Source organism: Streptomyces sp. NPDC041814, from assembly GCF_055590565.1.
Map to the genome: position 1 here is coordinate 139,386 of NZ_JBVJAM010000012.1, position 57,671 is coordinate 197,056.

The 57,671-nt window shown below is 73.2% G+C and carries 43 protein-coding genes (1 of these 43 only partly in view); 24 read left to right on the forward strand and 19 right to left on the reverse strand.

From position 1 onward, the window contains the following. Positions 1-129: 129 nt before the first annotated feature. The 3 genes from ACZ6C6_RS27725 to ACZ6C6_RS27735 form a co-directional block, all read right to left on the reverse strand. On the reverse strand, positions 130-1,041 hold the full coding sequence (locus ACZ6C6_RS27725) for an oxidoreductase (protein ID WP_469206552.1): 912 nt from the start codon (positions 1,039-1,041) through the stop codon (positions 130-132). Positions 1,042-1,082: 41 nt separating this feature from the next. Continuing rightward, positions 1,083-1,634, reverse strand: a complete 552-nt coding sequence (locus ACZ6C6_RS27730) for a carboxymuconolactone decarboxylase family protein (protein WP_469206390.1) — start codon at positions 1,632-1,634, stop codon at positions 1,083-1,085. A gap of 67 nt (positions 1,635-1,701) precedes the next feature. Then, positions 1,702-2,448 (reverse strand): thioesterase II family protein, encoded by a 747-nt coding sequence (locus tag ACZ6C6_RS27735; protein ID WP_469206392.1) that lies wholly within the window; start codon positions 2,446-2,448, stop codon positions 1,702-1,704. Positions 2,449-2,759: 311 nt separating this feature from the next. Here ACZ6C6_RS27735 and ACZ6C6_RS27740 point away from each other — a divergent pair, with 311 nt between their 5' ends. The 4 genes from ACZ6C6_RS27740 to ACZ6C6_RS27755 all read left to right on the forward strand — a co-directional run bounded on the left by ACZ6C6_RS27740 (position 2,760) and on the right by ACZ6C6_RS27755 (position 7,583). Beyond that, positions 2,760-3,941, forward strand: a complete 1,182-nt coding sequence (locus ACZ6C6_RS27740) for an acyl-CoA dehydrogenase family protein (RefSeq protein ID WP_469206393.1) — start codon at positions 2,760-2,762, stop codon at positions 3,939-3,941. A gap of 95 nt (positions 3,942-4,036) precedes the next feature. Then, the gene (locus ACZ6C6_RS27745; protein ID WP_469206395.1) at positions 4,037-5,227 is read left to right on the forward strand and encodes an epoxide hydrolase family protein; all 1,191 of its coding nucleotides are present in this window, start codon (positions 4,037-4,039) and stop codon (positions 5,225-5,227) included. After that, positions 5,224-6,609: an FAD-dependent oxidoreductase gene (locus ACZ6C6_RS27750; RefSeq protein WP_469206397.1), complete on the forward strand. Its 1,386-nt coding sequence runs from the start codon at positions 5,224-5,226 to the stop codon at positions 6,607-6,609. Before ACZ6C6_RS27745 ends, ACZ6C6_RS27750 begins: the two co-directional genes overlap by 4 nt. Next, positions 6,606-7,583 carry an NADP-dependent oxidoreductase gene (locus tag ACZ6C6_RS27755; RefSeq protein ID WP_469206399.1) on the forward strand — a complete coding sequence of 326 codons (978 nt, stop codon included), beginning with the start codon at positions 6,606-6,608 and terminating at the stop codon, positions 7,581-7,583. Before ACZ6C6_RS27750 ends, ACZ6C6_RS27755 begins: the two co-directional genes overlap by 4 nt. Here ACZ6C6_RS27755 and ACZ6C6_RS27760 read toward each other — a convergent pair. Further along, a complete protein-coding gene (locus tag ACZ6C6_RS27760) occupies positions 7,573-8,760 on the reverse strand; it encodes an acyl-CoA dehydrogenase family protein (RefSeq protein ID WP_469206401.1) in 1,188 nt (395 codons plus the stop codon). The two genes, ACZ6C6_RS27755 and ACZ6C6_RS27760, sit on opposite strands and share 11 nt — an antisense overlap. Positions 8,761-8,994: 234 nt before the next feature. On the opposite strand from ACZ6C6_RS27760, the gene ACZ6C6_RS27765 reads away from it, so the two are divergent. The 7 genes from ACZ6C6_RS27765 (at position 8,995) to ACZ6C6_RS27795 (ending at position 15,683) form a co-directional block, all read left to right on the forward strand. Next, positions 8,995-10,053, forward strand: coding sequence for a carboxymuconolactone decarboxylase family protein (locus ACZ6C6_RS27765; protein ID WP_469206402.1), 1,059 nt, complete (start codon positions 8,995-8,997; stop codon positions 10,051-10,053). A gap of 102 nt (positions 10,054-10,155) precedes the next feature. Next, complete coding sequence (locus tag ACZ6C6_RS27770) at positions 10,156-11,016, forward strand: phytanoyl-CoA dioxygenase family protein (RefSeq protein ID WP_469206404.1); 861 nt, start codon at positions 10,156-10,158, stop codon at positions 11,014-11,016. Further along, positions 11,013-12,365: a hypothetical protein gene (locus ACZ6C6_RS27775; protein ID WP_469206406.1), complete on the forward strand. Its 1,353-nt coding sequence runs from the start codon at positions 11,013-11,015 to the stop codon at positions 12,363-12,365. Before ACZ6C6_RS27770 ends, ACZ6C6_RS27775 begins: the two co-directional genes overlap by 4 nt. An 89-nt stretch (positions 12,366-12,454) precedes the next feature. Continuing rightward, entirely contained in the window at positions 12,455-13,417 is a 963-nt protein-coding gene (locus ACZ6C6_RS27780; protein WP_469206408.1) for an iron-containing redox enzyme family protein, read from the forward strand. Positions 13,418-13,452: 35 nt separating this feature from the next. Further along, positions 13,453-14,055, forward strand: coding sequence for a pyridoxamine 5'-phosphate oxidase family protein (locus ACZ6C6_RS27785; RefSeq protein WP_469206410.1), 603 nt, complete (start codon positions 13,453-13,455; stop codon positions 14,053-14,055). Between the two features lie 35 nt (positions 14,056-14,090). After that, positions 14,091-14,768 carry a cyclase family protein gene (locus tag ACZ6C6_RS27790; protein ID WP_469206412.1) on the forward strand — a complete coding sequence of 226 codons (678 nt, stop codon included), beginning with the start codon at positions 14,091-14,093 and terminating at the stop codon, positions 14,766-14,768. 45 nt (positions 14,769-14,813) lie between these two features. Next, entirely contained in the window at positions 14,814-15,683 is an 870-nt protein-coding gene (locus tag ACZ6C6_RS27795; RefSeq protein WP_469206414.1) for a TauD/TfdA dioxygenase family protein, read from the forward strand. A gap of 64 nt (positions 15,684-15,747) precedes the next feature. Here the strand turns inward: ACZ6C6_RS27795 and ACZ6C6_RS27800 are convergent, their stop codons facing one another. The 5 genes from ACZ6C6_RS27800 to ACZ6C6_RS27820 form a co-directional block, all read right to left on the reverse strand. After that, positions 15,748-16,146 (reverse strand): VOC family protein, encoded by a 399-nt coding sequence (locus tag ACZ6C6_RS27800; protein WP_469206415.1) that lies wholly within the window; start codon positions 16,144-16,146, stop codon positions 15,748-15,750. 130 nt (positions 16,147-16,276) lie between these two features. After that, complete coding sequence (locus tag ACZ6C6_RS27805) at positions 16,277-18,067, reverse strand: ABC transporter ATP-binding protein (protein ID WP_469206417.1); 1,791 nt, start codon at positions 18,065-18,067, stop codon at positions 16,277-16,279. Further along, a complete protein-coding gene (locus ACZ6C6_RS27810) occupies positions 18,064-19,983 on the reverse strand; it encodes an ABC transporter ATP-binding protein (protein ID WP_469206420.1) in 1,920 nt (639 codons plus the stop codon). The genes ACZ6C6_RS27805 and ACZ6C6_RS27810 overlap by 4 nt, the downstream gene beginning before the upstream one ends. Next, a complete protein-coding gene (locus ACZ6C6_RS27815; RefSeq protein ID WP_469206422.1) occupies positions 19,980-20,897 on the reverse strand; it encodes a glycosyltransferase in 918 nt (305 codons plus the stop codon). Before ACZ6C6_RS27815 ends, ACZ6C6_RS27810 begins: the two co-directional genes overlap by 4 nt. Then, positions 20,894-22,096: an epoxide hydrolase family protein gene (locus ACZ6C6_RS27820; protein ID WP_469206424.1), complete on the reverse strand. Its 1,203-nt coding sequence runs from the start codon at positions 22,094-22,096 to the stop codon at positions 20,894-20,896. The genes ACZ6C6_RS27815 and ACZ6C6_RS27820 overlap by 4 nt, the downstream gene beginning before the upstream one ends. A gap of 295 nt (positions 22,097-22,391) precedes the next feature. On the opposite strand from ACZ6C6_RS27820, the gene ACZ6C6_RS27825 reads away from it, so the two are divergent. Further along, complete coding sequence (locus ACZ6C6_RS27825; RefSeq protein ID WP_469206426.1) at positions 22,392-23,639, forward strand: cytochrome P450 family protein; 1,248 nt, start codon at positions 22,392-22,394, stop codon at positions 23,637-23,639. Positions 23,640-23,772: 133 nt separating this feature from the next. On the opposite strand, the gene ACZ6C6_RS27830 is transcribed toward ACZ6C6_RS27825, so the two are convergent. Both ACZ6C6_RS27830 and ACZ6C6_RS27835 read right to left on the reverse strand, forming a co-directional pair. Next, positions 23,773-25,002, reverse strand: a complete 1,230-nt coding sequence (locus ACZ6C6_RS27830) for a glycosyltransferase (RefSeq protein ID WP_469206428.1) — start codon at positions 25,000-25,002, stop codon at positions 23,773-23,775. 130 nt (positions 25,003-25,132) lie between these two features. Beyond that, on the reverse strand, positions 25,133-25,450 hold the full coding sequence (locus ACZ6C6_RS27835) for a YciI family protein (protein WP_469206554.1): 318 nt from the start codon (positions 25,448-25,450) through the stop codon (positions 25,133-25,135). Positions 25,451-25,641: 191 nt separating this feature from the next. On the opposite strand from ACZ6C6_RS27835, the gene ACZ6C6_RS27840 reads away from it, so the two are divergent. Together ACZ6C6_RS27840 and ACZ6C6_RS27845 are read left to right on the forward strand one after the other, a co-directional pair. Beyond that, on the forward strand, positions 25,642-27,087 hold the full coding sequence (locus ACZ6C6_RS27840) for a GMC family oxidoreductase (RefSeq protein ID WP_469206430.1): 1,446 nt from the start codon (positions 25,642-25,644) through the stop codon (positions 27,085-27,087). Between the two features lie 191 nt (positions 27,088-27,278). Further along, positions 27,279-27,707, forward strand: coding sequence for an SgcJ/EcaC family oxidoreductase (locus ACZ6C6_RS27845; RefSeq protein WP_469206432.1), 429 nt, complete (start codon positions 27,279-27,281; stop codon positions 27,705-27,707). Positions 27,708-27,754: 47 nt separating this feature from the next. Here ACZ6C6_RS27845 and ACZ6C6_RS27850 read toward each other — a convergent pair whose 3' ends face one another. From ACZ6C6_RS27850 to ACZ6C6_RS27865, 4 genes are read right to left on the reverse strand one after another with little or no spacing between them, the layout of a single operon-like run. Continuing rightward, on the reverse strand, positions 27,755-29,071 hold the full coding sequence (locus ACZ6C6_RS27850) for an ATP-grasp domain-containing protein (protein WP_469206435.1): 1,317 nt from the start codon (positions 29,069-29,071) through the stop codon (positions 27,755-27,757). Beyond that, positions 29,052-30,476 carry an AMP-binding protein gene (locus tag ACZ6C6_RS27855; RefSeq protein WP_469206437.1) on the reverse strand — a complete coding sequence of 475 codons (1,425 nt, stop codon included), beginning with the start codon at positions 30,474-30,476 and terminating at the stop codon, positions 29,052-29,054. The genes ACZ6C6_RS27850 and ACZ6C6_RS27855 overlap by 20 nt, the downstream gene beginning before the upstream one ends. 48 nt (positions 30,477-30,524) lie before the next feature. Next, positions 30,525-30,788, reverse strand: a complete 264-nt coding sequence (locus tag ACZ6C6_RS27860; protein ID WP_469206438.1) for an acyl carrier protein — start codon at positions 30,786-30,788, stop codon at positions 30,525-30,527. Beyond that, positions 30,785-32,134 (reverse strand): condensation domain-containing protein, encoded by a 1,350-nt coding sequence (locus ACZ6C6_RS27865; RefSeq protein WP_469206440.1) that lies wholly within the window; start codon positions 32,132-32,134, stop codon positions 30,785-30,787. Before ACZ6C6_RS27865 ends, ACZ6C6_RS27860 begins: the two co-directional genes overlap by 4 nt. Before the next feature lie 203 nt (positions 32,135-32,337). Between ACZ6C6_RS27865 and ACZ6C6_RS27870 the strand changes: the two genes are divergently transcribed. The 3 genes from ACZ6C6_RS27870 (at position 32,338) to ACZ6C6_RS27880 (ending at position 35,696) form a co-directional block, all read left to right on the forward strand. After that, positions 32,338-33,630, forward strand: a complete 1,293-nt coding sequence (locus ACZ6C6_RS27870) for an MFS transporter (protein WP_469206442.1) — start codon at positions 32,338-32,340, stop codon at positions 33,628-33,630. A gap of 13 nt (positions 33,631-33,643) precedes the next feature. Beyond that, complete coding sequence (locus ACZ6C6_RS27875; RefSeq protein ID WP_469206443.1) at positions 33,644-34,990, forward strand: aminotransferase-like domain-containing protein; 1,347 nt, start codon at positions 33,644-33,646, stop codon at positions 34,988-34,990. A gap of 172 nt (positions 34,991-35,162) precedes the next feature. Then, positions 35,163-35,696, forward strand: a complete 534-nt coding sequence (locus ACZ6C6_RS27880) for a hypothetical protein (RefSeq protein WP_469206445.1) — start codon at positions 35,163-35,165, stop codon at positions 35,694-35,696. Here ACZ6C6_RS27880 and ACZ6C6_RS27885 read toward each other — a convergent pair. Together ACZ6C6_RS27885 and ACZ6C6_RS27890 are read right to left on the reverse strand one after the other, a co-directional pair. Next, the gene (locus tag ACZ6C6_RS27885) at positions 35,665-36,435 is read right to left on the reverse strand and encodes a thioesterase II family protein (protein ID WP_469206447.1); all 771 of its coding nucleotides are present in this window, start codon (positions 36,433-36,435) and stop codon (positions 35,665-35,667) included. The two genes, ACZ6C6_RS27880 and ACZ6C6_RS27885, sit on opposite strands and share 32 nt — an antisense overlap. 5 nt (positions 36,436-36,440) lie before the next feature. After that, complete coding sequence (locus ACZ6C6_RS27890) at positions 36,441-37,763, reverse strand: MFS transporter (RefSeq protein ID WP_469206449.1); 1,323 nt, start codon at positions 37,761-37,763, stop codon at positions 36,441-36,443. Positions 37,764-37,987: 224 nt separating this feature from the next. Between ACZ6C6_RS27890 and ACZ6C6_RS27895 the strand changes: the two genes are divergently transcribed. Together ACZ6C6_RS27895 and ACZ6C6_RS27900 are read left to right on the forward strand one after the other, a co-directional pair. After that, positions 37,988-38,212 (forward strand): hypothetical protein, encoded by a 225-nt coding sequence (locus tag ACZ6C6_RS27895; RefSeq protein WP_469206451.1) that lies wholly within the window; start codon positions 37,988-37,990, stop codon positions 38,210-38,212. Positions 38,213-38,238: 26 nt separating this feature from the next. Further along, positions 38,239-38,667: a hypothetical protein gene (locus tag ACZ6C6_RS27900; protein ID WP_469206453.1), complete on the forward strand. Its 429-nt coding sequence runs from the start codon at positions 38,239-38,241 to the stop codon at positions 38,665-38,667. A gap of 118 nt (positions 38,668-38,785) precedes the next feature. Here the strand turns inward: ACZ6C6_RS27900 and ACZ6C6_RS27905 are convergent, their stop codons facing one another. Both ACZ6C6_RS27905 and ACZ6C6_RS27910 read right to left on the reverse strand, forming a co-directional pair. After that, positions 38,786-39,457, reverse strand: coding sequence for a response regulator transcription factor (locus tag ACZ6C6_RS27905; protein ID WP_469206455.1), 672 nt, complete (start codon positions 39,455-39,457; stop codon positions 38,786-38,788). Continuing rightward, positions 39,445-40,656 (reverse strand): sensor histidine kinase, encoded by a 1,212-nt coding sequence (locus ACZ6C6_RS27910; protein WP_469206457.1) that lies wholly within the window; start codon positions 40,654-40,656, stop codon positions 39,445-39,447. The genes ACZ6C6_RS27905 and ACZ6C6_RS27910 overlap by 13 nt, the downstream gene beginning before the upstream one ends. A 224-nt stretch (positions 40,657-40,880) precedes the next feature. Between ACZ6C6_RS27910 and ACZ6C6_RS27915 the strand changes: the two genes are divergently transcribed. From ACZ6C6_RS27915 to ACZ6C6_RS27935, 5 genes are all read left to right on the forward strand, one after another. Beyond that, a complete protein-coding gene (locus ACZ6C6_RS27915) occupies positions 40,881-41,693 on the forward strand; it encodes an ABC transporter ATP-binding protein (RefSeq protein WP_469206459.1) in 813 nt (270 codons plus the stop codon). Then, positions 41,690-44,443 carry an ABC transporter permease gene (locus ACZ6C6_RS27920; protein WP_469206461.1) on the forward strand — a complete coding sequence of 918 codons (2,754 nt, stop codon included), beginning with the start codon at positions 41,690-41,692 and terminating at the stop codon, positions 44,441-44,443. Before ACZ6C6_RS27915 ends, ACZ6C6_RS27920 begins: the two co-directional genes overlap by 4 nt. A 91-nt stretch (positions 44,444-44,534) precedes the next feature. Next, positions 44,535-44,942 carry a hypothetical protein gene (locus tag ACZ6C6_RS27925; protein WP_469206463.1) on the forward strand — a complete coding sequence of 136 codons (408 nt, stop codon included), beginning with the start codon at positions 44,535-44,537 and terminating at the stop codon, positions 44,940-44,942. 226 nt (positions 44,943-45,168) lie between these two features. Next, a complete protein-coding gene (locus tag ACZ6C6_RS27930; protein ID WP_469206465.1) occupies positions 45,169-46,491 on the forward strand; it encodes a serine hydrolase domain-containing protein in 1,323 nt (440 codons plus the stop codon). A gap of 103 nt (positions 46,492-46,594) precedes the next feature. Further along, positions 46,595-57,671 carry the 5' portion of an amino acid adenylation domain-containing protein gene (locus tag ACZ6C6_RS27935; protein WP_469206467.1) on the forward strand. It continues 3,056 nt past the right edge of the window, so 11,077 of the gene's 14,133 nt are visible here — the first part of the coding sequence; its start codon is at positions 46,595-46,597; the stop codon falls past the right edge of the window.

Below are 57,671 nucleotides of genomic sequence, written 5' to 3' on the forward strand. Positions count from 1 at the left end.
CGCGCCCCGGGCGGGGCCCCGCCCGCCCCCCCCGGCCCCGGGGCGGCCACCCCCCGGGCCCCCCCCCCCGCGGGGGGGGGGGCCGGGCCGGGGCCCCGGCCCCCCCCCCCCCCGCCCCGGTCGTTCCGCTCAGCCGCCGTACGTGACGCCGGTGAGTTCCTCCGACTGCTCCCACAGCCGCCGCCACGCCCGTTCGTCCCGGGCGCCCCGGCCGGGGCGGACGAGCCGGGGCGCGCCCCGGGTGCCCGTGATCCCGCCCGGCCCGTAGTACGAACCGCCGCGCGCGGACGGGTCGGTGGCCGCCCGCAGGGTGGACAGCATCCCCCCGTCGGCGTCCTGGAGGAGCAGCCGCGCGAACGGCGCGCCAACCACCCGCAGCCCGGCCGGGAAACCCCGGCCGAGACCGGTGGCCGCCAGACCGGGGTGGGAGGCCGTGGCGATCGCCGGGTGGCCGCTCGCGGTGAGCCGCCGCTGCAGTTCGGCGGTGAACTGCAGGTTGGCCAGCTTCGAGCGGTTGTACGCCCGGTAGCGGCCGGTGGGCACCTGGGCGCCGGGCGGGCCGGGCCGGCTCAGGTGGTGCAGATGGCTGCTGACCGTCACGACCCGGGAGCCGGGGCGCTCGGCCAGCCGGGGCAGCAGCAGGTTGGTGAGCGCGAAGTGCCCGAGGTGGTTCACGCCGAACTGCAGCTCATGGCCCTCGGCGGTCGTCGTGCCCTTGGTCCACATCACCCCGGCGTTGTTGACCAGCAGGTCGATCCCGGGCAGCCCGTCGAGTTCCTTCGCCGCCCGCCGTACGGAGTCCAGCGCCGCGAGGTCCAGCTCCTGGACCGTCAGTACGGCGCCCGGCACGGCTTCCCGGATACGGTGCACCGCCCGCGCGCCCCGGTCGGGGTCCCGTACCGCCAGCACCACATGCGCCCCGAGGCGCGCGAGTGCGGCGGCGGTCGCGAGGCCGATGCCCGAGCTGGCACCGGTGACGACGGCGGTGCGTCCGTGCTGCCCGGGCGCCCGGGCAGCCGTCCACCGCTCTTCCGTTCTCAGGCCGGACACTCAGGTCCTCCCTTCGCCGTCGCGTAGCCGGCTCAGGCCGGGACGCTCACGGCCCGGCCGTAGCCCACGGTCGTGATCCGGTGCGCCGATTCGAGGTAGTAGTCGTCGGACACCGGCAGCGCGGTGTCCAGGCAGCTGACGTACCGGTTGAACATGCAGAAGGACGCCGCGATCAGCACGGTGTCGTGCAGGTCCGCGTCGCTCGCGCCCGCCTGCCGGGCCTCCGCCACCGCATCGGCGGAGACGGCCCGGGCCGCCGCCTGCACCTCGGCCGCCACGGCCAGCAGCGCGCGCAGCTTGGCTCCGATGGGGGCGGTCGCCGGGTCGGTGAGGACCGCGTCGACCAGCGCCTGGCCCTCCACCAGCTGCGCGGCCGCGAAGGCGGCGTGCGAACCGGCGCAGAAAGGGGTCCGGTTGAGGTGCGAGACGTACGCGGCGATCAGCTCCCGCTCGCCCTGGGGGAGCGAGGCGGGCGCCCGCAGCAGGGTCTCGGCGAGGTGGTTCAGCGGGGCGGCGGTGTCCGGCCGGTTGGCCATCAGCCCGGTGATGCCGGGGAGGTCGTTGTCGAGCGCGATGTGCGTCATGCGAGGTCCTTTCACGGAGAGGCGGATGCACGGAGCTGCGGATTCACGGAGGGGTCGGAGTGCTACGTCACAGAGGGGCCGGTGCGGTGCGCGGGGACGAGGCCAGCTCCGCGTCGATCAGCGCGAGCGGCGGGTCGTCCGCGAGGTAGAAGTGGCCGCCCGGCACGACGATCTGACGGAAGTCACCGGTGGTGCGGTGCGACCAGCCGGCCGCCTGTCCGGGGCCGGTCACCGGGTCCGCGTCACCCAGCACGCCGGTGACGGGACAGCCGACGCGGTCCGCCGGACGCGCCGCGTACCGGCTCGCCATGAGCAGGTCGGCCCGGATGTGCGGGAAGTACCGGTCGAGGAGCCCCGGGTCGTCCAGCAGCGCGGGGTCGGTGCCCCCGAGCCGGACCAGGGTCGCCGCGAGCTCGTCCGGGGACGCCGTCTCCAGCCCGGCGGGGGCCGGGCGCGGCGGTGGAGCCGAGGCGCCGGAGACGAAGAGACGGCTCGGCGGAACACCGTCCCGCTCCAGCAGCAGCGCCGTCTCGAACGCTGCCCAGGCGCCCATGGAGTGCCCGAACAGCGCCACCGGCCGGTCCGCCAGGGCCGCGACGGCGGGCGCGGCGCCCGCCGCGAGATCCCGGACGTCCGTGGCGCAGGGCTCGGCCGCCCGCTCGGCGCGGCACGGGCAGCGCACCGAGTACACCTCGAACAGCCCGCCGGGCGACGCCCAGTCCCGGAAGGCCGCGGCCGTGCCCCCGGCGTGCGGGAAGCAGACCAGGCGGAACGGGGCACCGGGCGCGACCCGTGTGCGCTGAAGCCAGGACATGACCGCGCTCCTCTCCCGGGCCGCCGGCGGAACCCGGAGGGCAGCCTTCACCGCCGACGACGGGCCCGACGCGCTTGAACAGGCGTTTCGGCACAGCGGAAGTGCGACCACGGCAAGGCGGAAGACGCACGCGGCGCTCCCCGGGGCCGTTGCGCACGAAGGAAGATGCGTCGCGCCCCGTCCGGGCCGCAGCCTTGACCCATGCCCGGGCAGGCGCCGGTGACGCGCGTGCCGCGACGTCCCGCAGCGCCCGGTCCTCCGCGAAGACCCCGGAATCCACGGTCGCCAGACCGAGACGAGAGGCACCACACATGACTGCGACAGCGCCTGTGGCCCACCCCCTCCAGGAGAACGTCAGCAAGGTCCTGCCGACGCTGCGCGAGCACGCGCGGTGGACCGACGACAACCGCAGGATCCACGAGGCCACGCTCGACGCGCTCGCCGGGACCGGGGCGCTGCGGATGCGCGTCCCGGCGCGCTACTCCGGCGAGGAGACGGACTTCGCGACCCTGCAGAGCGTCATCGGCGAGATCGCGCGCGGTGACGGCGCGGCCGCCTGGAACACCGCCGTGTGGTCCATGTGCGCCTGGCTCGCCGGGCTCTTCCCCGACCAGGTCCAGGACGAGGTCTTCGCCGACCCGGACGTCCGCGTCTGCGGGGTGCTCAGCCCGTCCGCCCAGGCCCGCCCGGACGGCTCCGACATGATCATCGACGGTCGCTGGTCCTTCGTCAGCGGCGCCCTGCACAGCCAGTGGCAGGTCGTCCTCGCCATGGCCCCGGCCCCGGGCGGCGACGGCGTCTGGCCTGTCATGGCCCTCGTACCGACCGCCGAACTCCGGCTGGAGGACGACTGGTTCACCTCCGGCCTGCGCGGAACCGGGTCCATCACCACCATCGCCGACAACGTGCGGGTGCCGATGGAACGCGTCCTGCCGCTTCCCCTGGTCCTCCAGGGCCAGTACGCCACCGAGCTCAACCAGGCGTCCCCGGTCTGGAACGCGCCGATGATGGCCACCGGCTCCGCCTGCTTCGCCGGTGCCGCGGTCGGCATGGCCCGCGCCGCCGTGGAGACCTTCCACGACCGGCTCCCCGGCCGGAAGATCACCTACACCGCCTACGAGAGCCGCCGCGAGGCCCCCGTGACCCACCTCCACGTGGCCGAGGCCGCCTACCTGGCCGACGAGGCCGAGTTCCACGCCCGCCGCATCTCCGGCGACCTGGACCGCAAGGGCCTCGCCCGCGAGCCGTGGACGCTGCCCGAGCGGGTCGCCGCCCGCGCCGCGCTCGGCCGGACGTTCCGTCAGGCGGGGGGCGCCGTCGAGGCGCTGGCCGCGGCGAGCGGAGGCAGCGGCCTCTACAGCACGGACCCCATCCAGCGGATCCGCCGCGACGTCCAGGCGCTCAACCTGCACGCGCTGATGCACCCCGACACCAACGCCGAACTGTACGGACGCGTGCTCTGCGGCCTCGAACCCAACACCTCGTACCTCTAGGGCGTGTCGATAGTCCCGCCTGTCCGGGGCCCGGGGCAGCGCGCCCCGCTCCACGCGACGGAAACCACCACAGCACCAGGAACCGGGAAGACCACATGCATCCGTACCGCACCGAGTTCCCCCAGTCCGCGCTGGACGACCTGCGCAGGCGTCTGGCCGGGACCCGCTGGCCCGCCGAGATCCCCGGAGCCGGCTGGAGCCGCGGCGTCCCCGTGGGCTATCTGCGCGAGCTCACCCAGTACTGGCTGGACACGTTCGACTGGCGTGCCGTCGAGGAACGGCTCAACGCCCACCCGCAGTTGCGCACCGAGGTCGACGGCACCCCCGTCCACCTCCTGCACGTCCGCTCGCCCGAGCCGGACGCCACCCCGCTGCTCATCACCCACGGCTGGCCGGGGTCCGTCCTGGAATACCTGGACGTCATCGGCCCCCTCACCGACCCCCGGGCGCACGGCGGCGACCCGTCCCGCGCCTTCCACCTCGTCCTGCCCACCCTCCCCGGGCACGGCCTGTCCGGCCCGGCCGCCGAACCCGGCTGGGGTGTGCCCCGGATCGCGCTGGCGTGGGCGGAGATCATGCGGAGGCTGGGCTACGACCGCTACCTCGTCCAGGGCGGCGACCTCGGCTCCTGGGTGAGCCTCGCCCTCGGCTCCCTCGACCCCGGGCACGTGGCCGGTGTGCACGTGAACTTCCTGGTGACACCGCCCCCCGGCCCCGAGGCCGTCGCCGGGCTCGACCAGCGGGACCTGGCCCGCCTCGCCCGGCTCGGGGACTTCTTCGAGAACGGCTCCGGCTACATGAAGATCCAGGGGACCCGGCCGCAGACCCTGGCGTACTCCCTGGACGACTCCGCGGCCGGCCAGCTCGCCTGGATCGCCGAGAAGTACAAGGAGTGGTCCGGCTGCGCCGAGCGGCCCGAGGAGGTCATCGACCGGGACGACCTGCTCGCCAACTTCACCCTCACCTGGCTCACCGCGACCGGCGGCTCGTCCGCCCAGACCTACTACGAACTGGCCGACCAGCTGCCCGGCTCGCCCACCGCGACCGCCCCGCCGCCGATGACCGCGCCCCTCGGCGTGTCCGTCTACCCCGACGACCCGGCCCCGCCGGTCCGGGCGTTCGCCGAGCAGCAGTACCCGCACATCGTCCAGTGGCGCGAGCACCCCGGCGGCGGCCACTTCGCCCCGCTGGAGCAACCCGCCCGCTTCGTCGCCGACCTCCGTGACTTCGCCGCGGCCGTCGGCGCCCGGCAGCCCGTCACCGCAGCGGCGGGAGGCCGCGCATGACCGCCGGAGCCACGGCCCCGGGCCGACGCGCCGTCGTCCTCGGCGGCGGCATCGCCGGCCTGCTGGCCGCCCGGGTCCTCGCCGACTCCTACGACGACGTCCTGGTCGTCGACCGGGACGAGCTGGACGACACCGCGGCGCCCCGGCGCGCAGCGCCCCAGGGACACCACGTCCACGGGCTGCTTGCCAGCGGCCACGAGGTCATCGAAGGGCTCTTCCCCGGGCTGACCGAGGAACTGCGCGCCGACGGCGTCCCCGTCGGCGACTTCGGCACCAGCCTGGGCTGGCACTTCGACGGCCGCATGATGCGCCGCACCACCACCGGGCTCACCTGCATCTCGCCCTCCCGGCCCATGCTGGAACAGCGGCTGCGCCGCCGGGTCCGGGCCCTGGACGCCGTACGGTTCGCCGAGGCCACCGACATCACCGGTCTCACCGCCACCGAGGGGCACGGCCGGGTCACCGGGGTGCGCCTGCACGCCCGGAACGGGTCCGAGGGCGCCTACGAGGTCCCCGCCGACCTCACCGTCGACGCCACCGGACGCGGCTCGCGCACCCCCGCCTGGCTCGCCGAGCTCGGCCTGCCCCGGGTGCGCGAGGACAAGGTCAGGATCGACCTCACCTACACCACCTGCGACTTCCGGGGCCCCCTTGACCCCGACCCGGTCGGTGACGGGGTCGCCGAGGTCTGCGTCGCCACCCCCGGCTCCCCCCGGGGCGCGACGCTGGCCCGCCTCGCGGACCGCTACTCGCTGTCGCTGTACGGAATCCACGGCGACCGCCCGCCGACCGACCTCCCCGGCTTCCTCGCGTTCGCCGCGTCCCTCCCGGTGCCGGCGATCCACGAGGCGGTGCGCGACGCCAACCCGCTGGGCGACCCGGTCTCCTTCCACTACCCGGCCAGTGTGCGCCGCCGCTACGAATCCCTCGGCGCCTTCCCGCGGGGACTGCTCGTCCTCGGCGACGCGGTCTGCTCGTTCAACCCCATCTACGCCCAGGGGATGACGGTCGCCGCACTCGGTGCGCGGGTGCTCGCCCGGCACACCGGCCGCGACCGGGACCCGGACCCGCGCGGCTACTTCCGGGACCTGGCGCGCGTCAACGACGCCCCGTGGGCGCTGGCGGCCGGCGGCGACCTGGCCTTCCCCGGTACGCGCGGCAGGCGGAGCCTGCCCGTACGGCTGGTGAACGCCTACATGCCGAGGCTGCGCGCGGCGGCGGTCGACGACGAGGCCATCACCGAGGCGTTCCTGCGCGTGGCGGGACTGGTCGACCCGCCTCCCGCCGTGATGCGTCCCTCGGTGCTGCGCAGGGTGTTCTTCCCGCGTGGCCGGCGTGGGAGCGCGGACACGGCGGCGGACCGGGAGCGAGCCCTGTCATGAGGACCGGCCGACTCGTGCGCCTGGTCTCCCGCCCGGCCCAGCGCGTGCCGGACCCCGGGGACGTCGAACTGGTCGAGGTGGACGTCCAGGACCCCGCCCCCGGCGAGGTCCTGGTGCGCAACCTCTACATGTCCATCGACCCGGGCGCCCTGCTGCGGATGAGCGACCTGTCCGCGCTGGACATCCCCCACTTCGAGACCGGCGAGCCGCTGTGGAGCGACGCGGTCGGCGAGGTCGTCGAGTCCCGGTGCGAGGGCCTGTCGGCCGGTGACCTCGTGTGGCACCGGTACGGGTGGCGGGACTACGCGGTCGGCGACGGCCGGCAGTTCCGCCGCCTGGACCCGCTCGCGTACCCGTCGCTCTCCCACCACCTCAGTTTCGGGGTGGTCGCCTACATCGGCGTCGAACTCGCCCGCATCAGACCGGGCGACACCGTGCTGGTGTCCAGCGCCGCCGGCGGCGTCGGCTCCATCGCCGGGCAGATCGCCCGGCTGCGCGGTGCGGGCCGGGTGATCGGTTCGGTCGGATCCCCCGACAAGGTCCGCTTCGCGGTCGAGACCCTCGGCTACGACGCCGCGTTCGACTACCACGACGGCATCGCCTCGCAGATCGGGGGTGAACTCGACGTCTACTTCGACAGCGTGGGCGGAGAGCACCTGGAAGCGGCCATCGACGCACTGCGGCCGCGCGGCCGCATCGTGATGTGCGGGCAGACCGAACAGGTCAGGTCCGGCGTGCCGACCGGCCCGCGCAACATGCTCACCGTGGTCGGCAAACGCCTCAGCATCCAGGGCTTCTACACCTTCGACCACCCGGAGCTGATGCCCAGGTTCGAGGAGGAGTTCACCCGCTGGGTGCGCACCGGCCGGATCGTGGTGCCGGAGACCGTGGTCGACGGCCTGGAGAACGGCGTCGACGCGGCGGTCGGACAGCTGACGGGCCGCTTCACCGGCAAGGTCGTCCTCAGATTCTGAACACCGCCGCCGGATCCTCGTCTGGCTCCTCCTCCGCGACAGCGTGGTCGCGGCCGAGGAGCGACACGGCGAGCAGCCGGTGGCACAGTTCGTTGGACGGGCCCATCAGCGCCACCCCACGGGCGTCCGCGAGCAGGCCCGCCATCGCGCTCTCCGAGACGTAGCCGGCCGAGCCCATCAGCCGGCCGGCCTCCAGACAGATGTCCTCCGCCGCCGTCGAGGCGAAGAGCTTGCTGTGCAGCGTCGCCAGGTCCGGGCGGGGAGCGGTCCCCGCACCCGCCCGCTCCACCATGGCCCGGGCCGCCTCCAGCCGGGTCGTCAGCTCGGCCAGCCGGTAGCGGAACGACTGCCGCCCCATCAGCCCGTGCCGGTGGGCGTACCCCGTCACCTCGTCCAGGGCCGCCTGCGCGATGCCCACCGCCACCGCGCCCAGGCCGACGCCCGAGCGGTGCGCGCCGGCCACGATCTCCTGCCCGGCGCCCACCGCGCCCAGCCGGTTCGCGTCCCGCACCCGGCAGTCCGTCAGGGACACCGTCCCCGTGGCGGAACCGCGCATCCCGGCGAGGTTAAGGCCCAGTTCCGCCGCCAGGCCCTCCGCCCGCGCCGGGACGACGAAGAACGTCGGCCGCGGGGCCCCGCCCGGCGCCGGCTCCACGGCCGGGCGGGCGTCGCGCACCTGCACCAGGTACACATCGGCCAGACACGCACCCGTGGTGAACGCCTTCGCCCCGTGCAGCACCCAGCCGCCCGTCTCGTCGCGCACCGCCGTACTGCGCGGACCGCCCGCCCCGCCCCGCCCGCCGCCCTCGCTCCACGCGGACGCGGCCAGCCAGGTGCCGTCGGCCAGCCGGGGCAGCAGCTGCGCCTTCTGCGCGGCCGAGCCCCACTCAGCGATCCGCGCCGCGACCGAGCAGTGCTGGAACGCGATGATGGCCAGCGACGGATTGACCACCGCCACCTCCTCCACCATCCGGTTCACATCGGCCGCCCGGCCCCCCGCGCCGCCGTACGCCTCGGACACGCCCACAGCCAGCAGCCCCGACGCCCGCAGCTCGGCGACCGCCGCCCGGTCCGGCTCACCGCTGCGCGCCGACAGGGCCGCCGAGGTTCGGAGCCGGGCCCGCAGCACCGGCGTAAGGGACGGTCGCCGCCGCTCGACGACAGGCACAGGGGACATGGCGCCTCCTCGTTCTCCGCCTCGCCCGGCCGGGGCGAGGACACCCCCTCAGCGTTCAACCCCGCGGCCCGGCAGGCATCTCCGGGGTTGCCGGGCCGCGCGGCCCCGGGCGAACCGGCAACCGAGGAGGTGCCCGTCCGGCCCGCCTGCTGACAGCCTGCGCCGAAAAGCGCCGGGCCGTGCGGCCGCGAGGCGGCAACCGGCACGGCACGGTTCGCGGGAGGCGCGGAGAAGATGAGACAGATCGTGGGAGCGATGCTCCGGCACGCGTGCACACAGGTCCGGCACGTCACGGCCGTACGGCAGTCCGAGGCGCGCGGCGACGTCGCCGCCGTCTACACCCAGGCCGTGGAGGACTTCGGGGTGCTCGCGCCCCCGCTCGCCCTGCACTCGCCGGCCCCGGCCGCGCTGGCCGCCGCCTGGGCGATGCTCCGGGAGGGCCTGCTCGTGGACGGCGCGACCGACCGCGCGGCCCGCGAGCGGGTCGCCGCGGCCGTGTCCCGGGCCAACGCCTGCCCGTACTGCGTCGACGTCCACCGGGCCACCTACGAGACCCTGGACGGCGGCGCCGACGAGGACCCCGAACTGACCGCGTGGGCGCGCGCCGGGGCGGACCCCGGCGCCGGGACCCCGCCCTGGCCGTCCTCCTGGCGGCCGGCCCAGCGTGCCGAATTCCTCGCGGTGGCCGTCGTCTTCCACTACCTCAACCGCATGGTCACCCTCTTCCTCGCGGAGTCGCCGATGCCCGCCGCCGTCCCCGGCCCGGTGCGCGGCCCGATGATGCGGACGGTCGCCCGGGCCATGCGCCCCGCCGGCGCCACGCGCCCCGCGCCCGGCCGGTCGCTCCCCCTGCTGCCGGCCGCCCCGCCCCCGGACGGCTTCTCCTGGGCCGCGGACCTGCCGGCCGCCGCCGACGCGTTCGGCCGGGCCGCCGCCGCGACGGACGCCGCCGTGCACTGGCTCCCCGAGCCGGTCCGCGCCCTGGTGACCGGGCGCCTCGACGCGGGGGACCACCCGCGGGGGCCGAGCCGCGCCTGGTTCTCCGACGCGGTGGCGGGCCTGGCCGCCGACGACCGGCCCGCCGCCGCCCTCGCGCTGCTGGTGGCGTACGCCCCGTACCAGGTGACCGACCAGGACGTCGCCGCGTTCCGGGCCCGCCACCCCGGCGACCGGGCGCTCATCGAGCTCACCTCCTGGGCGGCGCTGCGCTCGGCGCTGAGCACCGGCCGCCGCCTCGGCCGCGACCGGGAGGCGCGCCCCGGCGTCCGGGCGGACCGGGGCCGCCGAACGTGAGCAACCACGGAGATGCCTCCCCCGGGCCCCACTGCGCAGAATCGGTGCCCGTAGCTCGCCGCTGCCCGCAAGACCCGCACCGTACCGGGAGGTTCAGGACCCATGCCTGATGTAGCTCGCACCCTGGCGGTCGGCCCACTGGGGACCGAACTGCTGGACCAGTACCGGCGCGACGGGTATCTGATGCTGCCCCCGGGCTACCTGAACACCGACGTCCCCGGGGTGGTCGACGCGCTGCTGCCCCGGCTCCACGCCGACGACGGCCCGCGACGCGTCATGGAGCGGGACAACACCACCGTTCGCTCCGTCTACGGACTGCACCAGACCTACCCGGAGATCGCCGAGGTCACCCGGGCGCCCGAGCTGCTGGGCGCGGTCGAGCAGATCGTGGGCCACTCCGCGTACGTCCACCAGTCGAAGATCAACTTCAAGGCGCCGTTCTCCGGGGACCAGTGGGAATGGCACCAGGACTACATCTACTGGCTGCAGAACGACGGCATCCAGCGCCCCGACCTGGTCAACGTGGCGATCTTCCTGGACGAGGTCACCGAGTTCAACGGACCGCTGACCTTCGTGCCCGGCTCGCACCGCCGGGGCGTGCTCGCCGGCACCGAGTCCTCGGGCATGCCGGCCGGTTACGAGGACGCCCCGTCCTGGGTGGCCACGCTCACCGCCGAGGAGAAGTTCCAGGTCGGCCACGACACCGTCGGGGCCCTGGTGCGCGAGCGCGGCATGGTCAGCCCCAAGGGCCCGGCCGGCTCGGTGCTCTTCTTCAGCCCGAACATCCTCCACACCTCCGCGCCGAACAGCTCACCGTTCCGCCGGGCGATGGTGATCCTCGTCTACAACAGCAGCGACAACGGACCGCAGGACGTCTCGAAGCCCCGCCCGCCGTTCCTCAGCGAGCCCACGGTGCGGGCCCTCACACCCATGCCCTACGCGACAGGGGAGACCCCGCAGTGACCAAGACCGTAGAACTCATCATCCCGAACGCCGCCGAGTACTTCCTGCGCGACCCCGACCTGAACCTCACCGGGGACGAACGCGCCCGCGTGGTGCGCTTCAGCGGTACGTACGAGTGCGAGCACTCGGTGTTCTGGACGTCCGCCCCGCGCGTCCTCCTGCTGCCCGCCGGAGTGGACGAGCAGTGGTTCGCGGATGTGCACAACGCGCTGGGCGTGGAGGCACCCCCGTACATCTCCCCGGCCGTGACGACCGGGCTGCTGGTCGAGGACCTGCTCGCGGACGGTGAGGCACAGCGCGCCCTGCGCGCCCGCCTGGAGGGCCACGACCTGGTCAGCATGCAGATGGTCGGCCCGACCCCCGAGACGTACCAGCTGGCCGCCATCATCCGCGGCTGGGGTCTCGACGTCGAGCTCGACTCCGTCGAGACCTCCGACTACTGGGCGAGTCTCTACCTCGACTCGAAGGTCAGTGTTCTCGACCTGGCCCGCGAACTGCCCGACATCCACGTCGCCCCCGGCGTCGTCGTCAGCAACTGGGTCGAGCTGCGCGGCGCCCTCACCCGGCTGCTCACCCGCTACGACCGGGTCATCGCCCGCACCGCCTACGGAGTCGCCGGTGACGGCTCGGGCGTCGTCTCGGCCGGCACCGTCGAGAGCTTCCTCGACAACGCCGCGCGGGACTCCTTCTTCGCCTTCCCCATCCTGGTCCAGCAGTTCGTGGAGCACGCCCCGGGCGTCGGCTGCCCGGCCGTCGACATCCTGGTCGGGGAGGACGGCGTCGAGGATGTCGTCCTGTGCGCCCTCACCGTCGAGAACGGCTACCAGTTCCGCAGCGTGGACGTCGGCGACGGCGCGCTCCCGCAGAACTGGGGCGCCGAGGTCACGAAGGTCGCGCACGGCGTCGGCTCCGCCGCCCACGAGCTGGGCTATCGGGGCTGGATGTGCGCCGACTGCGTCGCCGGTGCCGACGGCACCCTCTACGTGACGGAGATCAACGCCCGGCGCAGCGGCTCCCTGCACGCCGGCGGCCTCCTCCGGCTGTGGAACGCCGAGCGCGACCTCACCCTCTCCGCCCACTTCATGATGACCGTGCCGAAGGGGCTCAGCTACCAGGAGCACATCCGCCCCGTCTTCCAGCGCCTCTGGGACAAGGGCGTCCGCGCCTACCCGACCAGCGTGCGCGGCATCCACTGGGACGAGCCGATGATCGCGGTCATCGCCGCCGCGCCCACCGCCGACGAGGCGCAGGCCATCGTCGCCGGCATCGCCGAGGACATCGCCGCGGCGGCCGCCACCCCGGCCGTCTCCGCAGCCGAGGCGGCGGGCTGCCCGATGGCGGCGGCCTGAGCGACCCACGGCCCGTCGCCCCGACCGGCGACGGGCCCGCCCCCCACCCGGAACAACTCGCACAGGCCGTCAAGGCCAGGAGGTAAGCAGTGTCTGGAGCACTCCCGGGCAGCGTTCTGGAACGCCCCCGTCCCCACGGCAGCGCGATCTCCGCTGCCTTCCCGCAGGACGCGTCCGCGCCGGACCTGGCCGCGCGACTCCAACTGATGACCCGTCTGCACCGTCACTACGCGGCCTACCTGGGCGGCCCCGAGACCTTCGAGCAGATCCCGCGGCTCAACGCCTCGCAGCAGATCGGCCGCATCGAGAACGAGTGGCTGCGCTGGGAGGACGAGCAGGTCGACACCGCCCGGCTGCCCCGGTCCGCCGACGAGTTCCGCGACTGGTTCGAGGCGGTCAGCGCCGCCCATGTGCAGCCCGAGTTCTGCCGGTACATCGAGAACGAGGCCACGCTTGACGAGGTGGCGCTCTTCTTCCTGGCCGAGGAGCTGGTCGACAGCCGCTTCGACGACCTGGTCGCCCTGGTCCAGCTCGGCTCCGCCGGTGCCAGCAAGCTGGTCATGGCCGAGAACTACTGGGACGAGATGGGCGAGGGCGCGCTCGAACGGATGCACACCGTGCTCTTCGAGCACTCCGCCGTCTACATGCGCGACCGCCTGGCCGAGCGCGACATCGACACCTCCGAGATCAACGGCACGGAGGTCTTCGAGAACGCCTGCCTGACCCTCATGTACGCGCTGCACCGCGGCCTGGTCCCGCGCGCGCTGGGCGCCCTCGGCCTGATGGAGCACAGCGCGCCGCCGCGCTTCCAGGCGATGGTCGACGCCTGCACCCGCCTCGGTGTGCCCGCCGACGTCATCACGTACCAGAGCATCCACGTGCACGTGGACGAGGGCCACGGCGCCGACTGGCTGGACCACGTCCTGCTGCCGCTCGTCCACTCCTCGCCCGCGGCGCTCCGCGAGGTGTGCATGGGGGTGCTCACCCGGGAGCGCGTGGCGAACGCCTACTACCGGCGCATCTGGCAGCAGATGAAGGACCTGCCCCGCTGACCGCGACCCGGCCCCCGATCACAGGAAGCGGCCCCATGGAGCCCGACGCCTTCTACCACGAGCAGAGCCGAGGGCTCCAGCGCCGGTTCGGCACGTCCGGACTGGCCGGCCACCTCGCCGAGAAGTACGTCCTCGACCGCCTGGAGCCCGAGCACCAGGAGTGGATCGCCGCCGCCGACGAGGTGTTCGTGGCGACCGTCGGCCCCGACGGCCGGCCGGACTGCTCCTACAAGGGCGGGCTGCCCGGCTTCGTCCGGGTGCTCGACGCGCACACGCTGGACCTGCCGAGCTATGACGGGAACGGCATGTACCGCACCCTCGGCAACGCCCTGGCCGCCGCGCGGGTCGCCCTGCTCTTCCTGCCCGCCGGCGTCCCCGCGAAGCTCCGCGTCGGCGGGCGGGCCCGGCTGCTCACCGACCCGGAGGCGGTCGCCGCGCACGAGGGTGCGGAGGCCGTCCTGCGGATCACGGTGGACCAGGTCTTCGAGAACTGCCCGAGATATCTGCACGACCGGGTGACGGGCGCCCACTCGGCGCACTGCCCCCGCCCCGGACACCTGCCGCCCGAACCGGAGTGGAAGAAGAAACCGGAGTACGAGGGACTGCTGCCGGTGCGCGGCCCCGCCCAGCCCGGCTGAAGCGTGGAACACCGACCGAACCGAGAGGAACGACCGTGGGGCACCCCGTCCGGACCAGGATCATCGATCTCTCCCACACCATCGAGCACGGCATGGACACCTACCCCGGGCTGCCCGGGCCGGAGTTGAGCGACCACCTCTCCCGCGAGCAGTCGCGCGGCAGGTACCCGGCCGGCACCGAATTCCACATCGGTTCCATCACCATGGTCGCCAACACCGGGACCTACCTGGACACCCCCTTCCACCGCTACCCCGACGGCCCCGACCTCTCCGCGCTCGACCTGTCCCGGCTGGCGGACGTGGAGGGCGTCGTCATCGACGCCACGGGCATCGACGGCCGGTCCGTCGGCCCCGAGCTCTTCGACGGCGTCGAGGTCACCGGCCGCGCGGTCCTGATCCGCACCGGCTGGGACCGCCACTGGCGCTCCCCGCGGTACGCGGACGCCGGGCACCCCTTCCTCAGCGCCGCCGCGGTGGAACGGCTCGTCGCGCGGAAGCCGGCCGCGGTGGGCATCGACTCAGTGAACATCGATGACATGGCGGACCTGACGCGCCCCGCCCACACCGGGCTCCTCGCGGCGGAGGTCTGCGTCATCGAGCACCTGCGCGGCCTGGAGCTGCTGCCCGAGGACGGATTCCGTTTCCACGCGGTGCCGGCGCCCGTCGCGGGACTCGGCAGCTTCCCCGTACGGGCGTACGCCGTCCTGAGCTGAGGCATGCGGGACCACCCACACCACCCACCACAGTGAGGAGCCGCCATGCTCACCACCACCGCAGCGCCCTACCGGCTCGAACGGGCCGGCCAGACCTTCGCCGCCACGGTCCACGGACTCGACCTGCGCGAGCCGCTGACCGAGGAGACCGTCGGCGCGCTGACCCGCGATCTCGCCGAGCACCGGGTTCTGGTGATCCCCGGTCAGCAGCTCAGCCACGAACAGCACGTCCGCGTCAGCCGCAGGTTCGGGCCGCTGGACGTCTACCCCGTCTCGAAGTACGTGGTCCCCGACCACCCCGAAGTGCTGACCATCAGCAACATCTTCAAGGACGGGCAGCCGATCGGCCTGTACGACGGCGACGAGCAGATCGAGTGGCACACCGACTACAGCTGGAAGGCCCGCACCAGCAGGGCGTCGCTGCTGTACTCCGTCGTCGCGTCGGAGACCGGCGGCGACACGCTGTTCGCCGACTCCACCGCCGCGTACGACGAACTCCCCGAGGCCCTCAAGCAGCGGATCGCCGGGCTCCAGGGCGTGCACTCGATGCACCACCTCGTGGAGACCGAGCGGCTGACCAACCCGCACAAGGCGTCGCTGACCGCCGAGGAGCGCGAGCGGATGCCCGACATGGCGCACCCCCTCGTCCGGGAGCACCCCGAGACCGGCCGCCGGTCGCTGCTCCTCGGCAGCATGATCATCAGCGGGATCGTCGGCCTGGGCCGCGCCGAGAGCGACGCACTGCTGCGCGAGCTGCACGACCACGCCACCGCCGACCGCTATGTGTACCGCCACCAGTGGCGTGAGGGCGACGTGGTGATGTGGGACAACGAGGCCACCATGCACACCCGGACGCCCTGCGACCGCCTCGTCAGCCCGCGCCTGCTGTACCGCACCACCGTGCTCTGGGACTGACCCGGCACGAAGGAGCGGGGCGCGGCCACCCGGTGGCCGCGCCCCGCTCCTTCGTGCCGGGCCGTTACGCGTCCGGCAGGACCTGGGCGACCTCCCAGACATTGCCGGACGGGTCGGCGAAGGCGGCGGTACGGCGGCCCCAGGGCCGGTCGACGGGGCCGTTGAGCAGGGTCACCCCGTGCTCCACGAGCTCGGCGCACACCGCGTCGGCGTCCTCGACCTCGATGGTGAGCAGCAGCCGCGTGCCCGCCTCCGGTGCGGCGACCGGACGCGGCTCCACCAGCGTCGGGGCGTTGTCGGTCACCAGCAGGTTGATCATCGTGTTGTTGAGCTTGACCACCGCGGAGTCCTCGTTCTCGAAGACCACCTCAAGGCCGAAGACGTCCTGGTAGAACCGCTTCGCCGCGACCACGTCCTCGACGAAGAGCGTGATGACCTCAAGTCGGTCGAGTCCCTTGATCATTTCTTACTCCGTATTCCGTGCGGCACCATCCGGGTCCGCCGACCGTAACGTCCGGCGGACGTCCGGCAGGAGGGGCACATTCCAAAGTCGCCGAGGCTTGTCAATCCGATGGAACGTGCCCCTCCGCCCATCACAGGTAGCTTGCCGCCTGGAGGCCGAAGAGCTCGGCGTAGAGTCCGCCGCCCGCCATGAGCTCCTGGTGGCTGCCGGACTCCGCGAGCCGGCCGTCCCGGACCACGAGGATGAGGTCGGCCATGCGCGCGGTGGAGAACCGGTGCGAGACCAGGACCGTGATCGCGCCGGCCGCCTCGCGCACCTGCCGGGCCTGCTCCGAGAAGCGCTCGAAGAGCTGGTGCTCGGTCTCCGCGTCGAGCGCGGACGACGGCTCGTCCAGGACGAGCAGGACCGGTGCCCGCCGCATCATGGCCCGGCCGAGCGCCAGCTTCTGCCACTGTCCGCCGGAGAGTTCGGCGCCCTCCGTCCAGCTCTTGCCCAGCTGGCTGTCCAGCCCCTCGGGCAGCCGCTCGACCACGTCACCGGCGTGCGCCGAATCCAGGGCGTCGAGCACCGCCCGGTCGTCGTCCACCCGGGGCAGGTCGCCCAGCCCGACGGTGGTCCCCGCCCGGAACTCGTACCGTACGAAGTCCTGGAGGCCGACCGAGATACGGGCCCGCCACTCCTCCGCGGACAGCCGGCGCAGATCGACGCCGTCCACCAGGACCCGTCCGCTCGTCGGGCGGTACAGCCCGCACAACAGCTTGACCAGCGTCGACTTCCCGGCCCCGTTCTCGCCGACCACGGCCACCGTGGTGCCGGCCGGGATGCGCACCCGCAGGTCGTTCAGCACGGGCGCGTCCGCGCCCGGGTAGGCGAAGCCGACCCCGTCCAGCTCGATGCCCTCGCGCATCCGGTCCGCGGGGGTGAGGCCGCCCTCCTCGGCAGGGCCGTCCGGCTCCGCCACCAGGGCGCGCACCGCCGCCACCCTGCGCAGGGTGCTGCCCATGCGCTGGAGGGTGCCCGTCAGGTTGACCGCCTCCGTGACCTGCTGGTTCACCTGGACGGCCAGCGCGATGACGACGGTGACCTCCCCGATGCCGTGACGGCCGGACACCGCGTCCCGCAGCACCAGGAGCACAGTGCCCACGTACGCCAGGGCGAAGACCACCTGGCCGCCCGCCCGCAGTGCCGCGGCCCCGGCCTGCCCGCGCCACAGGACCCGGTCCGCGTCCGCGCGCAGCCCGGCGTGCCGGCGCCGCATCTCCTGCCGCAGCCGGAAGACGCGCAGTTCCCCGGCGTGCCGGGCGGAGGTGGAGAGCCTGAAGAGGTTGAGGGCCAGCCGGGTCGGTTCGGCGGCGCTCGTCCGGGAGCGGTCGAGGCGTCGTTCGGCGGCCCGCCCGGCCAGCAGCGGGGGAGCGGCGGCGAGCGGCAGCAGGAGCAGCACCGGGTGGAGCCGCGCCAGCAGCACCGCGGTGAGGACCATGGCCAGGGCCAGGCCGACACTGCTGAACAGCGCGGACAGTGCGTTGCTGAACTGCCGTACCTCGCGGTCCAGTACGGACAGCTCGTCGGCGAACTCCGCCCGGTCGTGGTGCTCGATCCCCTCGGAGCCGTTGGACAGCTCCGCCAGCTGCTGGACCATGTCCAGCTCGGCCAGCTCCGACAGCTCGAAGTAGGCGATGTGTGCGAAGTGCGCCCCGGTGAGGGTGAGCGCGGCGAGCACCGCGGTCGCGACGCCGTGCAGGGCGGCCGCCGTGCCCCGGCCCGCGACCACCGCGTCGGTCATGAGGCCCAGGAACACCGCGAGCAGCGGGGCCGAGACCGCGCCCGCCACCATCAGGGCGAGGGCGAGGAGCGTCTTGCGGGGGTGGATGCGCCACGACATGCGGAACAGGCCCCACGAGCCGTCGAGGGTCTCCTTCATGACAGCACCTCCGCCGGCACGCCGTGTCCGGCCCCTTCGTCGTCATCGGTGAAGCGGTCGGCCTGGAGCCGGAACAGCTCCGCGTACCGGCCGTCCCGGTCGAGCAGCTCCTCATGGCTGCCCCGCTCGATGACGCGGCCGCCGTCGAGCACGACGATGACGTCCGCGCGCCGCACGGTGGAGAAGCGGTGCGAGATCAGCATCGTGGTGGCGCCCCGGGTGAGCGAGGCGAACTCCTCGAAGAACCCGGCCTCCGCGCGTACGTCGAGGCTGGCCGTCGGCTCGTCCATGACCAGCACGGACGAGCCGTGTTCCAGGGCGAACAGGGCCCGGGCCAGGGCCAGCCGCTGCCACTGGCCGCCCGACAGCTCCGCCCCGCCCTCCAGGTGGCGGGCCAGCGGCGTCGCCGTGCCCCGGGGGAGCGCGTCGAGTGCGCCGGTGAGACCCACGGCCTCGATCGCCCGGCGGACGCCCTCGGTGTCGTCGGCGCGCTGGACCGCGCCGAAGGCCACGTTGTCGGCGGCCGAGACCTCGAACCGGGCGAAGTCCTGGAAGATCACCGCGGTCTTGGCGCGCCATGCCTCCAGCGGGTAGGAGGCGATGTCCACCCCGTCGAGGCGGATGACGCCGCCGCTGGGTTCGTAGAGCCGGGTGAGCAGCTTGACCAGGGTCGTCTTGCCGGCGCCGTTCAGCCCGACGACGGCCGTGCAGCTGCCCACGGGGATCTCCAGGTCCAGATCCTCGAAGACCGCGCGCTCCTCGCCGGGGTAGCGGAAGGTGACGTGGTCGAAGTGGATGACCCCGGCCGGCTCCGGCACCTCGTCGTCGCGCGCCTCGCCGGTGGCCCGGGTCGTGCCACCGGGTCCGGCGGTCGCGTCCAGGTGATCGGTGAAGCGGCGCACCGCCTCGTACGCGTGCATGCCGATGGCGGTCTGCAGATCGCTCTCCGGGTAGAACTCGGCGAGCCGCAGCGCCCCCAGAGCGGCCTGGAGGACCATGGCGAACACGGTCAGCGTCTGCCCGGCGTCCCCGTCGGCCGCGCCGGTGCCGATGGCCGCGAGGGCCGCACCGCTCACCAGCACCATCCACAGCGTGTACCAGAGGAAGGGCCCCAGATAGATCGCGCGGCGGATCTTCCACAGCGGCTTCAGCCAGGCGGTGTACGAGGTGTGCAGGCGGTCCTGGAGCCACCGCATCAGCCCGAAGACGCGGATCTCCTTCGCCGCGTCGGCCGAGGTGGCGAGGTTGCGCAGGTAGTCGTTCTCCATCTCCTTCGAGCCCAGGTCGAAGCGGGCACCGGCGTACTTCCGCAGCCCGCCGACGTGACCGTGCCGGAAGAGCAGCACGGCGGTCAGCAGTCCGGCGGCAGCGAGCCAGGAGAACGCGAAACCGACGACCGCGACATACCCGAGGAGCTGGATCTGCCGTGCGCCCAGCGCGAGCAGCCCGGCCCCGGCCTGGCCCGGGCTCTGCACGCCCGATTCCAGCTCACGGGCCGCGGCGCGCAGGTCCTCGATGACCTTGGCGTCCTCCAGAGCGGCGATTCCGGGCGTCGACGTCGCCGCGTCCATCAACTCGTCCAGCACCCGGCCGTCGATGCGGCGGGCCACCGACTCGCCGAGCGCCTGCTGCGCGGGCGCGAGGATCTGCTGACCCACGAACGCGGCGGCGGCCAGCACGAAGGCCCGGATCAGTGCGTCGAAGGCGCCGGAGCCGGTCCCGCCCTCCACCGCCGCGGGGACACGGCCGAGCACCAGGGCGCCGGCCACCACGAACAGCACCGGCAGGAGGCCGAGGAGGACGTTGACCACCGCGCTCGCGGCGACCAGGGCCGCCCCGGCCCGGGGCAGCAGGCGGGCGATGTCCCGGCGTGCCGTGAGCAACCGGGCGACACCGTCCGGCAGGAGCCACTTCATCCGGCGACCCCGTGCTGTGCGAGGTGGTCCGCGCAGGCCGGAAGCTTGCGCTCGGCGATGACGTCGTTGAAGTCGAACGGGGTGACCGTACGCAGCTCGGTCAGCAGCCCGGTGATGGGCGTGCCGTACTTCCGCGCCATGTACTGGTAGTTCGGCGCGGCCGCGTCCTCGTTCTCCTCGAAGTCCTTGTAGTGCGGCAGGTGGATCGCCGACGCGTCCCGGCACAGCTCGAAGCGGACGCCGTCCCGGTGCAGCCGGTAGCCGAGGTCGAGGTCCTCGCCGCCCCAGGACCGGAAGTTCTCGTCGAAGCCGCCCGCCGCCCGGATCGCCGCGGTCGGGGCCGAGACATGTCCGGTCCAGAAGACCACCCACGGGGCGGGCAGCCCGCCGAAGTCGTCGGTGTACTTCTCGTAGAAGTACTCGCGGATGTCGAACCGGGTGCCGGTCCGGGCGAAGCCGGCCATGGTGGCGTCCGGGTCGTCCGTGTCGATCTCCCGCTCCAGCGCCTCGGCGTCCGCGTTGTCGACGGTGAAGCCGTAGAGGTAGCCGACGAGCGCGACCGGCCCGGCCGCCTTCTGGTGGGCCGTCAGATGCGCGGCCAGTGCCCCGCTGTGCAGCACCACACCCGAGTCGATCATGACGGTGACGCCGCCGCGCGCCGCCGCGATCCCGACGTTGCGGGCGCGGGACACCTGCCAGCCGTCGTCGGGCTGGAAGAAGTACCGCACGTCCAGCCGGTCCGCGTAGCCGCCGACCAGCTCCTCGGTGCCGTCACTGGAACCGTCGTCCACGACCAGCACCTCGAACCGGTCACCCGGCAGGGTCTGCCGGACCAGCGAGTCCAGGGTGTGCGCCAGGTGGGCCTTCCGGTTGTACGTCGGAATGACGACGCTGCACTGCAACTGCTCGGTCATGACGCCTCCGCCAGGGTGGGAATCTCGGACTGCCGTGCGAGGTCGCGGGCCCGTGCCGCCCCGATGAACGAGCGCACGTCCGCCACGAAGAGCTCGGGGACCTCCATCGCCGGGAAGTGCCCGCCCCGGTCGAACTCGCTCCACTGCACGATCTCCGGGAAACGGGGCGCCGCCAGGCTGCGCACGGGCAGCGCACTGTCGTACGGATGCACGGTCACCGCCAGGGGCACGGGGAGCGGCGGCGGCACCTCCTGCGGCGTGGACGAGCCGGGCAGCTGGTCGGCCATCTCGTAGTACAGCTGGGCCGACGAACCGCCGGTGGCGGTGAACCAGTAGATGGAGACATTGGTCAGGAGCTGGTCCCGGCCGACCGAGCCGCCCGGCACCGAGGCGTCCGTCCACTCGTGGAACTTCTCCGCCACCCAGGCCAGCTGCCCGGCCGGTGAATCGGTGAGGCCGTACCCCAGGGTCTGGGGCCGGGTGCTCTGGATGCGCATGTAACCGCTGCCCTGCTCCATCGCCCCGAGCGCCGCGACCCGCTCCCGGTCCGAGGCGTTCAGCGCCTCGATCTCCGAGGGGTCGCCGGACGGGGGCGTCAGCAGGAAGTTGACGTGCGCCCCGATCACCCGCTCCGGCCGCATCCCGGCCAGTGTCAGCGAGATCCACACCCCCAGGTCGGTGCCGTGCAGGGCGTACCGCTCGTACCCCAGCCGCTCCATGAGGGTGACCCAGGCACCGGCGATCCGCCCCACCGACCAGCCGGCCTCCGGCGCAGGGCCGGAGAACCCGAAGCCGGGCGGGGTCGGGATCACCAGGTGGAACGCCTGTCCGGGGTCCCCGCCGTGCGCGCGGGGGTCGCTCAGCGGGCCGATCACGTCCAGGAACTCGGCGATCGACCCCGGCCAGCCGTGCGTCATGAGCAGCGGTGTCGCGTCCGGTTCGGGCGAGCGCACATGGATGAAGTGCACCTGCGCACCGTCGATCTCGTCCACGAACTGGGGGAACGAGTTGATCCGCGCCTCGGCCGCCCGCCAGTCGAAACCGTCCCGCCAGTAGTCGGCGAGCTCGCGCACCTGACCGACCGGAAGACCGCGGGAGTGCCCCACCCCCGACAGCTCACTGGGCCATCTCGTACGGGCGAGGCGGTCGTGGAGATCGTCCAGCGCCTCCTGGGGAATCGCGACACGGAAGGGGCGCATCCCTGAACTCCTTTTCAGAACCGGGCAGTTTGGGCTCACCGGTGGGTCAAATGAAAGCCAGACTAGGGAAGTTGCGCACGCTACGGCAGCGAACAGCCGGAAGAGAGCAATCCGGAAGTGGTCGCCCGACCGGCCGACCACCGCCTCCGTCCCCGCCGGAACGAGTGCGCACGCTGGAAGTGGTGCCGTCCGCCGCCCGGTCGTTAGCGTCTGCGCACCGGCGAGAGCCGTCAGGAATCCGGCGCGGCATCAGCATCCGCCGCGCCCCCGGCCTGCCGCCGCCAACGCTTCGCACGTGACGGAACAAGGAGTGGTCTGCGTGGAATCGGAGTCGATCGTTCTCGACCCGACAGGTCGGGACGTGCACGCGGAAGGCGCGCGCCTGCGCCGGAGCGGCCCGGTCGCCCAGGTCGAGCTGCCCGGCGGGGTACGCGCCTGGTCGGTCGTCGGCCACGACGCGCTGAAGGAGGTGCTGAACGACGACAGGTTCGCCAAGGACGCCCACAAGCACTGGCCCGCCTTCATCAACGGCGAGATCGGCGAGGACTTCCCGCTGATCGGCTGGGTCATGATGGACAACATGACGACGGCGGACGGCGCCGACCACGCCCGGCTCCGCCAGCTCACCGCGAAGGCGTTCACGCTGCGCCGTTCCGAGGAGATGCGGCCCCGCGTCGAGCGGATCACCGCCGAACTCCTGGACGATCTGGCCACGAGCGGACCCGACGAGGTCGTGGACCTCAAGGACCGCTTCGCCTACCCGCTGCCGACCCGGGTCATCTGCGAACTCTTCGGGGTCCCGGAGGACCGCCGCCGGGACGTCATGCGCGGCGGCGAGGTCAACACCGAGACCACGATCTCCCACGAGGAGGCCGTCGCCAACGTCGAGCAGTGGCACCAGGCCATGTACGACCTGGTCGCGTTCAAGCGCCGCGAGCCCGACGACGACCTGCTGAGCAAGCTCATCGAGGCCCAGCAGGAGGACGGCTCACGGCTCAACGACTCGGAGCTGGCCGGCACCCTGCACCTCATGCTCGGCGCCGGCTCGGAGACCACCACCAACCTGATCAGCAAGGCCGTGGTCGCCCTCCTCACCCACCCCGACCAGCTCGCCCTCGTCCTCTCCGGCGAGGTGCCGTGGAGCGAGGTCATCGAGGAGACCCTGCGGGTGGAGTCCCCGATCGCCCAGCTGCCGTTCCGGTTCGCCACCGAGGACATCGAGATAGCGGGCGTCACCATCCCCAGGGGCGACCCGGTCCTGACCGGTTTCGCCGCCTCCGGCCGGGACGCCGCCCGGCACGGGGACGACGCCGACCGCTTCGACATCACCCGCGCCGACAAGCGCCACCTCTCCTTCGGCTACGGCGTCCACCACTGCCTGGGCGCCCCGCTGGCCCGGATCGAGGCCCTCGTCGCCCTGCCGGCCCTCTTCGAACGCTTCCCCGACCTGTCCCTCGCCGTCCCCGCCGATCAGGTCCGGCCCGCCGGCACCTTCCTCCTCAACGGCGTCGACACCCTGCCGGTCCACCTCAAGCGGCAGTAACCCGCAGAACCGTGGCCGCCGGTGCTCCCCCTCATCGGCGGCCACCGGAAGGCGGGCCGGCCCCCGGGCCGACCCGCCTTCGCACTGCCGTCCGCCCCGGGAAGGCACCCGCCGGCGCGTACACCGACAGGCCCTAACCCGCCAGGTTGATCACCCGGCGCCCGACGCGTCCCGCCTCCGCCGTCAGGTCGTCGCCCCAGCGCTTCCACAGCCCGGACAGGCGGGAGGTGATCACCACCGTGTCCACCGCACCGTCCGCCAGCGGCGTACGGAGCCCGATGCAGTGATGGCCCTCGTGCGCACCCCCGGCCAGGGCTGCGTCCAGCAGGTCCCGGTCGAACTCCACCAGGACCGACGGCGGAAGGTCCGGCGGAATGTCACCGCCCGACCCGAACACCGCGATCCGGCTCCCGGCGGGCACCTCCCCGAGCGACGCGGCCAGCTCACCGGCGACGGACGCCCCACCGACCTCGGTGCTCCACGCCTCAAGCGCGCGGTACTCCTTCTCCCAGTCCCAGAAGGGCCGGGTCCAGCCGACCAGGGCCCAGCCCAGTTCCATCGCGGGCTCCGGGTGCTTCGCCAGGATCTGGGCCATGTTGGAGATGAACTCGTTGAACGAGACCTCCATGTTCCGCTCGTGCGACGACTCGATCACCCAGCCGTCGTACGTCGAGTGGAAGGCCACCCCGTTCCGGTACAGCCGGTAGCCGAGCTCCAGATCCTCCCCGCCCCAGCCGCTGATCTGCTCGTCGAACCCGTCGATGGCCCAGAAGGCCGCCCGGTCCACCGAGAAGTTGATGGTGAAGAGCATGCTCCACGGCGTCCGGCGGCGCGAGAGGTCGAAGCCGCACCCCGTGAACTGCTCGTGCCGGATGTCGCGGAAGGCCGGATCGTCGCGGAAGCGCTCCCACACCGCCTCCGGCTCGCTCAGGTCCAGCGGACCGGCGAGCTGGTGCATGGGGTCCGAGGGGTTGTAGCCGAACGCGTACCCGATCACCGCCCGGGGCTCCGCCGCGTCGTGCACGGCGAGGTGGGAGCGCAGGAAGTCCGGCCCGACCATGGCACCCGTGTCCAGGAAGACCAGGACCCGGCCGGTCGCCAGCCGCGCCCCCTGGTTGCGGGCGAGCGCGATGCGCGCGCCCCGGTCCTCCTGGAAGCGGTACCGGATGCGGAGCAGGCCGGTGAACTCCCGTACCACGTCCGCCGTCCCGTCACTGGAGCCGTCGTCGGAGACGATCACCTCGAAGTCACCGGCGGGCACGGTCTGCCGGGTCAGCTGGTGCAGGGTGTCCCTGAGGAGATCCGCCCTGTTGTACGTGGGAATGACCACGGAGGCTTTCGGAGCGGCGTCGTTCTCGTACACGGGGCCTCCGCGGGGGCTGAGTCGCTGGCTGCCGGCGGACCGGCCGGGGTCCTGGCACCGACCGCTGCGGGCGTCGGCAACCACGCCCGACGCTACCGAGATCGCGTCGGGCGCCCAACTCCCTGCTTGCTCAGTCGAGATCCACGAAGTGGCGCAGCTCAAGCCGGCCGATACGGGCCATCGGGTGCTGCCGCGCCACCTCGACCGCCTCGTCCAGGTCCGCGCACTCAAGGATGTCGAATCCCACGATCACGTTCTTGGACTCCGCGAACGGGCCCGCGGTACGCAGCAGCTCCCCCGCCCGCACCCGGACCGTGACGGCCTCTTCGACCGGCGCCAGGGCGCTGCCGGTGACCCGCCGTCCGGCGGCGTCGTTCTCGGCCGCCCAGGTGTCGCAGTCGTCGGTCCGGTCCTCGTCGGGCTCGGAGTCGGTACACACGAACATCATGAACTTCACGCCACGGTCCTCGATTCATCCCGGGGGCCCCACGGTGGGGCCGGGCCGAATCCTAAGGGCCGGCACCGACAGCGGCGGTCGTTCCCGGACAGGGCAGCACCCTGAAAGTGGCCGCCGCGAACGCGGCGCCGACAGGATGGCGCCCCTGTTCCGTGACGAAGGCGTGAGAAGGAGGTGATGGCATGTCCCCGAGACCGGACGTCATCGTGGTGGGAGCGGGATCGGCCGGCTGCGTGGTGGCGAGCAGGCTCTCCGAGGACCCGGACCGCTCGGTGCTGCTCCTCGAAGGAGGACCCGACCGGCGCGCCCCCGGACTTGCCCGCGCCATCGCCTCCCGCAACGGCATCGGCATCTTCGCCCACCACCAGGCGTTCTGGCCCGACCAGCGGGCGACCCACCTGGCCGGCGGGCGGCTCGGCTGGTACCTGCGCGGCTACGGGGTCGGCGGGTCGTCCTCCGTCAATTCGATGCTCGCCCTGCCGGGCCTGCCCCGGGACTACGACCGCTGGGCCGACGAGCTCGGCTGCCCCGGCTGGTCCTGGGCGGACGTGCGGCCCTGGTTCCAGCAGCTGAAGCCCCACCTGGCGGCCTCCACGGAAGCCGAACTGACACCCCTGGACGCCGCGTTGCTGGCGTCGGCCGCCGAACTCGGCCTCAAGCGCGACCTGGACACCTTTGACGACCCGTCCGACGGGGCCGGCGTGCTCCTGCGCAACGCCACGGCCCACGGCAGGCACTCCAGCGCCGAGCACCGGCTCCGGCCCGCGATGAACCGGCCGAACCTCACCGTCCGCCCCGGCACCCCCGTCGAACGGCTGCTGTTCGACGGCACCCGGTGCGTGGGCGTACGGACGACGGCGGGCGAGGATCTGCACGCGGACGAGGTCGTCCTCAGCGCCGGTGCCATCGGGAGCCCCGCAGTGCTGCTGCGCTCCGGCGTCGACCGCCCCGGCATCGGCCACCACCTGCGCGACCACCCGGCCGTATCGGTCGGCCTGGTCCTGCGCCCCGGACACCGGGAGGCGCGCGCCGACCTCCCGTGCATCGGCACCGTCCTGCGCACGTCCTCGGAGGAGGGGCACGGCGACATCCACCTCCTGCCGATGCACGGCGACTCCAGCGGGGGCGGCGAGGTGCACGGTGTCCTCATGGCCGCCCTGATGACCTCGCGCTCCGACGGCACCGTCCGGCTCGACCCCGACGACCCGTCCGGCCCGCCCCGGATCGACCTGCGCATGCTGGAGGACCCCGCCGACCGGCGCGCCATGCACGAGGCGCTGCGCTTCCTGGTCCGTGCGCTGCGGAGCTCCGCCTTCGCCGAGGTGGTGGAGTCGGTACGGGTGGACGACCGGGGCAGCGCGCTCACCGCCCTGCTGGACGAGGACTTCGCGGACGCCTGGCTGCCGGACCACGTCGGCGACTACTTCCACGCCACCGGAACCTGCCGGATGGGCCCGGCATCCGACCCCGGGTCCGTGGTCGACCTCGAAGGACGGGTGCACGGCCACACCGGCCTCCGGGTCATCGACGCGTCGGTCATGCCGGACACCCCGTCGGCCAACACCCACACCCCTACGGTCATGATCGCCGAGCGCCTTTCCGCCGCGATGCGCGGCCGGCCCTGGTGACGACCGCCCGGCCTTCTCGCCACGTGCTCGATCCGCCCGCGCCCGGCCCGAACGCGGTCGGTCCGGAAGGTGCGGCCCGCACCCCCGGAATGTGACGGTTGACGCACAGCACGGCCGGCCCCTCCGCAGCGCTCGCGCGACGGCCGGAGGACCTTGCCCGGCCACCACGGCCCAGCCTCCAGGGAGCACATATGACCACGCAGACCGCCCCGATCAGCGGCCCCGTAGCCGACGAGGACAAGGCGGAGGTCGCCGGACTGCCGCGCCGCATCGTCGAGGCGTGGGCGCGCTACGACGCCGACGCCTTCGCCGCCGTGTTCACGGACGAGGGCACCATGATCCTGCCCGGCGTCTTCCAGAAGGGCCGCGAGTCCATCCGCGCGTTCACCAGCGCCGCCTTCGCCGGCCCGTACAAGGGCACCCGCGTCGTCGGCACCCCGATCGACGTCCGCTTCCTGTCGCCCGAGGTCGCCGTCCTCATCACGCGCGGCGGGATCTGCGTCGAGGGCGAGACCGAGCCGTCCCCCGAGCGCGCCGTGCACGCGTCCTGGCTGGCCGTGAAGCAGCCGGACGGCTGGCGGCTCGCCGCGTACCAGAACAGCCCACTGAACAACGCCTGACGCAAGCGTCCGCGCCCGGACCGGGAGGTCCGGGCGCGGACGGCTGTTCAGGCGCGCCGCGTAACGGCTCTGGCGGGTACCGGGGGAGCCGCCTCCGCGGTCTCCACGGTGAACGCCCGGGCCGCCCGCTCGCAGGTCTCGAAGAGCCCTTCCTCGCTGTCGGCGCCGAGCACCAGGTGGAAGTACCAGTCGGACGGGCCCGAGATCCGGGCACGGTCGCCCACCTCGCGCCTCCGGTGCCAGGCCACCGCGCCGGGGAACGCCGCGAGTTCGTCGTCGCCCGGCATCGACACGATGACGCCCGGGGCGGCCGGCCGGATATGGAGCCCGCCGATGTGCGGCCACGGCGCGCCCGGCAGGGTCACCGACCCCGTGTGCGCCGCCTCGGCGATCAGGTCGGACGTGGAACGCCCGTGGTACGCGCCGATCATGAGCTGAATCCACCCGCCTCCCGGCCGCGCGGCAACCTCGGAGAACACCAGCTCGCCGTCCTCCCGTACGAAGACTTCGAGGTGGCTGGGCCCGTCGTGGATGCCCAGCGCCGGATTGAACCGCTTGTGCATGTCCTTGATACGGGCGTACAGCTCGGGATGCTCCGCGGGCGCGAGGACCAGCGAACCGTCCAGGGCGCCGCCCAGCACCTGCATCCTCGGGTACAGATAGCGGTGCACGACGAAGGTGAGCGGTTCGCCGCCGGACCAGATCGCGTCGACGGCCAGTTCCTCGCCCGGCACGAACTCCTCGACCATCAGCTGCCCGGCCCGCTGCCCCACCTCGAACTTCAGCCCGGCCGCGACCGCGCCCAGCTCCTCCCCGCACTCCACCTTCTCCGTGGCGCTCGCCCCGTACCCCGCCACCGGCTTCACGATCAGCGGCGCGGACAGCTCGCGCGCCACGGCGGCCACCGCGTCCGCGTCCTGAGGGTCCGCCAGCGAACGGAACCGGGTCACCGGCACGCCCGCCGCACCGACCAGCTCCTTCATCAGCCGCTTGTCCCGCAGCGCGACATGGTGGCGCGCCCCCGGCGCCGAGGGGTCCAGCAGCAGCCGCAGATAGCCCGAGCCGAACTGGCTGCGCTCGTCCTGGTTGTGCACTTGGACGACCGGGGGACAGGTCTGCCGCAGGTCCACGGCGACGGCGGACAGCTCCGCCAGCGAGTCGAAGCCCGACACGGTGTACACCTTGCGGCACCGGCCGAGCAACCCCGGGTCGGGGCTCTCGTACAGGACGTCGGCCCGCTCGATCACCAGGCAGACCTCGGCGGTCCGTGCCTCGTGGTCGAGGAGCGCGGCGAGCAGCTCCGGCTGGTACTTGCATACGACGATGGTGCGGTCCCTCGTACGGTCACGACGCCCTGCGTTCATCGGTCTCCTTCCGGTCCAACAGGTCTGCGACGGCCCGCCGGTCCGCCTTGCCGCCCGGCAGCAGCGGCAGGACGGGCAGGGCCGCGACACGGTCGGGCATGCCCTCGCCGAGCGCCGTGCGCAGCGGACGGCGCAGCGCCGCGGCGGCGGCCGGTCCGAAGCCCTGGACGGCCAGGACGACATCGCCGTTCGCGAGCTGGACGCAGCACGCCGCCGTCACCCCGGCGAGTCCGGCCGCCGCCGCCTCGGCGCGCGCCAGGTCCACGAACACGCCCCGGCGCTTCACCAGCGAGTCCAGCCGCCCGACGACCACCAGATTCCCGTCGTCGTCCAGCACGCCCCGGTCCCGCGTAAGGAAACGGGTGACCCCGGACCCGGGGGCGTAGCGCAGGCGTTCCGCGTCGTCCGGCCCGCAGGTGCCCGGCAGGTAGCCGAGCGAGCCGTCGGGCGAGGTGATGACGATCTGCCGCACCCCGTCCCCCACCGGCCCCATGCCCTCCGGGTGTTCGAGCGAGAGCACCGTGCCGTCCAGCGGCCGGCCCACGGGCAGCAGACCGGGGCCGCAGTCGTGGGGCACCCGGTGGTGGAACTTGGCGAGCGTGGTCTCCGAGGGCCCGTACAGATTGACGACCTCCGTCGACGGCGCGGCCGTCCGCCACCGCCGAACCAGCCGCCCGTGCAGCGGCTCGCCCGCGAACAGCGTCCAGCGCAGCGAGTCCACGGACCCGCCGGACCCGTCGGCGGCGAGCCAGCGCGCCGCCAGGCTCGGCACCGCGTGCACCACCTCCACGCGGCGTTCCGCGAGCCAGCCCACCACCGCGGCCGGGGCGGCGCGCACCGTCCGCCCGGCGAAGTGCGCCTCGCCGCCCGCACACAGCGGCAGCAGCAGATCCCGGAAGACCACGTCGAACGACGGCGACGTCAGCACCGCCACCCGGGTGCCCGGTCCCGCGCCCACCGCGGTGATCTCCCAGTCGATGAACGCCAGCAGCCCAGCGGCCCGCCCGACGATCCCCTTCGGCGCGCCCGTACTGCCCGAGGTGAAGACGACGTAACCGGCGCCCGGCGGCAGCACCCGGGGAGCGGGCTCACCCGTCCGCTCCGCCTCCCCGGTCTCGGACCGCAGCACGGCGGCGGGGCGGGCCGCCGCGAGCAGCGCGCCGGTGCGCTCGACCGGCTGGTGCACATCGACGAGCAGCGGGACCAGACCCGCCGCCCGCGCCCCGAGGAACGCCGCCGGCCAGCGCGCCCCGGGACCGGCGAACACGGCGACCAGGGCGCCCGGCTCCAGGCCCAGCGCCGTGCACCGGTCCCGCCAGCCGAGCACATGGCGCCACAGCTCCCGGTAGGTGGTCCGGCTCGTATCCGTCACCAGGGCGGGGCGGCCCGGGTGACCGGCCGCCACGCTCCGGACTCGGGCGACGACCGGGCATTCCGCGCCAGCGCCCACCGGTTACCGGCCGCCGGCCCGGTCGACCCGCCCGGCCAGCAGCCCGGCCAGCTCGCCGAGGGACGGCATGTCGAAGACATCCGCGAGCGTGCACTCGACGCCCAGCCGCTCCTCCAGCGCCACGGCCATCTCCGTCGCGGCCAGCGAGTCGAAACCGGCGGCCACGGGGTCGAGGGTGTCGTCCACCTCCCCGGCGAAAACCTGCCGGGCGGCGTCGAGGACCTCGTCCCGTACCCGCTGTGCGAAGTCGTCCTGCGTCGTGGTCACGTGTCGTCCCTCCAAGGGCGATCGGGGTGGGTTGCGAGGTGGGAGACCAGGGCGGCGAAGTCGGCGGTCCAGCGCTCGGCCGTACCGCTCCGCAGCCGCTCGGGGGCGTACTCGAAGCAGCCGCGCAGAGCGCCGGACGGGGTGTCCCACATCGCCCAGATGCAGAACCCGCCCCGGTCCAGCGGCATCTCGTGCCGCATCGTGACCTGCTCGACCCGCCCGGCGAACTGGATGTCGTCGTCCCCGACGACGGGCCGGGCGTAGTTGAAGAGGAACATCATGTTCTCCGGCTGCGCACGCGGCCGCATGAAGTCCGGGTTGTCGCGCTCCAGCTCCCGGTGCGGCAGGGGATGCCGGGACGCGTCGAGGCAGGCCCGGCGAGCGCTCAGCAGCACGTCCCGGTAGGTGACGCAGCTGCTCAGGTCCACCCGGAGCGGCAGCACGTCCGCGAAGAACCCGACGGTGTCGTAGAAGGAACGGTCGTCGCGGGCGGCCGTGTTGGTCATCAGCGCCGCGTCCGGGACACCGGTGATCCGCCCGGCGAGCAGCACACCCGCCGCGACCAGCACGTGCCACGGCGTACCGCGCACGCTCCGGGCCACCGTGCGGACGGCGTCCATGTCCCGCTCATCGAGGTCGAACACGGCGTTCCCGTAGACAGCCCCGCCCCGGTCGGCGCTCCCGACCTCCTCGGCGGCGGGGGCGAAGATCTGACCGCCCGCCAGCTCCGCCTTCCAGAAGTCGCGGATGGCCCGGGCCTTCTCCCCGGCCAGCCCCTCCTGCTGATGGGCCGCGTACTCCCCGTAACTCCGGACCGGCGGCAGCTCCGGCGCCCCGCCGCGCACCCGGGCCCGGTAGCAGGCCGCGAGATCGCGGCGCAGGATGCCGGCGGACCAGGCGTCGACCGCGAGGTGGGACGAGAGGACGGTCAGCACCGCGTCCTCGTCGTCGAACCGGTACAGCACCGCCCTGAGCAGCGGGGTCTGCGCACGCGGCATCGTCTCCGCGTGCAGCTTGACGAGCAGCTCCTCGGCCGCGTCCTCCCGCGACTCGCCGGGCCCGGGCACCAGCACCTGTTCGGTGAACGGCACCGGGGCCGGCGGCAGCACCGACTGGTACGCCTCCCCGCCGTCGCAGCCGCAGGCCAGGACCGTACGCAGCGACTCGTGGCGGACCACCAGGTCGTCCAGGGCTCCGCGCAGCGCGCAGGAGTCCACAGAGCCCCGGATTCGCAACGCCGTCACGGCGATGAACTTCGACAGGTCGAAGCCGTCGCGCTCGTTGGCGCAGCACATGGCCAGCTGGGCGGAGAGCGGATAGCGGGCGGCTTCCTCGACGTCTCGCATGGGCAACGCCTCCTCATCGGAACGGCGAAGCTAGGCGCCCCGCGAGAAGCCGGACAACTCCGAGCTTGCCCGTACGCGTGGGGCCCGGATGCCCGTGCCGGGCCGCGCACGCGAGAAGATGCCCGGCCGCCGGGCCGGACCTAGGTTGGCCGTCCACCAGAGCCGTCAGGGAAGACCGACGCACGGGCGACAGAAGGCAGGCCATGTCCGCACTTAGTCCGTTGACCTTCGCCAAGAGCCTCATACCCGAAGCCGGCGCGCAACGCGTCTACGTCACCTCGTCGTTCGTGGGGACGGTCGGCGGCGGCATCATGATGCCGATCAGCGTCCTCTACTTCACCCGGATCGTGGGGCTCCCCACGGCCCGGGTCGGACTCGCGTTCACCGTGTCCAGCCTGATCGCCATCCTCGCCTCCATGCCCGCCGGCACCCTCGCCGACCGCGTCGGCCCGCGCCGGGTCGTCATGGGCTCGCTCGCCGGACTCGGCGCGTCCGGTCTCGCCTACCTGGCCGTCCAGGGCTTCTGGAGCCTGCTGGTCGTCAACGCGTGCATGAACATCAGCTTCGCCGCCTACTTCCCCTCCGTCGGCGCCCTGCTGCGCCGGGTCGGCGGCGAGAACACCGTCACCATCCGCTCGCAGTCCCGGGCGGTCTCCAACATCGGCGTGGCCCTCGGCTCCCTGATCAGCGGCGTCGGCATCCAGATCGGCACCGAGACCGCCTACCAGGTCCTCATCGTCCTGTTCGGCGCCGCCCAGACGGCTGCGCTCCTCCTCCTGCTCCGGGTCCCCGACTACCGGCCCCTGCCGCAGCCCGCCCCGGCCCCCGGCACCGGCAAGGCGCCCGCCGGAGCCGGCCGGAGAGCCGCGCTGCGGGACACGGCGTTCGTCCTCTACGCGCTCGTCGGCGGCGCGATGACCATCCAGGTCCTCGTCCTCGAAATCATGATCCCGGTCTGGATCGTCTCCCACACCGACGCCCCCACCTGGGGTGTCACCGCCGCCTTCCTCATCAACACCGCCTTGGTGGTCCTCCTCCAGGTCCGGCTCGGCGGCGGGGTCCAGACCCTCACCGACGGAGGCGCCGCCCTGCGCCGCTCCGGCACCGCCCTGCTGCTCGGCTGCGCGGCCATCAGCCTCATGGCCGGGATGCCCGCCTGGGCCGCCGTGCTCGCCCTCGTCGCCGGCATGGTGCTGCTCACCCTCGGCGAGATCTGGTACTCCGCCGGCTCCTTCGCCTTCGAGTTCGGCCTGCCGCCGGCCCACGCCCAAGGGCAGTACCAGGGCCTGTCCGGCACCGCGTCCTCGGCGGTTCGCGCCGCCTCGCCGGTCTTCCTGCTCGGCGTCGTACTCGGCCTCGGCAGCCTCGGCTGGATCGGCCTCGGCGTCATCATGCTCCTCCTCGGGCTCACCGGCCCCGCCCTGGCCCGGTTCGGGGCGCGGACCCGGCCGGCCGAGGCGGACGACACCGCCGTCCCGGCACCGCACCACGCCTGAACAAGGGGGAAACATGGCCACGAGTACACCGCCCCGCCGCCCGGAGACGGCGATGCCCCCGCTGGACCGCACGGACCTGCACCCCTCGGTGGGCGACCCCGTCCTGACGTCCATGACCACGCTCAACGACATCGCGGGACGCTTCCCCGACGCCGTCTCCTTCGCCGCCGGACGCCCCTACGAAGCCTTCTACGACGCCGAGTCGCTGCCTCGGTGGCTCCGCCGCTTCCAGCTCCACCTGGAGCAGGACCAGCACCGCACCCCCGCCGAGATCAACCGCACCCTCTTCCAGTACGGCCGCACCAAGGGGTTCATCCACCACCTCGTCGCCCGCCAGCTGGAACAGGACGAGCACATCACGGTCGACCCGGAAGCGGTCCTCGTCACCACCGGCTGCCAGGAGGCCATGGTCCTCGCCCTGCGCGCCCTGCGCCGGGGCCCCGAGGACGTCGTGCTCGCGGCGCTCCCCGCGTACGTGGGATTCCTCGGCGCGGCCCGACTGGTCGACATGCCCGTCCACGGCGTCCGCGAAGACGCCCACGGCATCGACCCGGACGACCTCGTGACCCGCGTCCGGCTGCTGCGCGCCCGAGGGCTGCGGCCCCGCGCCTGCTACGTCGTCCCGGACTTCGCGAACCCGAGCGGCGCGACCCTCCCCGAGGAGCGCCGCCGCGCGCTCCTGGACATCGCCGACCGCGAGGATCTGCTCATCCTGGAGGACAACCCGTACGCGTTCTTCGGGGCGGACGGGAACCGGCGGCCCACCCTCAAGTCGCTCGACCGGACGCGGCGCGTCCTCCACTTCGGCTCCTTCGCCAAGACGGCTTTCGCGGGCAGCCGGGTCGGCTACGTCGTCGCCGACCAGCCGATGACCGACGGCACCCTCCTCGCCGACGAACTGGCCAAGCTCAAGAGCATGCTCACCCTGAACACCTCCACGGTCTCCCAGGCCGTCATCGGCGGCTACCTCCTGGAGCACGGCTGCAGCCTCGTCCGGGCCACGGAACGCGAAAGGGCCGTCTACCGGCGCAACCTCACCGCCGTACTCGACGGCCTGGACAAACGCTTCGGCGACGACCCCACCGTCACCTGGACCACCCCACGCGGCGGAATGTTCACCGTCCTCACGGTCCCCTTCACCGCCGACGAGGCGACCCTTGAACACTCCGCCCGCGCCTTCGGAGTCCTGTGGACCCCCATGCACCACTTCTACGGAGGCGGCGGCGGACACCACCAACTGCGCCTTTCCTTCAGCGTCCTGGAACCGGACCGCATCGAGACGGGCCTGGACCGACTGGCGGCACTGATCGCCGAGCGGAAGCAGTTCCAGGCAAGCGATTGCCTGGGACGCGCCGCCTAGAGGTACAGCTGAGGCCACGCCGGATGGGGGGTTGGCTGTACCCGCAACTTTCCTGCGGACCTCCTGTTGATAAGCATCTGAGGGCTATACGTTAAGTGCGCCGAATGCCGTTCCGGCATTCTGCGCTTCTCGCTGCAGGGGGGCACACGTCGATACACGCTGAGGTGCGAGCATGGGGCGCGACTTCGGGGAAGAGCCGAACCAGGACGGCGACGAGATTGTTGTCCTTGAGGGTGCGGTCAGCGAAAAGACCATCGATTCCCCGTCAGTGATTTGCGATGTGAATCTGGTGGTGCGGAAAGGCATATTCCTGGCAGTGATGGGGCCCCGGGAATCGGACGGGAAAACCCTGTTGCGATGTATCGCCGGGCAGGTTCGGCTGACCACCGGATTCCTGTGGCGTGCCCCCGAAGCCCACGATGCGCTGCTTTGCGGCGGTGAACTGAATGAGCGGGCACTCGCCGGGCCGCCCCGGCTCCTCCTCGTGGACGGCGCCGGCCCGGCGTCCTGCGCGCTGATGCGTGCGGCCGTGGACGACGGCCGGGCCGTCGCCGCCGTGGTGACCACCGAGGACGTGACGGGCGCCGCCGCCGCGGACGCCGTGCTCCTCCTGCGCGGGGGGCGCGTGGTGGACCTGGTGGCCGGGGGGGACCCCGATCGGATCCGGCAGTGCCTCAGACGGGTGGGCGGAGAGCCTGGGACGTGAGCCTCGGCCCGGCCAGAGCGAGCAGCGCGTCCGGCTGGTGCAGGAAGAAGTGGTCGCCCTCCAGCTCGAACGACTCGAAGGACCCCGTGGTGTGCCGCGCCCACAGCCGCACCTGGTCGTGCCCGGCCTCGGGATCGGCCGTACCGGCGAACGCGGTGACCGGCACCGGCACCCGGGCGTCGTCGGCGGGCACGGAGTCCTCGGCCAGGGCGAAGTCGGCCCGGATCATGGGCAGGAGGAGCTGCAACACCTCCTTGTCGTCCAGCACCTCGGGCGGTGCCCCGTTCATCTCCCGTATTTCCGAGACCAGTTCGTCGTCGGAGAGCTCGTGCCGCAGCACCCGGCTCGGCTGCGGGGCACACCCCGACAGGAAGAGCCGGCCCGGCGTCGGCGCGCCCGACTCGGCCAGATGGCGGGCGAGGGCGAACGCGATCTGCCCGCCCATGCTGTGCCCGAAGAACGCGAACGGGAGGTCGAAGCGGGGCGCCAGATGTTCGGCCAGCGCCGGCACCAGGGCGTCCGCCCGGGTGAACGCCGCCTCGCTGTAGCGCTCCTCACGGCCCGGCAGCAGCACCGGGCACACCTCGATCCGCTCGTCCAGACGGCTGTGCCAGCCGCGGAAGATGCTGGAACCGCCGCCCGCGTACGGGAAGCAGAAGAGCCGGACCGCCGCATGCGGGCGGGCGGGCCTGGCGACCGCCCACCGGGGGGCGCGCGAACGGGACTCGTGCAGGGACATGCCTGTCACCTTTCCAAGGGGTCGGTGGCGGGAGCGGACGTGAGCGCGGGCTCGGCCGGCGGTTCACCCGTCACCCCGGTGAAAGCGCGCAGAGCGGGACTGAGCGCCGCCCCGGCACCGGCCAGCACCAGCACGGCGGAGCAGCCGAGAACGGCCCCGCGCCAGCCGATGGTGTCGACCAGCACGCCGCCCATCAGCGGCCCCGCCGCGCCCGCCACGCCACCGGTCAGCCCGAGCGCGGCACTGACGCGCCCGCGCAGCCGGTCCGGCGTCGACGCCATCTGGTAGGTCACCACGGCCGTTTGCACGGTCGGCGCGAGGAACGAGACCGTGCCGAGCACCGCGCCGAACAGCAGGGCGTCGGCCTTCATGGTCAGCAGCGGGGTGAGGGCGGCACTCGCCCAGGCCAGCACCAGGATCGCGGTCCTCGGCGTCACCAGCCGTTGGAAGCGGGGGGCGAGCAGCGCCCCGGCGAGCCCGCCCGCCCCGGTCAGCACGCCGATGAGGCCGATCTGCCCGGTGGGCACCCCCGCCCGGTCGGCGGCGGCCAGCACGATCAGGTACAGGGCGTTGAAGCAGATGCTCGCCATGACCGCGACCAGCAGGCTCGCCCGGATGACCGGATTGCGGGCGATCCAGCGGACGCCCTCCCCGACCTCATGGACCAGCGAGCGCCGGCCGGGCGGCGGACGGTGCGCCTTGATGCGCGTGCACAGGATGAGCAGGCCCGACAGCCCGTACGTCAGCGCGTTCGCCAGGAACGGAAGCGCGCAGTGGGCGCTGAACAGGACGCCGCCGATGCCGGGACCGGCCAGCGTGGCCACGTAACTGCGCGCGGCGGTGACCGCCACCGCCGTCGACAGCTGGCTCTTCGGCACGACCTGGGGGAGCACCGCCTCCTCGGCCGGGGCGAACAGCGCGGCGGCCGCCCCGTCGGTCACGGCGACCAGGAGCACCAGGCCGAACCCGGCCGATTCGTGCAGCAGGGCCACCGCCAGCGCGATGATGGCCGGGAGCCGGGCCAGCTCGCACCACAGCATGATCCGCCGGCGGTCCCAGCGGTCCGTCAGCGCCCCGGCCGGGACGAGGACGACGAGCCGGGTCACGGCGCTCACGGCACCGGCCGCGCCCGCCTGGACGGCGGAGCCGGTCAGCGCGAGCACCAGCAGCGGGACGGCGAACACCGATATCTGCGCGCCGAGTTCGGAAAGGACCTGGCTCGACCACAGCAGGTTGTAGTTTCTGTTGCGGAAGAGCGGCGTGGGTGCCTGAGAGGTGTCCAGCGTCGCTGTCCTTCCTGTGTGCGTGCCCCGGGCGGCCAGGTGCATGCTGGCACCCCCCTCAGCGGCCGGACAGGGCTTTAAACCTGGCCGCAAACGCACTGGTGAGGCGGGCTGCACGGGCCTCCGGCCGGCACAGAACCCCAGATGGTGGTGCAGGCTTCACCCCGGTTCGGGTGCGCGGTGTACTGACCCGGACCCCCCGGCCGGGCAGCATGGAGGGGACGGCGCGGGGGACCGCGTGACGAGCACGGAGCGAAGTAGGAGTTCTCATGGCACGTTCGACCGACTACGACGAGGACCGCGCCTCCAGGAAGGCCAGGGGAGCGTGGTACGTGCCGCCGCTGCTGGTGTTCTTCGTCGGCGCCATGCTCACGTCCGTGGTCTCGCACGCCGTGGACGACGGGGCCTACACCGCCGTGATGAGCGCGGGCTTCGCCCTCGACGCGATCGCGGTGATCTGGGCGGTCATCCGCTGGCGCCGGTCCGCGAGCTGACAAAGCACTCAGGGAGAGAAAGCTGTATGAAGTCGTCACTGGGCATGCGGACGCGCTTATCGGTACGGCACCGGAGGTGGACCGGGCTGCTGGCCGGCGGGATCATCGCCGTGCCGGCCGCACTCGGACTGACCGCCTGCGATTCCGCGCAGGACGCGCTGGATCGGGGCGACCTGTGCCTCGACATCCTCGACGTCGCGCTCTTCGACCCGAACCCGTCGAGTGCGGACGAGGCCCGCAAGGACGTACGGGACCGGGCCGACAAGATCGACAAGATCGCCGAGAAGGCGTCCGACGACAAACTGCGCGACGCCGCGGAGAAGGCCGCGAAGGAACTGCGGGCCGCCGCGGACGAGGACCTGAAGGCCGGGTCGGTCTCGGAGTACGTGTCGGAGCAGAACGGGCGGCTGAAGTCGCTGCGCAAGACGTGCACCGACATCGGTGACTTCGGCTGAGACCACCACCGCAGAGCCGGGAAGTCCGGCACCCCGCGAGACGTCCCCCGCGTCGCGGAGTCCGTACTTCCCCCCAAGGGCGCCCGGGACATTCGTCCCGGGCGCCCTTTCGTTCCGCCTAGCGCGACGCCTCGCCGGTGATGTCGTTGCCCAGGTACGCGAGGACCGCCAGGACGCGGCGGTGGACGCTGGTGCCCTCCGCCGGGAGGTTCAGCTTGTCGAAGATCCCCCGGATGTGTTTGCTGACGGCCCGCTCCGTGACGAACAGCTTCTCGGCGATCGCCGCGTTGGCCAGCCCCTGGGCCATCAGCTCCAGCACCTCCTGCTCACGGGCCGTCAGCCCGTCCAGCGACCGCGTCGACGCCCGTTGCTGGATGATCTCGTTGACCACCTCGGGGTCCAGCGCCGTGCCGCCCTCGGTGATGCGCTCCAGGGCCTCCAGGAACTGCTCGACCCGGCCCACCCGGTCCTTGAGGAGATAGCCGATCCCGCGCGCGCCGAGGGCCAGCAGCTCCGCCGCGTAAGCCTGTTCGACGTACTGCGAGAGCACGAGAATGGGCAGGTCCGGGAATTCCTGCCGGGCCGCGACCGCCGCGCGCAGGCCCTCGTCGCGGAAGCTCGGCGGCAGCCGCACGTCCAGGACCGCCGCGTCCGGCCGGGTGCGGCGCAGCATCGGCATGATCTCCGGCCCCGACACACACGTCGCCACCACCTCGTGGTCGTTGTGCGTCAGCAGCAGCGTCATCCCCTCCCGGAGCAGTGCGTTGTCCTCCGCGATCAAGATCCGCATGGCAGCTCCACCTTCATCCTCGTCGGCCCCCCGGGAGGGCTGGTGATCTCGGTCGTGCCGTCGAGCGCCGCGACCCGGCGGCGTATGCCGAGCAGCCCGCTTCCTCCGTGTTCCTCGGCGCCGCCGCGCCCGTTGTCGGTGACGACGACCTGAAGTGTCCCGTCGGCCCTGGTGAAGCGTACTGAGGCATGGGTCGCCCCACTGTGCTTGCGGATGTTCGTCAGACACTCCGCGATCACGAAATAGACAGCGGCCTCCACGGCCGCAGGCAGCCGGTGACCGATCTCCACGGCCGCCAGATTCATCTCCACCGGGATGTCCGCGGAGACCGCGAGCGTGCGCACCGCCCCGGCCAGGCCGCGGTCGGTGAGAACCGGGGGATGCACCGTACGGACGATGCCCCGCAGCGCCGCCAGCGTGGCGTCGATCTCCTCCTGGGCCTCGTCCAGCCACCGCGTCGCGGTGTCCGGGTCGCTCTTGACCCGCTGGCGCGCCAGCCCCACCCGCATGGACAGCGCCACGAGCTGGGCCTGCACCCCGTCGTGCAGGTCCCGTTCGATGCGGCGGAGCTCGGCGCTGTGCGACTCCATGGCCCCGGCGCGGGACTCGGAGAGCTCCGCCACACGTTGGCCGAGTTTCGCCGATGGCGACGGCTTCAGCAGCGCGGCCGTCCACCGGGCCTGGGCGTCCGCCAGATGCTCGAACACCGGCAGCAGCAGGGCGCGCGGCGGCTCGGGAGCCTCCTCGAAGGCCGAGGTGTCCCGGCGTTCACCCGTACGGCGGAACGCGGCCGCCGTGCCGTCGACGAGCAGCGCCACCGGCCACAGCACCAGCACGACCGCGCTGAAGCCGAGGATGCTGAGGGTCGCGTACGGCAGCCAGAGCGCGTCCCGCCACGTGCCGGGGTCGGTGAGCGCCAGGCGCACCCGGTCGCTGGGTGAGCCGTCCAACGGCAGATAGAGCTCCGGAATCGGCTTGCCGAGCCAGCCGCCCGCGCGCACCCGTTCGTATCCGGCGAACCGGCGCAGGATGCGCACGATCTCCGGCCAGGCCGGCGCGCCGATGAGGAACAGCGTGAAGAACACCCCGGTGGGGACCGCGAAGCAGCCCAGGAACGCGGTCATGGCCACCGGCAGGCCGAAGAAGAGGTGGCAGGACGCCTGCCAGGACCGCTGGAGCTGGGAGGAGAGGTACGCCATGAAATCACCGTAGTTGGCCGCAGGGGTCCCGGTCGGTGGGCTCATCTGCCCAGAGCCGGGTGGTGCTGGCTGAACCCGTACATGGGTGAGTGCTCCATCGTGTCGCCCCTGGTCGCGGACCTACAGTCGCCACAGATGCAAGATCCTTCCTCCGATTTCCCGGGGAAGGACGAGGCGAGGCACGGAACGACTCGGTCGGCGGCCGCGACCCGGAAGGCGAATCAATGGCACTTCGCATGGGGAGAAGGAACCCCGGGCCCGCCGGCCCGGCGCGCGCGGCAGGCCACGACATGGCGGGCGCCGGCGCGCTCACCCTCGAATCCGTCACCCGGCGCTACCGGCGCGGCGGACAGGACTTCCACGCGCTGGACAACGTGAGCATGGAGGTGCCGCCGGGCCGCTTCCTGGCCGTCATGGGCCGCTCCGGCTCCGGCAAGACCACCTTCCTGCAGTGCGCCGCCGGGCTCGACCAGCCCACCTCCGGCACCGTACGGGTCGGCGGCACCGACCTCTCGCAGCTCTCCGAGGCCGCGCTCACCCGGCTCCGCAGGGACCGGATCGGCTTCGTCTTCCAGTCCCTCAACCTCGTACCGTCGCTCACCGTCGGCGAGAACACCGCCCTGCCGCTGCTGCTGCGCGGCATGAACCCGCAGGACCCCGCCGTGCGCGAGCGCGCCCTCAGGGTGCTGGCGGCCGTCGGCCTCGGCGACCGCGCGGACGACTCCCCGCTCCGCCTCTCGGGCGGCCAGCAGCAGCGCGTGGCCATCGCCCGCGCCCTGGTCACCGACCCGGCAGTGATCTTCGCCGACGAACCGACCGGGGCGCTCGACCCGGTCACCGCCCGCGAGGTGCTGCGGCTGCTGCGCGAGGCCGTGGACGGGTCGGGCCACACCGTGGTCATGGTCACCCACGACCCGCAGGCCGCCGCCTGGACCGACGAGGCGATCTTCATCGAGGCGGGGCACATCGTCGCCCGCGAGGACCGCCCCGAGCCGGAGACCGTGGCCCGGCGCCTCGCCGGGCTCGGGGAGCGATGACCGTGGCCGTCGACACCCTGCCGCCCGCCGGCCGCACCGGAGCCCGGAAGCGGCACGGGGAGTCGGTCGGGCGCGTCCAGCGCACCGCCCGCTTCCTCGCCCGCCGCTCCATGCGGCTGCACCGCAAGGCGTGGGCCGCCGTCTTCGCTGCCCTCGTGCTCACCGCGCTCCTCCTCGGCAGCTTCGCCCTGGCCACCCTGTCGGCGTTCGTGGGCCACGCCCACGTCGAGCGGTACGCGGCGACCACCGCCGTCGTCGCCGCCGACCAGACCACCCGCTACCGGGCCAAGCCCTGGGGCGACCCGATGACCACGGTCACCCAGTCGCTCACCGAACGCGTCCGCGTCCCGGCCGCCGTCGTGGACCGGCTCGCCGAGGTGCCCGGCGTGCGTGCCGCCGTCCCGGACAGTAGCTTCCCGGTCGCGCTCGCCCGCGCCGACGGCCGGGGCGTGCCCGGACCGGACAGCGACTCCGGGACCGCGCCCGTGTACGGCCACGGCTGGCCGACGGCGGCGCTCGCCCCGTTCACCCTGCGCACCGGCAAGGCGCCCGCGGGGGCCCGCCAGGTGGCCGTCGACGGCGAATTGGCCGCACGCGCGGGCGTACGCCCCGGCGACCGGCTGCGGCTCCAGATGCTCGGCGCGCCCGCCGACTACGTGGTCTCCGGCATCGTCGCCCCGAAGGGCGAGGCGGACGACGCCGGGCTCGCCCACCAGGGCGCGGTCTTCTTCACCGAGGGCGAGGCCGCCCGGCTGTCCGGCCACCCCGGCACCGTCGACGCCATCGGCGTGCTCGCCGACGACGGCGTCAGCGTGCACGAGCTCTACCCCGGCCTGCGCAAGGCCCTGGCCGGTGAGAAACCGGCCCGGGACGCCGTCGCCGGCAGCCGGGACCCGCAGGACAGCTCGCTGCTGCGGGTGCTGACCGGCAACGGGCGCGGCCAGGCGGAGTTCCTGGACGCCGCGCCGAGCCGGTCCAGCCTGCTCAACCTGCTGGCCATGCTGTGCGCGACCGTCATCATGATCGCCGTGCTCGTGGTGGCCGGCACGGTCACCCAGGCGGTCCACCAGCGGGCCCGCGAGCTGGCGCTGCTGCGCGCGGTCGGCGCGACCCCCTGGCAGCTGCGGGTGACGGTCGGCCGCGAGGTGACCGGCGTCGCCACCACGGCGGCCGTGGTGGGCGCGGTCGGCGCCGTCCCGGTCTTCCTGATGCTGCTGTGGATGCTGCGCGACCGCGGCGCCGTCCCCGTCGGGCTCGACCTCCCGGTCCTGCCCTGGATGTTCGCGACCCCGGTCCTGACGGCCGTCCTGACCCTGGTCGTGGCCCGGGTCGCGGCCGCCCTGGCCTGCGGCCGCATCGCCAAGATCCGTCCCGCCCAGGCGCTCGGCGAGGCCCAGAGCGAACCGGGGCAGCCCGGCCGGGGCCGCACCGTGACCGGCCTCGTCGTGCTCTTCGCCGGCCTCAGCTCCGCGGGCACCGCGGCCCTGCAGTCGGGCGAGCTGGCGGCCATGGCGGCGGGCAGCGCGGCCCTCGCCCTGGTGATCGCCTGCGCGCTCCTCGGCCCCTGGATCGCCCGGGGCGCCATGCGCCTGCTCGCGCCGCCCGCCCGGAAGCTCGGCGGCGCCGGGGGCTACCTCGCCGCCGCGTCCACCACCGCGAACTCGCGCCGTCTGGGGGCGGCCATCACCCCGGTCGTCCTGGTCGTCGCCTTCGTGGGCGTCCAGCTCGCGGCGGGCGCCACGATGGACCACGAAGGAAGCGCCCAGGCCCGGCAGGCGATGCGCGCCGACCTCGTCGTGACCACCGAGGACGCCGGACTGCCCGCGGGGGCCGCCCGCCGGGTGGCCGCCGTGCCGGGCGTCGAGGCCGCAACGGGCGCCCTCCACAGCACGGTCGTCCTCGCCAGGAAGGAGGCCGGTGACCCCGTCCTCGAACGGCTCCCGGTGGTGGGCATCACGCCCGCCGCCCTGCCCGCCACGCTCGACCCCGACGTCACCTCCGGCTCCCTGAAGGACCTGCGCGAAGGCACCGTCGCGCTCGGCTCGGCCCGGGCCGACGCCCTGGACGCCGGGGTCGGCTCCACGGTGCGGCTGCGCTACGGCGACGGGGTCACCGCCTCCCTGCGGGTGGTCGCGGTCTACGAACGGGGCCTCGCGCTCGGCGACTTCCTGTTCGCCCGCGAGGCGCTGGCGCGGCACGTGACCGCGCCGCTGGACACCCGCATCCTCGCCCGGGTCGCCCCGGACGCCGACCGGGAGGACGTGCGGAAGGCGGTGGACAAGGCGCTCTCCGGTGCCGTGCTCGGCGCGCGGGTGACCGCGCACCCGAGCCTGGAGCACCTCCAGTCCGAGGACCGGGGTGTGAGCCAGGTGCTCACCGCCGTGGCCGTCGCGGTCGTCGGCGGGTTCACCGTCATCGCCGTCCTCAGCACCCTGGTGCTCATCGTCATCGGACGCCGCCAGGAGCTGGTCCTGCTCCGGCTGGTGGGCGCGGGGCGCGGCCAGGTCCGGCGCATGCTGCGGGTCGAGGCGGCGATCGTGATCGTCGCCGGACTGGTGGTCGGCGAGCTGGCCGCCCTGATCCCCCTCACCGCGTTCAGCCTGTCCGTCACCGGATCGCTGCCCTATCTGCCGCCGGTCCAGGTGGCGGCCATCGTCCTGGTCGTCGTCGTGACCGTGGCGGCGGGCATCCTCCTGCCGGCCCGTCCGGCGCTGCGCCGCCGTCGTCCGGCGGCCCTGCAACGCTCCTGACTCACCGTCATCTCCTGTGCGGCCGCCGGCCGGACGGGACAGGATCGAAGGCGAAGCGTCAGACCCGTACAAGAGATCGAGGAGCCGCACCATGGCCCGTATCGCCTCAGTCCTGCTCGCCCTGGCCGGAGCCGCGGCGCTCGTGCTCAGCGCCTTCCAGCCCTGGTACGAGGGGCGCGAACCGCGCGAGGTGGAGCTGACGGACCTGTTCACCGGCCTGGGACCCGAAACGGCGAGCGGGACCGGCAGCTCCATGCTGGTGTTACTGGCCGGCGCGGCCGCCGTCGCCGTGCTGGGCCTGCTCCTGCGTTCCCGGGCCGTGCTGGCCGTGGCCTGCCTGGCGGGCCTGGCGACGGGCGTCCTGTGGACCGTGCAGCAGATCCGCGCGGTGGCCCCCGTCGCCTTCGAGGTGACCGACGTGCAGCGCGGACTGTGGAACGCCGGGGGCGGGGTGCTGGCCCTCATGATCGCCGCCCTCGTACTCCCGCCCCGGACCTGACCGCCCGAACGGCCGCGCAGTGCTCACGGACTGCGTGTTTGCGACAGCGCTAAATATTCTGTTCGAATGGGCTCGACTCCTCGAAGATTTCCCGGGGCGGTGAGCCACAAGACGGCATCCGGACACCGCCTTCCTTGGAATACTCATCCGATCGGGGAGGCGGGGTTCGTCCGTGTCTGGCGCACCGACGAGAAAACGGCCCGAAACGTGCCCCGACCGGGACACAGTGAAAGAACTCGCGGAAAACACCGGAGTGACCGGCGGTCAATTGGCCGTGCTCCACGGGGGCGTTCTGACGACCCGGTCGTTCGGTACGGAGGAATTCGGAACCGGAAGGCCCGTCGGTGACGATTCGCTTTTCGCCTACGGATCGGTGACCAAGGCGTTCACCGCGGCGCTGCTGCTGCAACTCGTCTCCGACGGCGACCTGGAACTGGACCGCCCCGTCGGCGGCCGGCTGCCCGCCCGCCGCCCCGGCGCCCAGGCCGTGCTCGCCGCCACCCCGCGCATGCTCCTCAGCCACACCGCGGGGCTGCCCTCGGACCACGACGACGAGCAGGCACGCACCCTGCGGGACTGGTACGAGGGATTCCTGGACCGCGCCGAAGCGCACCCCACCGGATGGCCGGTGCGCGGGGCCTTCTCGTACTCCAACGTCGGCTACGGCATCGCCGGCCGCCTCATCGAGACGGTGACCGCGCTGTCGTGGTGGGAGGCCCTGCGGACGTACCTGCTCGAACCGCTGGGCACCGGCATCCGGCTGCTCGGCGGCACCCCCCTCGGCCCCGGCCCCGCCCCCTCGCCCTGCGGACACCGCACCCGCACCGGCGCCGGCGGCAACGAGGTCGTGCACGTCGTCCCCGCACGCACCGACGCCGGGTCCATGCCCGCCGGCGGTCTCGCCGGCAGCGCGACGGACCTGGTGCGCTTCGCCCGGATGCACCTGGACCGGCCGGAGGACCGGGCCGGCACCGACCTGGTCGACCCGGCCGTGCTGCGCGAGATGGGCCGGCCCGTGCCCGGCCCCGGCCCGTACGGCCTGGCCCACTCCTGGGGCGCGGGTCTCGGCCTCTTCGGCCGCCCCGGCAACCTCTGGCTCGGCCACGACGGAGCCCTCGACGGCACCACCTGCCACCTGCGCATCCGCCCCGAGGACGGCACGGTGGTCGCCCTGACCACCAACTCCGCCACGGGCGCCCGGCTGTGGGAGGTGCTGGTGCGCCGGCTGCGGGACGGCGGCCTCGACGTGGGCGTGCACGCACCGGAGTTCCCGCCGGCGGTGTCCGCCGGGCGGTTCGCGGAATGCGCCGGGACGTACCGCAACGGCGACCTCACCGTCGACGCCGTCATCGCGGGCGACGGGATGACGCTCCGGCTGCCGGGCGGGCTCTCCGAGCACCTCGTCCCCCGCGCCGGCGGCGTGTTCAGCTCGGCGGGCACCGATTTCCCCGCCACCCTCGGACGTTTCGTCAAGGACCGGGCCACGGGCCGTATCCAGGCCCTCCAATACAGCGGACGCACCCTGCTGCGGGAACCACGCCCGACGTGAGCACCGGCGATCCGGCACAGCGGAACCGGGCCGGCCGGTCCTCCTTCCAGCACCGGTCCTCTTTTTCCATCCGGCAGTTATCTGCGCTTTCTGGGGTCTCGGAATGAAGACTGACAGCAGCATTCACCCGCGGGCATGGCAGCCGTCCGGCGCCGCCACCCTGCACGGCCTGTTCGAGGCGCAGGCGGCACGGCGCCCCGACCACACGGCCGTGGAGTGCGGCACGACCGTACTGACCTACGGCGAGGCCGACCGCCGCGCCAACCGGCTGGCCCACCGGCTGACCGAGCTGGGAGCCGGACCGGAGACCCGGGTCGGCGTGTGCCTGGAGCGCGGACCGGACCTCGTGGTCGTGCTGCTGGCCATCCTCAAGGCGGGCGCCGCCTACCTCCCCCTGGACCCGGGCTACCCGCCGGACCGGCTGGAATTCATGGTCGCCGACGCCGGGGTCCGGCTCGTCGTCAGCAGCCACGGCACCGGGAACCGGCCGGCGAACGCCCCCGCCGCCCTGCTGCTCGACGGCCCCGCCGGCCGCGACCTCGACCACCCCGGCACCCCGCCCGCGGTGACGGTCCTGCCCGACAACACCGCGTACGTCCTGTTCACCTCGGGCTCGACGGGCCGCCCCAAGGCCGTTGCCGTCACCCACCGCGGCATCCCGCACCTCGGCGCCGCCCACACCTCCGCCCTGGCCATCGACGGCGACAGCCGCGTCCTGCAGTTCGCCTCGCCCAACTTCGACGTCTCCATCGCGGACATCGTGCAGACCTGGTACGCGGGCGCCACCCTGGTCCTGCCCTCCCGGGCCACCCAGACCGTCGGCGACGCCCTGGCCGAACTGCTCGCGGACGCGGCGATCACCCACGCCATGATCCCGCCCTCCGTGCTGGCCACCGTGCCGCCCGCACCGCTGCCCGGCCTGCGCGCCCTGGCGACCGGGGGCGAGCCCTGCCCGCCCGAGGTCGTGGCCCGCTGGGCGGCCGGCCGGCGCATGTTCAACGCGTACGGACCCACCGAGGCGACCGTGACCGCGACCATGAACGGGCCGCTGGCCACCGACCTCGTCCAGTCGCCCGGCATCGGACGCCCCGTGGACGGCGTACGCGTCCTCGTCCTGGACGAGCGGCTGCGCCCCGTCCCCGACGGCGCGACCGGCGAACTGTGCATCGCGGGCGAAGGGGTGGGCCGCGGCTACGTCAACCGGGCCGCCCTGACCGCCGAGCGCTTCGTCGCCGACCCGTACGGCGTGGCCGGCTCGCGGATGTACCGCACCGGCGACCTCGCCCGCCGGCTGCCCGACGGCACCTTCGAGTTCGTCGGGCGCTCCGACGACCAGGTCAAGATCCGGGGGCTCCGGGTCGAACTCGGCGAGATCGAGACCGCGCTCACCGGGCACGAGACCGTCCTCCAGGCCGTCGCCGTCGTCCGCGAGGACCGGGGCACCGCCCGGCTCGTCGCCTACTACGTACCCGTCGACGCCACCCGCACCCCCGACGAGGCGGCCCTGCGCGACCACCTGGCCGCCTCCCTGCCCGGCCACATGGTGCCCGCCGCCCTCGTCCCGCTGGACCGCTTCCCCCTCACCCCCAACGGCAAGGTCGACCGTGCGGCCCTGCCCGCACCCCAGGCGCCCGCCGGGCCCGGCACCGCCGAGCACACCGCACCGCGCGACGAGACGGAACGCGCGCTCGCCGCCATCTGGGCCGACCTGCTCCCGGCCGGCCGAATAGGCGCGCACGACGACTTCTTCGCCCTCGGCGGCGACTCCATCACCGCCCTCCGCGCCGCCTTCCAGGTCGAACGGAGCCTCGGCGTCACCCTCGACGCCGCCGCCCACTTCGACCACCCCACCGTCGCCCGGCTCGCCGCCCACGTGCGTACCCTCGCCCAGGACCGGGGGCCGCGCCGGCCCGCCATCGAACCCGTCCCCCGGGGGCCGCGGCTGCCGCTGTCCGCCGCCCAGCAGCGCCTGTGGTTCCTCCACCGCCACGAGCCGGACTCGGCCGCCTACAACTGCTCCACCGGGCTGCGCCTCCAGGGCGGCGTCGACCCCCGGGCTCTCGGCGCCGCGCTGACCGCCCTGGCCGCACGGCACGAGCCCCTGCGCACCTCGTTCACCGAGGAGGACGGCACCCCCGCCCAGGTGACCGCCGACCCCGGCACCGTCCACGTCCCCGTCGCCGTGGACGACCTGTCCACCGGGACGGACGCCGCCCGCGACCAGGCCCTCGACCGGCTGCTGCGCGCCGAGACCGGCGCCCCCTTCGACCTCGCCACCGCGCCCCTGCTGCGCGCCCGCCTCGTACGCACCGCCCCCGAGGAACACCTGCTCGTCCTCACCGCGCACCACATCGCCGCCGACGCGTGGTCGATGGACGTCCTCACCCGCGAACTGGGACCGCTCTACGCCGCCGCGCTGGCCACCCCCGACGCCCGGCCCGACACCCTCGCCACCGCCGCCGGACTGCCGGAACTCCCCGTCCAGTACGCGGACTTCGCCGCCTGGCAGCGCGCCCTCCAGGACACCCCGGAGGCCGGGAAGCAACTGGACTTCTGGAAGCGGACCCTCGACGGCGTCCTCCCCCTGGAACTGCCCACGGACCGGCCGCGCCCGCAGGCACGCACCTCGGCCGGTGACCGCGTCCTGTTCACGGTGCCCGAGGCCACGGCACACCGCCTGACCGACCTCGGCCGGGCCGCCGGCGGCACGCTCTTCACCGCGCTCACCGCCGGCGTGCAGCTCTTCCTCGCCCGCCTCACCGGACAGCGCGACATCGTGCTCGGCACCGTCGACTCCGGCCGCCCGAGGGCCGAACTCGCCGATCTCGTCGGCTTCTTCGTGGACACCCTCAGCCTGCGCACCGACGTGGACGAGTCCCTGACCTTCGCCGAGTTCACCGCCCGAGCCCGGCGCACCGTCACCGACGCCGTCGCACACGGCCTGGTCCCCTTCGACCGGGTCGTCGACGCCGTACTGCCCGGGCGCGACCCGAGCGTCCCGCCGCTGGTGCAGGTCATGCTGGTGCTCCAGAACGTGCCCGGCGGCCTGCCCCGGCTCCCCGGGGTCCGCGTCGAGGAGGCCGTCCTCCCCTGCGAGGCCGCCCTGTTCGACCTCACCCTGGAATTCTGGCCGGGCACCGACGGCTCCCTCACCGCCTCCGCCGAATACAACACCGACCTCTTCGACCGCGACACCGTCGAGCGCTTCACCGGCCACCTGTGCGCCCTGCTCGCCGAGCTCACCGAGGCCCCGCAGCGCCCCATGGCCGACGCCTCCCTCCTGACCGGTCCGCAGCGCCACCGCGTGCTCCACGACTGGAACACCGACGAGCGCGGTGTCGCCCCGGCCACCCTCACGGACCTGTTCGCCCGCCAGGCCGCGCGCACCCCGGACGCCGTCGCCGTCCGGCAGGGCGCGACCCGGCTCACCTACGCCGACCTCGACCTGCGCACCAACCGGCTGGCCCACCACCTGCGCGAGCGCGGTGTGCGCACCGGCGACCGCGTCGGCCTCTCCCTGCCCCGGGGCACCTCCCTGATCGTCGCCCTGCTCGGCATCCTCAAGGCCGGGGCCGCCTATGTGCCGGTGGACCCGGCGTATCCGCTCGCGCGCCAGGAGTTCATGCTCAGCGACTCGGAGACCGTGCTCCTGGTCACCGACGCGGACGGCCGCCGCCGGCTCGGCGCCGAGGGACGCCCCCTGGTCCTCGTCGACGCGGACCACCGGGCGATCGACGCCGCCCCGGCCGGGCCGGCCGACGCCGGTCTCACCCCCGACCACGGGGCGTACGTCATCTACACCTCCGGCTCCACCGGCACCCCCAAGGGCACCCTGACCCCGCACCGGGCCGTCGACCGCGTGGTGCGCCACACCCCGTACATCGAACTCACCCCCCAGGACGTCGTCGCCCAGGCGGCATCGGTGTCCTTCGACGCCGCCACCTTCGAGATCTGGGGCGCCCTGCTCAACGGGGCGACGCTGGCCCTGGCACCGGCCGGTGTCCTGGACCCGCCCGAGCTGCGGACGTTCCTGGAGACGCACGGGGTCACCACGCTCTGGCTGACCGCCGGGCTCTTCCACGAGATCGTGGACGCCGACCTCCAGGCCCTGGCCGGGGTGCGCCATCTCCTGGCCGGTGGCGACGCGCTCTCCCCGAGGCACTGCCGCGCCGTCCTCGAACAGCTCCCCGGCACCACCCTCATCAACGGATACGGCCCCACCGAGACCACCACCTTCGCCGCGGCCGGGGCCCTCCGCGCCGAGGACGTCACCCGGGAGACCGTGCCCCTCGGCGCCGCGATCGGCGACACCCGGCTCTACGTCCTCGACGACCGCCTGCGCCCCGTCCCCGTCGGAGTCGGCGGCGAACTGTACGTCGCGGGCGAGGGCCTGGCCCACGGGTACGTCAACCGGTACGCCCTGACGGCCGAGCGGTTCGTGGCCGACCCGTTCGGCGCGCCCGGCAGCCGCATGTACCGCACGGGCGACCGGGTTCGCTGGATGGCCGACGGCAGGCTCGAATTCCTGGGCCGGGGCGACGGACAGGTCAAGATCCGCGGCTTCCGCGTGGAGCTCGGCGAGGCCGAATCCGCCGTGGCCGACCACCCGGACGTCGCCCAGGCCGTGGTCACGGCCCTGGCCGGGCCGGGTTCGGGCAGGCGGCTGGTGGCGTATGTGGTGCCGCGGCCGGGTGTGGGCTCGGTGGATGTGGGGGAGGTGCGCCGGTTCGTTTCGGGTGTGGTGCCGGAGTACATGGTGCCGTCGGTGTTCGTGGTGCTGGATGCGTTGCCGTTGACGCCGAACGGGAAGGTCGACCGTCGTGCGTTGCCGGTTCCGGAGGTTTCCGGGTCGGTGGAGGGTGTGCGGGTTGCCGCGCGTACGCCGGTGGAGGCGGTGCTCGCGGGGATCTGGGCCGAGGTGTTGGGGGTGGAGTCGGTCGGGGTCGAGGACAACTTCTTCGATCTGGGCGGCGACTCGATCCTGAGCATCCAGGTCGTCTCCCGCGCCCGCGCCGCCGGACTCACCGTCACCTCGCAGGACATCTTCCAGCGCCAGACCATCGCCGCACTCGTGGCCGGCCTCGCCGAGGCCGACGAAGCCGAACGATCCGACAAGCGTCCCGTGGAGGGCCCCGTGGTGCTCACCCCCATCCAGCGTTGGTTCTTCCGCACGCACCGCAAGGCCCCGCACCACTTCAACATGGCCGTGCACCTCGAACTCGCGCCCGGCACCGACCCCGGGGCCCTGGCCACCGCCGTGTCCGCACTGGTCGAGCAGCACGCCGCCCTGCGTACGCGCTTCGAGCGCACCGGGGCCGGCTGGCGCCAGCGCGCCCTGGCCACCGACGACTCCGTACGCCTGGAACGGCACGACCTGTCAGCCGTCGAGGGCGAGGAGCGCGCCGAGGCCGTCACCCGCATCACCGACGCCCTCCAGACCGGCTTCGACCTGGCCACCGGCCCCCTGATCCGCTTCGCCCTCCTCGACCTCGGCGCGGGATCGGCCGAACTCGTCGTGATCGCGCATCACTTGGTGGTGGACGGGGTGTCGTGGCGGGTGTTGCTGGAGGACTTGGAGGTGGCGTACGGGCAGGTGGTGTCGGGTGCGCCGGTGGATCTGGGCGCGGGTTCGTCGTCGTTCGGTGAGTGGGCGGCGGGGTTGCGTGGTGCGGTGGAAGCCGGTGCCTTCGACGGGGAGGTGGAGTACTGGTCCGGGGTGGGCCGGGATGTCTGCGTGGACCTTCCGGTGGAGGGTGAGCCGGATGCCGGTGCGGCGGGTCCGCGTGTGGTGTCGGGTGAGTTGTCGGTGGATGCGACGCGGGTGTTGGTGCAGCGGGTTCCGTCGTTGTTCCGGGCGCGGGTGAACGAGGTGTTGCTCGCGGTTCTGGGCCGGGTGCTGGGTGACTGGACGGGCCGGGACCGGGTCGTGGTGGACGTGGAGGGCCATGGTCGTGAGGACGTGGTCGAGGGTGTTGATCTGTCGCGGACGGTGGGCTGGTTCACCACGGTGTTCCCCTTCGAGGTGAACGCCACCGAAGCAGCCTGGGACGTCCTGGTCCGTGACGCCAAGGAGGGGCTGCGAGCGGTACCCGGGCGAGGCATCGGCTACGGCGCCCTGCGCCACCTCGCCGACCCCGACTTCGTCGCCGACACCCTCGGCGACCCCGTACGCCCCCAGGTGAGCTTCAACTACCTCGGCCACTTCGACGGAATGACGGCCGACAGCACCCTCTACCGCGCCATGTTGCCGCACCCCCGCGGGGAGCACAGCCCGCTGGACGGGCGCTCACACGCGCTGGACGTGGTGGCGCGGGTGGTGGGTGGCCGGTTGGTGGTGGAGTTCGGTTCGGTGCCCGGGGTGTTTTCCGAGGCGACGGTGGAGGGGCTGGTCGCGGCGTTCGTGTCGGGGCTTGAGGAGTTCCTGACGCTGTGCGAGGAGCCGGGGGCGGGTGGTTGTTCTCCGTCGGACTTCCCGTTGGTCTCCCTGGATCAGGCGGGTGTGGACCGGGTGGTGGGTGACGGCAGTGGTGTGGAGGATGTGCTGCCGTTGCTGCCGATGCAGTCCGGGATGCTGTTCCACGCGTTGATGGGTTCGGGTGCTCCGGCGTACTTCGAGCAGTTGATGTTCTCGGTCGACGGTGTGGCCGACCTGGAGGCGTTCGCAGCGGCGTGGCAGCGCGTCGTGGACTCGGTTCAGGCGCTGCGTGTCGGGGTCGTGTGGGAGGGGGTTGCCGAGCCGGTGCGTGTGGTGCGCCGGTCGGTGACCCTGCCGACCGAGACGCTCGACTGGCGCGGTGCTCCGGATCTGGATGCCCGGTGGGACGCACTCGTGGCCGCCGACCGGGACCGCGGTCTGGACCTGCACCAGGTGCCGCTGGCCCGGCTCACCCTCGCCCGCGTCGGCGAGGACCGCGTTCGCGTCCTGTTCACCTTCCACCACATGCTGCTCGACGGCTGGAGCCTCGCCCGGGTCCTCTCCCTCGTCCTGGACCACCACACCGCCCACCAGCACGGCACCCGGCCCCCCTCGGCGGCCGACCGCGGCCTCGCCGACCACGTCAGGTGGCTGGCCGACCGGGACCTGCCGGAGGCCGAGAAGTACTGGCGCACCGTCCTCGCGGGCTACGACACGCCCGTCGAGCTGCCGGCCGACCGCCTGGTCGAACGCTCCCAGGACAGCCGGTCCTCGGCCCGCATGACCGTACCCCTGACCCCGGAGGTCTCCGCCGAGTTGCAGGCGTTCGCGCGCCGGAACCGGCTGACGGTCAACGCGGTGGTCCAGGGTGTCTGGGCGCTCATGCTCGCCGGGCGCAGCGGCCGCGAGGACGTGGTGTTCGGCGCGACCACGTCCGGGCGGCCCACCGACCTGCCCGGTGCCGAGGACATGATCGGCCTGTTCATCAACTCCCTGCCGGTACGCGTCCGCCTCGACCCGGACCGCCCGGTCATCGACTGGCTGCGCGCCCTCCAGGAGGACCAGGTCCGGGCCCGCCGCTACGACTACCTGCCCCTGACCCGCGTACAGGCCCTCAGCGACCTCGACCCCGAGCAGCGGCTCTTCGACAGCCTCGTCGTCTTCGAGAACTACCCGGTCGACACCGACGCGGCCGCCGCCCAGGGACTGGCCGTCAGCGACATCAGCGCCGTCGAGGCCACCAACTACCCCCTCAACCTGGTGGCGTACGACGGCGCCCGGATCGACCTCGTCCTCGCCTACGACCCGGACGCCTTCGCCGAGGACACCGTGCGGGCACTCTGCGACGACCTGCTCCTCCACGCCACCGCCGTCGCCCGCACCGCCCCCGGGGACACCCTCGGCCACCTCGCCCTGGTCACCCCCGACGAGCACCGCCGCCTCCTGGGCGACTGGGGCAGCGGCCCGGACACGGCGGGGGAGCACCGGACCCTCTCCGGCATCCTCCGCGCCCAGCTCGCCCGCACCCCGGACCTGCGTGCGGCGGTCTCCGGCGACGACAGCGTCACGTACGCCGAACTGCACGGCGCGGCCGCCCGCCTCGCCCACCACCTCATCGCCACCGGAGTCCGCCCCGGCGACCGGGTGGGCGTCGCCCTGCAACAGGGCATCCCGTGGCTCACCGCGATGGTCGCGGTGGCGCACTCCGGCGCCGTCTACGTACCGCTCGACCCGCGCTACCCGGCCGACCGCCTGGAGCACATGATCACCGACTCCGGTGTGACGGTGATCCTGACCGAGACCCGGTTCCTGGACACGCTCCCCGCGCGCCACGCGGCCCGGACCGAGACGGTGGACACCCTCGGCGCCGTACTCGCGGCCCTGCCCGCGGAGCTGCCGGACATCCCCGAGGACCCGCACCGGCCCGCGTACATCATCTACACCTCGGGCTCGACCGGACTGCCCAAGGGCGTCCTCGTGCCGCACACCGGCCTGAGCGGGCTGCTCACCGTGCCCGCCGACAACTTCGGTGTCCGCCAGGGCGACCGGGTCCTGCAGTTCGCCTCACCCAGCTTCGACGCCTCCGTCCTCGAAGTGGTGTCGGCCCTCGGCCTGGGCGGGACCCTCGTCATCTCGCGCCCCGGCCCCCTCTCCGCCGAGGAACTGACCGACCTGCTGGAACAGCACGAGGTCAACCACGCCCTCATCCTGCCCGCCATGCTGGCCACCCTGCCCCAGCGCGAACTGCCGCACCTGCGCACCCTGCTCGTCGGTGCCGAGCCCGTGCAGGCCGACCTCGTGGCCCGCTGGGGCCACGGCAGGCGCATGGTCAACGGCTACGGCCCCACCGAGGCCACCATCGGCACGACCTTCAGCGGCGCCCTGTCGCCCGAGCGGCCCGGCGACCCGCCGATCGGCCGCCCGTACGCCGGAGTGCGCGCCTACGTCCTCGACGGCTGGCTGCGCCCCGTGGCGCCCGGCACCGTGGGCGAGCTCTACATCGGTGGCGAGGGCGTCGCGCTCGGCTACCTCAACCGCCCCGCCGAGACCGCGTCCCGCTTCCTGGCCGACCCGTTCGGCGCCCCCGGCAGCCGCATGTACCGCTCGGGCGACCTGGTGCGCTGGGCCCACGACGGACAGCTGGTCTTCGTCGGACGCGCCGACACCCAGATCAAGGTCCGCGGCCACCGCGTCGAACTCGGCGAGGTCGAGACGGCCCTCGCCGGCCACCCCGCCGTCGGCCAGGCCGCCGTGCTCCTGAGCAACGCCGGGCCGGGTTCGGGCAGGCGGCTGGTGGCGTATGTGGTGCCGCGGCCGGGTGTGGGCTCGGTGGATGTGGGGGAGGTGCGCCGGTTCGTTTCGGGTGTGGTGCCGGAGTACATGGTGCCGTCGGTGTTCGTGGTGCTGGATGCGTTGCCGTTGACGCCGAACGGGAAGGTCGACCGTCGTGCGTTGCCGGTTCCGGAGGTTTCCGGGTCGGTGGAGGGTGTGCGGGTTGCCGCGCGGACGCCGGTGGAGGCGGTGCTCGCGGGGATCTGGGCCGAGGTGTTGGGGGTGGAGTCGGTCGGGGTCGAGGACAACTTCTTCGATCTGGGCGGCGACTCGATCCTGAGCATCCAGGTCGTCTCCCGCGCCCGCGCCGCCGGACTCACCGTCTCGCCCAAGGACGTCTTCGACTGCCAGACGGTGGCGATCCTCGCCGAACGCGTCGAGAACGCCTCCCAGGAGGACACCACCGACGAACGCCCGGCCGTCCACGGACCCGTGGGAACGACCCCCGTACAGGAGTGGTTCTTCCGCACCCACACGGCCGCACCGCACCACTTCGGCATGTCGATGGCCGCGACCCTGCCCGCCGACGCCGACCGCACGGCCCTGGCCACCGCGATGACCGCGCTGGTGGAGCGGCACGACGCCCTGCGCATGCGCTTCGGGCGCACCGACGACGGCACGTGGATCCAGTCGGCCGCCGCGCCCACGGACAGCGCACCGCTGCACCACCACGACCTCTCCGGCCTGCCGCCGGAGCAGCGTACGGCCGAGCTGGACCGCACGGTCCGCACCGCCCAGGCAGGCATGGACCTCGCCTCCGGACCGCTCTTCCAGGCCCTCACCTTCGACCTCGGCGCCGACGGCACCCGCCTGGTGATGGTCGCCCATCACTTGGTGGTGGACGGGGTGTCGTGGCGGGTGTTGCTGGAGGACTTGGAGGTGGCGTACGGGCAGGTGGTGTCGGGTGCGCCGGTGGATCTGGGCGCGGGTTCGTCGTCGTTCGGTGAGTGGGCGGCGGGGTTGCGTGGTGCGGTGGAAGCCGGTGCCTTCGACGGGGAGGTGGAGTACTGGTCCGGGGTGGGCCGGGATGTCTGCGTGGACCTTCCGGTGGAGGGTGAGCCGGATGCCGGTGCGGCGGGTCCGCGTGTGGTGTCGGGTGAGTTGTCGGTGGGTGCGACGCGGGTGTTGGTGCAGCGGGTTCCGTCGTTGTTCCGGGCGCGGGTGAACGAGGTGTTGCTCGCGGTTCTGGGCCGGGTGCTGGGTGACTGGACGGGCCGGGACCGGGTCGTGGTGGACGTGGAGGGCCATGGTCGTGAGGACGTGGTCGGGGGTGTTGATCTGTCGCGGACGGTGGGCTGGTTCACCACGGTGTTCCCGTTCGAGGTGAACGCCACCGAAGCAGCCTGGGACGTCCTGGTCCGTGACGCGAAGGAGGGGCTGCGAGCGGTACCCGGGCGAGGCATCGGCTACGGCGCCCTGCGTTACCTCGCCGACGCGTTCGAGGACTCCGTGCGCCCCCGGGTGAGCTTTAACTACCTCGGCCACTTCGACGGCACCACCTACGGCTCCGACACCGGAGGATCGCTTCTGCGCGACGCGGGCTTCCTCCAGGACGGCGACACCAGTCCGCTGGACGGGCCGGCGTATGCGTTGGACGTGGTGGCGCGGGTGGTGGGTGGCCGGTTGGTGGTGGAGTTCGGTTCGGTGCCCGGGGTGTTTTCCGAGGCGACGGTGGAGGGGCTGGTCGCGGCGTTCGTGTCGGGGCTTGAGGAGTTCCTGACGCTGTGCGAGGAGCCGGGGGCGGGTGGTTGTTCTCCGTCGGACTTCCCGTTGGTCTCCCTGGATCAGGCGGGTGTGGACCGGGTGGTGGGTGACGGCAGTGGTGTGGAGGATGTGCTGCCGTTGCTGCCGATGCAGTCCGGGATGCTGTTCCACGCGTTGATGGGTTCGGGTGCTCCGGCGTACTTCGAGCAGTTGATGTTCTCGGTCGACG

Bases quoted from the DNA above. Each gene is read 5' to 3' on its own strand.
- ACZ6C6_RS27730 (WP_469206390.1), bottom strand. From the start codon at position 1,634: ATGACGCACATCGCGCTCGACAACGACCTCCCCGGCATCACCGGGCTG.
- ACZ6C6_RS27735 (WP_469206392.1), bottom strand. From the start codon at position 2,448: ATGTCCTGGCTTCAGCGCACACGGGTCGCGCCCGGTGCCCCGTTCCGC.
- ACZ6C6_RS27740 (WP_469206393.1), top strand. From the start codon at position 2,760: ATGACTGCGACAGCGCCTGTGGCCCACCCCCTCCAGGAGAACGTCAGC.
- ACZ6C6_RS27745 (WP_469206395.1), top strand. From the start codon at position 4,037: ATGCATCCGTACCGCACCGAGTTCCCCCAGTCCGCGCTGGACGACCTG.
- ACZ6C6_RS27750 (WP_469206397.1), top strand. From the start codon at position 5,224: ATGACCGCCGGAGCCACGGCCCCGGGCCGACGCGCCGTCGTCCTCGGC.
- ACZ6C6_RS27755 (WP_469206399.1), top strand. From the start codon at position 6,606: ATGAGGACCGGCCGACTCGTGCGCCTGGTCTCCCGCCCGGCCCAGCGC.
- ACZ6C6_RS27760 (WP_469206401.1), bottom strand. From the start codon at position 8,760: ATGTCCCCTGTGCCTGTCGTCGAGCGGCGGCGACCGTCCCTTACGCCG.
- ACZ6C6_RS27765 (WP_469206402.1), top strand. From the start codon at position 8,995: ATGAGACAGATCGTGGGAGCGATGCTCCGGCACGCGTGCACACAGGTC.
- ACZ6C6_RS27770 (WP_469206404.1), top strand. From the start codon at position 10,156: ATGCCTGATGTAGCTCGCACCCTGGCGGTCGGCCCACTGGGGACCGAA.
- ACZ6C6_RS27785 (WP_469206410.1), top strand. From the start codon at position 13,453: ATGGAGCCCGACGCCTTCTACCACGAGCAGAGCCGAGGGCTCCAGCGC.
- ACZ6C6_RS27795 (WP_469206414.1), top strand. From the start codon at position 14,814: ATGCTCACCACCACCGCAGCGCCCTACCGGCTCGAACGGGCCGGCCAG.
- ACZ6C6_RS27800 (WP_469206415.1), bottom strand. From the start codon at position 16,146: ATGATCAAGGGACTCGACCGACTTGAGGTCATCACGCTCTTCGTCGAG.
- ACZ6C6_RS27805 (WP_469206417.1), bottom strand. From the start codon at position 18,067: ATGAAGGAGACCCTCGACGGCTCGTGGGGCCTGTTCCGCATGTCGTGG.
- ACZ6C6_RS27810 (WP_469206420.1), bottom strand. From the start codon at position 19,983: ATGAAGTGGCTCCTGCCGGACGGTGTCGCCCGGTTGCTCACGGCACGC.
- ACZ6C6_RS27815 (WP_469206422.1), bottom strand. From the start codon at position 20,897: ATGACCGAGCAGTTGCAGTGCAGCGTCGTCATTCCGACGTACAACCGG.
- ACZ6C6_RS27820 (WP_469206424.1), bottom strand. From the start codon at position 22,096: ATGCGCCCCTTCCGTGTCGCGATTCCCCAGGAGGCGCTGGACGATCTC.
- ACZ6C6_RS27835 (WP_469206554.1), bottom strand. From the start codon at position 25,450: ATGATGTTCGTGTGTACCGACTCCGAGCCCGACGAGGACCGGACCGAC.
- ACZ6C6_RS27840 (WP_469206430.1), top strand. From the start codon at position 25,642: ATGTCCCCGAGACCGGACGTCATCGTGGTGGGAGCGGGATCGGCCGGC.
- ACZ6C6_RS27845 (WP_469206432.1), top strand. From the start codon at position 27,279: ATGACCACGCAGACCGCCCCGATCAGCGGCCCCGTAGCCGACGAGGAC.
- ACZ6C6_RS27850 (WP_469206435.1), bottom strand. From the start codon at position 29,071: ATGAACGCAGGGCGTCGTGACCGTACGAGGGACCGCACCATCGTCGTA.
- ACZ6C6_RS27865 (WP_469206440.1), bottom strand. From the start codon at position 32,134: ATGCGAGACGTCGAGGAAGCCGCCCGCTATCCGCTCTCCGCCCAGCTG.
- ACZ6C6_RS27870 (WP_469206442.1), top strand. From the start codon at position 32,338: ATGTCCGCACTTAGTCCGTTGACCTTCGCCAAGAGCCTCATACCCGAA.
- ACZ6C6_RS27875 (WP_469206443.1), top strand. From the start codon at position 33,644: ATGGCCACGAGTACACCGCCCCGCCGCCCGGAGACGGCGATGCCCCCG.
- ACZ6C6_RS27880 (WP_469206445.1), top strand. From the start codon at position 35,163: ATGGGGCGCGACTTCGGGGAAGAGCCGAACCAGGACGGCGACGAGATT.
- ACZ6C6_RS27885 (WP_469206447.1), bottom strand. From the start codon at position 36,435: ATGTCCCTGCACGAGTCCCGTTCGCGCGCCCCCCGGTGGGCGGTCGCC.
- ACZ6C6_RS27890 (WP_469206449.1), bottom strand. From the start codon at position 37,763: ATGCACCTGGCCGCCCGGGGCACGCACACAGGAAGGACAGCGACGCTG.
- ACZ6C6_RS27895 (WP_469206451.1), top strand. From the start codon at position 37,988: ATGGCACGTTCGACCGACTACGACGAGGACCGCGCCTCCAGGAAGGCC.
- ACZ6C6_RS27900 (WP_469206453.1), top strand. From the start codon at position 38,239: ATGAAGTCGTCACTGGGCATGCGGACGCGCTTATCGGTACGGCACCGG.
- ACZ6C6_RS27905 (WP_469206455.1), bottom strand. From the start codon at position 39,457: ATGCGGATCTTGATCGCGGAGGACAACGCACTGCTCCGGGAGGGGATG.
- ACZ6C6_RS27910 (WP_469206457.1), bottom strand. From the start codon at position 40,656: ATGGCGTACCTCTCCTCCCAGCTCCAGCGGTCCTGGCAGGCGTCCTGC.
- ACZ6C6_RS27915 (WP_469206459.1), top strand. From the start codon at position 40,881: ATGGCACTTCGCATGGGGAGAAGGAACCCCGGGCCCGCCGGCCCGGCG.
- ACZ6C6_RS27920 (WP_469206461.1), top strand. From the start codon at position 41,690: ATGACCGTGGCCGTCGACACCCTGCCGCCCGCCGGCCGCACCGGAGCC.
- ACZ6C6_RS27925 (WP_469206463.1), top strand. From the start codon at position 44,535: ATGGCCCGTATCGCCTCAGTCCTGCTCGCCCTGGCCGGAGCCGCGGCG.